Genomic DNA, 53,004 nt, shown 5'->3' on the forward strand with positions numbered 1-53,004 from the left:
AGTAGATACTCTCGTATCTACTTTTTCTTGTAATACCCAAAGTCCAGAAAGAACCCGTACACCTTTGCGGACTCCTTTTTTATTGTCTCTTTGTTTTGGTTAAATTACACGGATTCTCATAAACATTTGCGCGTTTTCCCTTACGCGCCCCTGCTACCCTTCAATATCCATTATCATCTTCACCCGGCGCTCATGCCTTCCCCCCTCAAACTCAGCGTCCAGCCATGCCTCTGTAATCATCTTGGCCAGCTCGCTTCCCACTACCCTGGCGCCAAAGGCAAGTACGTTGGAGTTATTATGCATCCTGGACAGCTTTGCCGTGTAAGGCTCGCTGCACACGCAGGCCCGGATTCCCTTTACCTTGTTGGCTGCCAAGGATATGCCTACGCCGGTGCCGCAGATGGCGATTCCCAGGTCAGCCTGGCCGCCGGCCACAGCCCGTCCTACCTTTTCGCCGTAGACAGGGTAATCGCAGCTCTCAGTGGAATTGGTTCCCAGGTCAATGACTTCGTATCCCTTGCCTTCCACAAACTCCTTGATGATATTCTTAAGCTCAATGGCTGTGTGGTCGTTACCAATTGCAATCTTCATAATTCCTCTTCTCCTTTTATCCATTCTCTATGTCATGGTTTATATTCTAACGTTTATGTTTCTCATATTTCATACATCCGGCCTGTCATACCCGGTCACGGGCAAAAAATTCCTGCACCCGGTCCAGCCTGGATGTCATGGACAGGAGCAGCATGTCGGCTGCTGTCAATGCGGCCATGGCCTCCACCACCACCACGGCCCTGGGCACTATGATGGGGTCGTGGCGGCCCTTTATCTCAACCACTGTCTCCTCGCCCTTCCGGTTCACGGTATGCTGCGGCTGTGCAATGGAGGGGGTGGGCTTAAATGCCGCCCGCATCACGATATCGCTGCCGTCGCTGATTCCTCCCAGGGTGCCTCCGGAGTGGTTGGTCCGCTTTCCAACCCTGCCGTTCAAATGCAGGCTGCCGTCCTTTCCCTCACCGTAAATGCAGAACCCGTCGTTGTTCCCGGAACCGCAGGCCCTGGAAGCGCCAAAACCGTCTCCAATCTCAAATCCCTTGACTGCGCCGATGGACAGCATGGCTTTGGCCAGGTTGGCGTCCAGCTTCTCAAATACAGGCTCTCCCGCCCCTGCAGGCATACCGCGGATGATGCACTCCACCACGCCCCCGCAGGAGTCCTTACGGCCCATCAGCTCCTCCAGCCGTGCCTCTGCCTGTGCTGCCGCCCGGGCATCCGGCATGTACAGCCGGTTATTCCACATCTCTTCCAGGTCAAAGCGCTCCCGGTCAATGCCAATACCGCCTACCTCCCGTGTATAAGCCCTGACCGTGATTCCCAAACTCTCTAAAAGCCTGCAGGCAATGGCTCCAGCCGCCACCCTGGCAATGGTCTCCCTGCCGGATGACCGGCCGCCGCCCCTGTAATCCCTGAAACCATACTTCTGGTCAAAGGTATAATCCGCATGGCCCGGACGGTAAATATCCATAATGTTGCTGTAATCCCGGGAACGCTGGTCTGTGTTGCGCACCTCCAGCGCAATGGGGGTGCCGGTGGTTCTTCCCTCAAACACGCCGGACAGGATTTCCACCTCATCCCCTTCCTGCCTGGCTGTGGTAAACTTGCTCTGGCCGGGCTTGCGGCGGTTCAGATAGAACTGGATATCCCCTTCCTCCAGAGGCAGTCCGGCCGGACACCCGTCCACCACCACACCGATTCCCTTTCCGTGGGATTCCCCCCAGGTTATCACTCTTAAAATCGTTCCCAATGTAGAACCTGCCATATACTGTCTCCTGTCCTCCTGCTTCTGTATCACTGCAGCCTGTCTGACGGCTGGTAAGCTTAATTTCCAATCCTGGCAATGGCGCAGCAGTTTGGTTCATTTACCATGACGCTGCGTCCGCACATAACTATCAGGCCCTTCTCGTAATCCACCTCAAAGAAACTGATGCTGCCGCTGTCATGATTAATGGAGGCAATGTGCTTCTGGTCCGGGAAAATAGCCACGTCCTTCGGATACTCCCCGCTGACAGGCAGGCAGCAAATCATAGTCAGAAGCCCGGACTTCTCATCCCTGCTGTAGATACTTACTGTATTCTCACCTGCATTGGTGCAGTATATGTATTTCTCATCCGGGGACAATCTCATGGCGCAGGCAGCTGTCAGGTTCCCCGGATTCCTGGTGGCCGTGGTGGAAATCGTCTGTATCTTTTCAACTACAGGCGCCCTGTCGCCTGTTTCATATGAATACACGCAGATTACATTCTGCAGCTCATGCATCAGATACAGGAAACGTCCGTCGGAGCTGTAGCGGAAATGTCTTGGAGCTGACTCCAGGTCGCAGTGGATGGCATCCACCTGGAACAGCTTCTTATCCTTGTCGTTAAAGCGGTAGACCTTTACCTGGTCCGTCCCATTGTCCACAGACAGTACATATCTGCCATCCGGCATCCTTCTGGTACAGGTCACATGGGAGCGGAAGTTACGCTCAGCCACGCTGCCGTAGCCCTTGTTGAACACCTCGTCCACAATCTTGCCCACAGAGCCGTCCTTGTTAAGGCTCAGGACCGTGGTCTTGCCGTCGTGGTAGCCTGAGACAAATACATATTTATCTTCCATATCAGTACACAGGTGGCAGCCCCTCATACCGCGGATAGGAGCGCTGTTCAGTCTTGCAAGGCTTCCGTTCTGCAGAATCCGGAAGGATACAACCCCCTCATCCGCGATGGAGTATAACGTCTTTCCATCGCTGGAAGCAATGACATAGGAGGAGTTGTCCACTTCCATCTCACACCTCTCCTTAAATGTCCCGTTTTCCACGTCCACGTCGAACACTGTGATTCCCTTTGCTTTTCCGGTGTAGGAATAAGACCCTACATATGCCATATATTTGCCGCTCATACCTGTCTGTACCTCCCTGATTTACGTCGGTTTCTATTTCAATTTAGACTAAAAACATCATATCATAAAATTGTGAATTTGTTAACTGGAAGTTTGTGAAATTATCCCCCCTGATTCCCCTTAAAACTTATCTGCCAAATCTTTCAAAAAGGTATTGACATACCACTGATTTAATGTATAATGAAAATCGCGCTTGTTTATTATTACTAAACTTTTTGCTTATTTTTATAGTCAGTTAGTATTTGTAAACTTTTTGTTCAGAAAAGCGAGACAGGGAGGAACTCCATGGAAATCGGAACGAAACTAAAGGAACTGCGGGTGTTAAAGGGTCTGACCCAGGAAGAACTGGCTGACCGGGCCGAGCTTTCCAAGGGATTCATTTCCCAGCTGGAACGTGACCTCACGTCTCCGTCCATAGCCACCCTGATGGATATCCTGCAATGCCTGGGCACCACCATCGGCGAATTTTTCAACGAAACACCGGATGAACAGGTAGTATTTGGAAAACAGGATTATTTTGAGAAAATCGATACAGACTTAAATAATGAAATCAAATGGATTATCCCCAATGCCCAGAAGAACGTGATGGAGCCCATCCTCCTCACCCTGAAGGCCGGAGGCTCCACCTATCCTGATAATCCCCATGAAGGGGAGGAATTCGGGTATGTGCTCCAGGGCAGTATATCCATCCACATAGGCAGCAAGACATACAAGGCAAAAAAAGGTGAATCCTTCTACTTCACGCCGGATAAGAAACATTACCTGACAAGTAAAAACGGAGCCCTTCTTCTGTGGGTGAGCTCGCCGCCAAGTTTTTAATCACATTAAGATAAAGGAGAATTTGATTATCATGAGCCAGCCTTTCATAGATTTACAGCACATATCAAAAAGTTTTGACGGTGAGCTGGTCCTGGACGACCTGAATCTTTCTATCAGGGAGAACAGCTTCGTCACCCTGCTGGGCCCCAGCGGCTGCGGCAAGACCACTACCCTGCGTATATTAGGCGGCTTCACCACCCCTGATACAGGAAAGGTAATCTTCGGCGGGCAGGATATCACCATGATTCCTCCCAACAAACGCCAGCTGAATACCGTATTCCAGAAGTATGCACTGTTTCCCCACATGAACATTGCGGAAAACATTGCCTTTGGCTTAAAAATCAAGAACAAACCAAAATCCTATATTGATGACAAAATCAAATACGCCCTGAAATTAGTAAACCTGTCCGGTTACGAGAGGCGCACCGTGGACTCCTTATCCGGCGGCCAGCAGCAGCGTATCGCCATTGCCCGGGCCATTGTAAACGAACCCAGGGTGCTGCTCCTTGACGAGCCCCTTGGCGCCCTGGATTTAAAGCTCCGCCAGGATATGCAGTATGAGCTGATACGCCTTAAAAATGAACTGGGCATTACCTTTATCTATGTGACCCATGACCAGGAGGAGGCCCTGACCATGTCGGACACCATTGTGGTCATGAACCAGGGATACATCCAGCAGATGGGCTCCCCTGAGCAGATTTATAATGAACCTGAAAATGCCTTTGTGGCTGACTTTATCGGAGAGAGCAACATTGTGCCCGGCATCATGATTCGGGACGAGCTGGTAGAAATCTTCGGCGCCCGCTTTGCATGTGTTGATAAGGGTTTTGGCAATAATAAGCCTGTGGATGTGGTTATCCGGCCTGAGGACATAGACCTTGTTAAGCCAGAGGACGGCACCCTCCAGGGCGTTGTGACCCACCTGATTTTCAAGGGCGTCCATTATGAGATGGAAGTAACCACCCCGGACGGTTTCGAGTGGCTGGTGCATTCCACCGATATGTTCCCTGTAGGCCAGCAGGTCGGCATTCATGTGGAGCCATTTGAAATCCAAATCATGAACAAGCCTGCTTCTGAAGATGAGGAGGCGCTGGGAGTCAATGAATAGCGAAAAAAAAGGCGCTGCCATCGGCAAGGCGCTGTTATCAGGTCCCTATCTCATCTGGATGGCCGGCTTTACGCTGATTCCGCTGGCCATGATTATATGGTACGGACTGACTGACAAGGGAGGCGGCCTTACCATGGCCAATGTCATTGCCATTGCCTCTGCGGACCACGCAAAGGCGCTGTGGCTGTCCCTTGGGCTATCCTTGGTAAGTACGGTTCTCTGTCTGCTGTTAGCTTATCCACTGGCCATGATACTCAGGGGCCGCGGAACAGCGGCAGGAGGATTCATTGTCTTTATATTCATCCTGCCCATGTGGATGAACTTCCTCCTGAGGACTCTGGCCTGGCAGACGCTGCTGGAGAAAAACGGTGTCATCAACGGCATCCTGAACTGGCTCCACCTGCCTTCACAGTCCATGATTAACACCCCGTCAGCCATTGTACTGGGCATGGTATATAACTTCCTGCCCTTTATGGTGCTTCCCATTTACAATGTGCTGTCCAAGATAGACGACAATATTATAAATGCCGCCATGGACCTGGGAGCCAACAGCTTTGAACGTTTTACCAGGATATGGTTTCCCTTAAGCATACCGGGCATTATCAGCGGCATTACCATGGTTTTTGTTCCGTCCCTGACCACCTTCGTGATTTCCGATTTGCTGGGCGGCAGCAAGATTCTGCTTATCGGCAATGTAATTGAACAGGAATTTACCAGGGGAAGCAACTGGCATCTGGGAAGCGGACTTTCACTGGTTCTCATGGTCTTCATCCTAATCAGCATGGCCATGATAGCCAAATACGATAAAAACGGAGAGGGGACTGCATTCTGATGACAAAGAGTTCAAAAGTACTGCGCAAAATCGTATCGGATTTTTATATGGTGCTGATACTGATTTTCCTTTATGCCCCCATCCTGACCATGATGGTGCTGTCCTTCAACAAATCCAAATCCAGGACCCAGTGGGGCGGATTTACCCTGCAGTGGTACACCCAGATGTTTGACAGCCGTTCCATCATGAGCGCCCTGACCACCACCTTAATCATAGCCTTTGTATCGGCCCTGGTGGCAACAATCATAGGCACGGCGGCGGCCATCTCCATCAGCTCCATGCGGGCAGTGCCCAGGACCATTGTTATGGGCATTACCAATATACCTATGCTGAACGCTGACATCGTGACTGGTATTTCCCTGATGCTGGCCTTCATTGCCTTTGGTATTTCCCTGGGATTTAAGACGGTTCTTATATCCCATATCACCTTTAATATACCCTATGTCATACTAAGCGTCATGCCCAAGCTAAAGCAGACCGACAAATACACCTATGAGGCAGCCCTGGACCTGGGCGCATCCCCTCTGTATGCATTTTTCAAGGTGGTGTTTCCGGATATTATGCCCGGCGTGCTCTCCGGCTTCCTGCTGGCATTTACCATGTCCTTAGACGACTTCATCATCACCCACTTTACAAAGGGCGCAGGCATCAACACCCTGTCCACCCTGATTTACAGCGAGGTGAGGCGCGGCATCCGGCCGTCCATGTATGCACTGTCATCCATTATATTCCTGACCGTGCTGATTCTTCTCATCTTTGTTAACTTCCGGTCCATCAGGAAACCGGAAAAGGCATAACCGAATTCAGACATTAAAGGAGAACGATTATGAAAAAGAAAATGGCAATCACCCTTGCTGCCGCATCCATGGCAGTCCTGTCCGCCGCCCTCTTAACCGGCTGCGGCAAATCCGAATCCTCCCCCGGGGGCGGAAATAAGGAAGACAACAAGCTGAACGTATACAACTGGGGCGAGTACATTGACGAGGATGTCATCGCCCAGTTTGAGGACGAAACCGGCATCCAGGTGGTCTACGATGTATTTGAGACCAACGAGGAGATGTATCCTGTCATTGAGGCGGGCGCTGTGAAATACGACGTTGTGTGCCCCTCTGACTACATGATTCAGCGCATGATTGAGAATAACCTTCTGGCTGAGCTTAACTTTGACAACATTCCCAATTATAAGGAAATCGGTCAGGAATACCTGGATATCTCCAAGGGTTTTGACCCTGAGAACAAATATTCCGTCCCCTACTGCTGGGGAACCATGGGCATTCTCTATAACACCAAGCGCCTGGAGGAGCTGGGCGTTCCCGCTCCCGCCAAGTGGTCCGACTTATGGGATGAGCGCTTAAGCGGCGAGATTCTCATGCAGAACAGCGTAAGGGATGCCTTTACCGTTGCCCTGAAGATGAAGGGCTACTCCTTAAACAGCACCAATCCCGATGAACTGGCCGAGGCCCGTGATTTGCTGATTGAGCAGAAACCTCTGGTTCAGGCATATGTCATTGACCAGGTAAGGGATAAGATGATTGGCGAAGAAGCGGCTGTGGGCGTGATTTATTCCGGCGAAATGCTCTATATCCAGGATGCCGTGGCAGAACAGGGCCTGGATTACAGCCTGGAATATGTAATTCCGGAGGAAGGAACCAACTACTGGATTGACTCCTGGGTTATCCCGGCCAATGCAGAACACAAGGAAAACGCGGAGAAATGGATTGATTTCCTGTGCCGTCCCGACATCGCCAAAAAGAACTTTGAATATATCACCTACGCCACTCCAAACACAGGGGCCTATGATTTGTTAGACGACGACCTTAAAAATAACAAGGCCCTGTTCCCTGACCTTGACAAGCTGCCTAACTGTGAAATCATCCAGTATCTGGGGGACGATGTGGATACCGTCTACAATGACATGTGGAAGGAAATTAAATCTGAATAAAAGGAATCCTATCATGAAATAATATGAAAAGGAAGTTCTGAACGGAAGGCGTAAACTCCATTCCCTTCCTCCGGAACTTCCTCTTTATATTTATAACCCTAATATACTCTGTCTCAAACTCCTTCTGAGGTCCTGCGGCATCATACCATACAGAATCCGGCACTGCCCCTTGTAAAATCACTGCATCACCCCACATGCTTCCCCTGCTCATGGTTTCCATGGCACACAGAGGAACCTGCGCAGCCTCCGCAGCCGCCGGCACATCCTCCGCATCCCTTACCTGACTTTTTATCCTTTATCATGACACGGACTACCGCCCCTACAATCACAGCCAATATGACCAGAATGATTAACGTTGAAAGATTCATATATATTCTCCTTTCCTCCTGTTTATATCCGGCGCAGGCATGATGCAGGTCCCTTTTCGCTGATTCCCAAGGCGTTATCCTGCTGTTAGTTTCCGGTTCTTTTACAGGTTAGCTTCTTCTAACTTCATTCTCAGATTAGCACTTTCTAACTCTCTTGTCAATCGTTTTTTTATATGTTACACTTAGAACTATCATACTAAATAATTGGGGGTATTTACAGACTTGAAAATACAGGAATCAGCAGAAAATTATCTGGAAACCATACTCATGCTGGCCAGGGAACATCCCTATGTCCGCTCCATCGACATTGCCAATGAACTTGGATTTTCCAAGCCCAGTGTCAGCGTAGCCATGAAGAATCTCCGCCAGAACGGATATGTCCGGATGGACGAACAGGGACATATCACGCTGACGCCTTCCGGGCAGGCCATTGCGGACACCATGTATGAACGCCACACGCTGTTGTCCAACTGGCTGATTTATCTGGGTGTGGACCCCGGAACAGCTGCTGAGGATGCCTGCCGCATGGAACACACTCTGAGCGCTGAAAGCTTTGACGCCATCAAGCGCCACATCACCCACGGCCATGAACTGCCGGATTAGGAGGAAGCCTATGTTAAAAGACCTTGTGAAACAATGCCGCTCTTACAGAAGATTTTATCAGGATACTGCCATTCCATACAGTGAACTGGCTGATATGGTGGACACGGCCCGGCTGGCTGCCTCTGCCTCCAACGCCCAGGCCCTGAAATTCAAAATTCTGTGCACGCCCGGGGAATGCGCTGATATCTTCCCATATATTGCATGGGCAGGCGCCCTAAAGGATTGGGACGGCCCCGCAGAGGGCGAACGGCCCTCAGCCTACATAGTCATTGCCTGCGACCTGACCATCGGTAAGAACAAACAATGGGACGACGGAATCACGGCCCAGACCATCATGCTGGCTGCCGCGGAAAAGGGATATGGCGGCTGTATGATTGGCAGCTGCAAGCGTCCGGAGATAGGCCGGCTGCTGGGACTGAATCCCGAGCATTACAGCATCGACCTGGTACTGGCCCTGGGAAAGCCAAAGGAAGAAGTAATACTTGTGCCTGTAAAGGAAGACGGCTCAACTGTATATTACCGTGATAAAAATCAGGTTCATTACGTTCCCAAACGGAATCTGGAAGATATCCTCCTGTAACAATTCCACTCACCCGCTGCATACCATTCGCCAGAACATTATTCTTCTCTCAGCGTGGCAAACACAGCGGACGCCCTGAGTATGGAATGGGTGAGAGCCGGGGGCACCCGGCTCTCACGTCTGCGGCACCCTGCATGCGTCCGCATCCCCTCTCACCCCAAAATCCATTTATCACAACGACAAAGCCCTCATCGCATTGAGTATTGCAATAACCGACACGCCCACGTCTGCAAATACCGCCTCCCACATATTGGCCACGCCCACAGCACCCATTAAGAGCACCACTGCCTTGACTCCCAATGCAAAGGCAATGTTCTGCTTTACGATGGACATAGTCTTGCGCGATATGCGGACCACATCCGCAATCCTGGCAGGGTTATCATCCATGAGCACAATATCCGCTGCTTCAATGGCTGCATCGGAACCCATGCTGCCCATTGCAATTCCAATGTCCGCCCGGGAGAGAACAGGCGCGTCATTGATACCATCGCCCACAAAGGCCAGCCTGTGTTTTCCCGTCTGCTGAGACAGCAGTTCCTCCACCTTTGCCACCTTATCCCCCGGAAGAAGCTCTGCATGGACCTCATCAAGCCCCAGCCTGGCTGCCACTGCTTCTCCTACCTCTTTCTTATCGCCGGTAAGCATAATGGTCCTTCTGACACCCACCTTCTTAAGATTCCTGATTGCCTCGAAGGACTCTTCCTTAATTGAATCCGATATGACAATATATCCGCAGTACACGCCGTCCAGAGCCACATAGACCACCGTGCCCATGCTGGTGCATTCCTGATACTCTACGTTCATTTCCTTCATCAGCTTGCTGTTGCCCGCCAGTACGGTATGGCCGTCAATTTCCGCCTGCACTCCGTGACCGGATATCTCCTGTGCATTGCTGACGCGGTTCATGTCAATGGTATCTCCCCACGCATCTTTAATAGAACGTGAAATGGGATGGTCTGAATAGCTTTCCGCCAATGCCGCCAGCTCCAGCAGGGAACGTTTTGCCTCATCGGAGGGCTGGCTGGCCGCCCACACCCTGGTACGCGGAACCTCAGACGCCTCCGGAACAGGACTGCCGTCCACCGCATGAATCTCAGTCACCTTGAATTCTCCCTTGGTCAGCGTACCTGTCTTATCAAACACAATGGTGTCCATCTCAGACAGCGCCTCCAGATAATTGCTGCCCTTGATAAGCACACCCTTTTTGGAAGCAGCCCCGATGCCTGAGAAAAAGCTCATGGGCACTGAGATTACCAGGGCGCAGGGGCAGGAAATGACCAGGAAGGTACAGGCCCTTCTGATGCCCTCGGACCAGGTCTGCCCAAAGAACAGGGGAGGAATCACAGCCAGGAGCACGGCTCCCACCACCACTAAGGGGGTATAATATCTGGCAAACCGGGTAATGAAGTTTTCCACCTGCGCCTTTTTGCTGCTGGCATTCTCCACCAGCTCCAGAATCTTTGCCACGGTGGAATCATCAAATTCCTTTGTGACCTGAACCCGCAAAAGGCCGCTTCCATTGACACAGCCGCTGATGATATCGTCCCCCGCTGTTACCTTGCGGGGTACGGACTCACCGGTCAGCGCGGAAGTATCCACCATGGAATCCCCAAACACCACCTTGCCGTCCAGGGGAATTCTCTCCCCTGACTTAACCACAATGATATCGCCCACCTGCACATCGTCCGGGTCCACCTGTTTCAGCTGGCCGTCCTCCTCTATGTTGGCATACTCCGGGCAGATATCCATAAGCTCAGTGATGGACTGCCTGGAGCGGTTCACTGCATAGCTCTGGAACAGTTCGCCCACCTGGTAAAACAGCATGACCGCCACTGCCTCCGAATATTCTCCTACGCCAAAGGCGCCGAAGGTAGCTACTGTCATCAGAAAATTCTCATCAAAAACCTGGCCGTTGCGTATATTGCGGAATGCCTTGTATATAATATCCCATCCAATGAGAACATAGGGAACCAGATACAGGACCAGCTTTCCCCACAACCCAAGCCACTCCGGTAAAATCTCCATGTGGTCTGTCACTGCCAGGGTAATATAAATGATGAAGGATGCTATGATACGGAGCAGCATTGCCTTTTGTTTCTTAGTCATATCAGTTTCCTTTCCAGTCCGGCTGCGCGTTTAAAGCTGGATAATGCAGTCAGGCTCCACCTTTTTGCACGCAGACACTACTTCCTTCATAATTTCATCGAACCTACTGTCATCTGCCTCTATGGTCATCTTCTGGGTCATGAAGCTCACTGTTGCATCAGACACTCCCTCAATTTTCTTGATTGCTTCCTCCATCTTGGCTGCGCAGTTGGCACAATCCAGGTCCTGCAGTTTGAATTTCTTCTTCATTCCTATTCTCCTCCATATCTGTTATTTTATTTATACTCCATTTTCCGCCGGCACCATCTGTAGCTTATGCAAGCCGGAAATACTGGGCCATAATACATGGAACCGCCCTTTTGGCCTATTCCTCTATATGCTCCATACCCTGGTTAATGATGGTCCTCACATGGCTGTCTGCCAGGGAATAGAATACAGCCTTGCCGTCCCTGCGGCTTTTTACCAGCCTGTTCTGCTTCAGGATTCTCAGCTGGTGGGAAATAGCTGACTGGTTCATATTAAGAAGCTGCGCAATGTCACAGACACACATCTCCGCCTCGAAAAGCACATACAATATCTTGATTCTGGTGGAATCCCCAAACACCTTGAATATCTCCGCCAGGTCATACAGTTTATCCTCATCCGGCATCTTATCATTAACCGCCTTTACCACATCCTCATGGACCTGATAAAAATCGCAGCACTCCACATCATTTATTGCCATGGCTGGTACCCTCTCTTTCTTATTATCATCTATTCAAATGAATAAGTGTTCATATGTTTATATCTACATTATATGCCATGATTTTAAAATGTCAACCCCTTTTTAGCAAAAAAAACAAGCCGCCCAATCCCGTATTACACCGGACGGACGGCTTGCTGGCCTTCCAAAAATCACATATACTTATATACCGCTTTCTTCTCCAGAAGCAACCGCAATATGCAGTTCCTCCAGCTGTTTCACATCTACCTGCCCGGGCGCATCGGTCATCAGGCAGGATGCATCCTTCACCTTGGGGAACGCAATGACGTCGCGGATACTGTCAGCTCCCACCATCAGCATTATCACGCGGTCCAGGCCATATGCCAGACCGGCGTGGGGAGGAACCCCGTACTTAAATGCCTCCAGCAGAAAGCCGAACTGCTCATTGGCCCTCTCAGGTGTAAAGCCCAGTACTTCAAACATCTTGGACTGGATATCTGCCTGGTGGATACGGACAGAGCCGCCTCCCAACTCCACGCCGTTCAGGACAATATCATATGCCTTGGCCCGGACACGGCCCGGGTCAGAGTCAATATACTGCAAATCCTCATCCATGGGCATGGTAAATGGATGATGCATGGCCACGTACCGGTCCTCTTCCTCTGAATATTCCAGAAGCGGGAACTCTGTCACCCACAGGAACTTAAAGTCATCCTTCTTAAGCAGCTCCAGCTGTCTGGCCAGCTCCAGGCGCAGGTTGCCCAGGACGTCAAATACCACCTTATTGCGGTCGGCGGCAAACAGCAGCAAATCTCCCGGCTTTCCGTCCATGGCCTGAATCAGGGCAGCCATTTCCTCCTCCTTCATGAACTTTGCAAAGGAGGATTTGAAGGTGCCGTCCTCATTGATTGCCACATAGGCAAGGCCCTTGGCGCCGAATCCCTTGGCATACTCCACCAGGGCGTCTATTTTCTTACGCGGCATATGCCCCTGTCCCTGGGCGTTGATGCCGCGGACACTGCCGCCGTTTTCCAGGGCTCCCTTAAACACTGCAAACCCGCAGCCCCTAACCACATCAGAAACATTCTTAAGCTCCATCCCAAAACGCAGGTCCGGTTTATCAGAGCCAAAACGGTCCATGGCCTCCTGCCAGGTCATACGGGGAATGGGCAGCTGCAAATCAAAATTACAGATTTCCTTAAACAGCTTTTTTAACAGGCGCTCATTGACATCCAGCACATCGTCCACATCCACAAAGGAAAGCTCCATGTCTATCTGTGTGAACTCAGGCTGGCGGTCTGCCCTCAGGTCCTCATCCCTGTAGCAGCGGGCCAGCTGAAAGTAGCGGTCGTAACCGGAACACATGAGCAGCTGTTTGAAAAGCTGCGGTGACTGCGGCAGGGCATAAAAGGAACCGGGATGCACACGGCTGGGTACCAGATAGTCCCTGGCGCCCTCCGGCGTACTCTTAATCAGAGTAGGCGTCTCAATCTCAAGGAATCCCTCAGACGCCAGAAATGCCCTGGTAAGGGTGGCTACCTGGCTCCTAATCATAAGATTTTTCTGGATATCCGGCCTTCTCAAATCCAGGAAACGGTATTTCAGGCGAAGCTCTTCCTTTGTCTTGCTGTTCTCCTCAATGGGGAAGGGAGGTGTCTCGGACTCGGAAAGAATGCGCATGGAGTTGGCCCTTATTTCAATGGCGCCTGTGGCCAGATTGGTATTTACTGCTCCGGAACGGGCCTCTACCCGGCCTGTAACAGCGACCACGAACTCGCTCCTCAGCTTCTCTGCCTTTGCAAAGTCCTCTGCGCCGCAGTCATGTTCCTCAAATATAATCTGAAGGATGCCGGAACGGTCCCGCAAATCCACAAAGATAATGCCTCCCTTATTCCTGCTCTTCTGGACCCATCCCATGACGGTCACTACCTGACCGATTTGGGCAGTGGTCACCTCCGTACATCTATGGGTACGCTTTAACCCAACCATTGATTCTGCCATTGTCTTATCTCCTTTATTTTCCTTAATTCTTCAGGCTTTCCTTATAAAACTCCTTAAACTCCGTGTAGCCTTCCTTGCCCAGCTGTTCCTTCTGGAACTTCTTGTTCTTGTTCATCTGGGCTACCAGGACCTGCACGCCCTTCTTTCTCTCCTCCATGGCCTGGCGGATTACAGATGCCAGCATGGTGCTGTCCACACCCTTTTCAAAGAGAAATGCCTTTCTGGAAGAGGCGCCGGGCACAGTAAAGCCATTGTCCGTCAGAATGGTTACAATGCGCTCAAAGCCTATGGAAAATCCGCAGGCCGGCGTTTCCATTCCCGTGAACTTGCCTATCATCTTATCATACCGGCCGCCGCCTGCCACGGAACCGCCGAAGCCCTCCATGGAAACTTCAAAAATGGTTCCTGTGTAATATGACATGCCTCTGACCAGGGTAGGGTCGAACTCCAGCCCGAAATCAGCCTCAGCCACCTCAGTCACTGTGTCCATGATATGCGCCAGACCCTCGCTTACACTGGCGGGCATTACTTCCGACAGCATCTGTCCCAGGGCTCTTACACCGGCTGCATCCTTTGTAACATTTTTAAGCATGTCCAGATATTTTCCTACGCTCTCCGTGCTGTAGCCGGAATCCAGAAGCTCCTTCTCCACGCCTTCATACCCAATCTTATCCATCTTGTCCAGGGTGATAAATACCTGGTCCATGGACTCCTCAGGGAAACCGCAGTAAAGGGCCATACCCCGCAGAATGCCTCTGTCATTGATGCGGACAGTAAAGCCATTGTCCGGGCAGATTCTTCCCAGGGCCGTGGTGGTAGCCAGAATCAGCTCGATTTCAGCCAGGCTGGTGGCATCTCCCAGAATATCAATATCGCACTGTACAAACTGGCGGAAACGGCCCTTCTGGGGACGGTCCGCACGCCACACGCTTCCCATCTGAAGCGCCTTAAAGGGGCTGGGCAGGCTGGCTGCGTTGTTGGCGTAATAGCGGGAAAGAGGAAGGGTAAGGTCATAGCGCAGGCCGCTGTCCACCAGGTCATTCTCCTCCTTTGCCTCTTCCAGGTTAAACTTGTCCCCTCTTTTCAGTATCTTGAAAATCAGCTTCTCATTGTCCCCGCCCTGTTTGCTGGTCAGATTCTCAATGTGCTCAACGCAGGGTGTCTCTATCTGGGTAAATCCAAAACTTTTATAGGTCTCTCTGATTTGATTCATCACGTACTCACGAATCTGCATCTCGGCAGGCGTGATATCCCTCATGCCGGTGACCGGCTTCTTTGCTAATGCCATACGCGTTCTCCAATCCTGATTTTTGTTCAATATCTTTATTTTAAGCAACTTTTATGATTTTGCAAGTGTTTTCAATGATTTTCCCCTATTTTATGGCTTCCGCCGCAATCCGCATACGCTCATAGGGCACGCCCATGGGAATGGTGCAGTCCGTCCCCAGGATAAAGCCTGTTTCTCCTGCCTCGGATATGACGCGCCGTACCTCCTCACGGATTTCCTCCGGAGTCCCTTCAATCAGCGGTCCCATGTGATTGGACAGGCCGCCCATGATGGCGCAGTCCGTAAACCGCTTTCTGCCCTCTGACAGACTCATCCCCGTCTCATAAATGCCCCAGTTGGCTATGCTGTAAAGGCCCTTATAGCTCTCGTACCGGTCAAAATTCACATCTGTCTTGCACATGTGCAGGATATTGTGGCCCCCTGCTTCCAGACAGGCACTCATTATCTGCTTATCCAGGGGCATGATATACTCGGCAAACTCCTGGTCGGTAAACAAAAACCGCTCCCCTCCCAGCCCTGCATAGAGGATGCCGTCCAGTCCCAGTTCCACAAATTTCCCTGCCAGCAGGCACAGACCGTCAGCAATCCGCTTCATGGCGTCCAGCACAGGCCCCTTATTCTGACGCAAATGGCTGCAGAGCAGCTGCCGCACCGGCATATAACCGTAATCCGGCTCAATGGGATGGATGGTGGAGGCCACAATGCCGTGAAGGGTGCCGATATTAAAGGCATCCCTGTCGCACCGGTCCAGGACGCGCTTGACCAGCTCAATCTCATCCTCCATGAATTTGTCCTTAAGGGTAATGGTCCTGATGCATTTCCAGTCCTCAGGCGTTTTTATGGAACCCATGTTGGGAACCAGGTTCTCGTTCATGATTTTCTGGATATCCGGATTCACCTCGCTGAAAAACTTCAGATGCTCCTCCACGGCTGCCTCCCCAAAGGCCGACTCCCTGGCAAAATGAGTGGTAAAATAACAGGGAACCCTGTCCACCGGCTCATTTCTCATTGCTGCAAATACACGCTCTCTCTTTTTCACAATACCTCTCCTCCCAGACACTTATGATTCACTGAAATAATAAAATCTGCCGGAACCATGTCTCTGTTTACATGACCCCGGCATCATGCGCTGCGGCACCCTGCATATCTGTATGGAACCGCTGCCTAGCAGACTCACTGCGTAAGGATGCGCTCCTTGCGCCCAATCATCTCGTCAATCCTGCTGATATACTGCTCCACTTCCTTTACGTTCTCGCACCGTTCCCTGCGGTTTTCAGAGGGAAATACCACCTTGGTGGTGGTTCCCGCGCCGCAGGCAGCTATGGTCTGCATCTCCTCCATGATAAGGATGTTGTAGATGCAGGCTTTGCCGGGCAGGGAATACCCCACATTCTCAAAATTACCGGCCATGTTTTTCTGGCGGTACAGATAATACGGCTCCATCCCCATCTCACGGGCGCAGGCAGCGCTGAGTTCAATCATCTCCGGCGTGTTCTGAATCTTCAGCCCGCCGTACTCTTCCCTGAACATGTTGAGCCTGGCCGCCCTCTTAATGGCCAGTGAATGGACGGTAAGGGAATCCGGGCCAAGGGCCTTTACCTTGGCCAATGTATGCCGTACATCCTCCAGGTTTTCCTCCGGAAGCCCCATAATCAGGTCCATGTTAATATTGTCAAATCCCATCTCACGGGCCATGTAAAAACGTTCCTTCACCATCTCCACGGTATGGTGGCGTCCGATGATGTCCAGTGTTTTCTGGTTCATGGTCTGGGGATTGATGGAAATACGGGTTATCCCGTGGTTTCTCAGCACCCTGAGCTTGTCCTGGGTAATGCTGTCCGGCCTTCCGGCCTCCACTGTAAATTCCAGTACTCGGCTCAAATCAAACAGCTGCTCCAGCCTGCTTAAGATGGCGTCTATATCCTCCGCCGGAAGGGATGTGGGGGTGCCGCCTCCGATATAAACCGTGTCCAGGGGCCTTCCCTTCATTTTCCCGGCCGTATATTCCAGTTCCTTAAACAGGGCCTCCAGATAAAGTCCGGTGCGCCCCTTCCATTTTCCAATGGGGTAGGAGGTAAAGGAGCAGTAAAGACAGGTGGTGGGGCAGAATGGAATCCCCACATACAGGCTGTAGCCCCTCTCATAATCCAATGGTTCCAGGAGCCGCTTCTCCCTGGCGGCAATCTCAATGCTCAAATCTATCTTTTCATCACTGGCAAGGTAAGTCTCCTTCATAAAGGAGCGTATGTCCTCCTCCTTCCAGCCTTCCTCCAGCCTGGTAAGGGCTATCTTGGTGGGGCGGATGCCGGTAAGGGAACCCCAGGGCATTTCCCTTCCCGTACGCTCCGCCAGCATAAGGTAAAACATCTTCTTTACCACATTCTTGGTGGCGGAGTGGTCTGAAAGGTCAGAGGAACGGGTGCAGGAAGCTGATAGCCCCCATCCGTCCAGCCCTTCCGGCCGGGACGGAGCCGTAACCTGTTCCGGCCCGGCCCCGCCCTCCCGGCAGTTTTCCGGGGATGTGCCGTTCTCCCATATATAAACGGAAACCGTTCCGTCTCCCAGCCGTGTCTCCACATAGAAGTCCGCTCCGTCCTTTACCTCATGGGCATAGGCCTCACCTGGATAAAAGGACATCAGAAGTTCTCTGATGTCCTGTTCGTACTGGTTATCCTGTATTAAAAGTCCAATCATACAAAACCTGCTTTCTATATAAAACCTTCCTTCTATTCCTGTTTGAAGGCATCCGGGCCTTTTACCCGGAGAATGTTGTCTCTTACTGCAAACACGGGATTTCCCTGCTTCTCAAATCCAATGGTAGTGGGGTCCCCATGGCCTGTATACACCATGGTATCATCCGGCAGATTAAAGAGTATGTCCACAATGGAACTGACAATGCGAATCGTATTACCAGTGGGCAGGTCCGTCCGTCCATAGGAGCCGCGGAACAAGGTATCACCTGCAAAGATAATGCCTTCCTCCGGCAGATAGAAGCAGCAGGAGCCTGCGGTGTGTCCCGGTGTGAACAGCACCTTCCATCTGGTCCCCAGAAGTTCCAGCTCCTGCCCGTCATGAAGAAGCACATCCGCATGAAGGCTGGTCTGCGGTCCCCGGAATCCCCCGGTCATATTAAGCTTGGTATCGGCCAGCATATTGTCCTCTGTCTCATATGCGTAGACCTTTACCCGGAATGCCCTGACCACATCCGGCACAGCCATGATATGGTCAAAATGTCCATGGGTCAGCAGCACCGCCGTAAGATTAATCCCCAGCTCACTGCACTTATTCAGTATATAGGGAGCGTTGTCAGCCGGGTCAATGACCACTCCCTCCTTTGTATTCTCATCATAAACCAGGTAGCAGTTGGTACTCACCTGTCCCAGTACACATGTCTTAATCCTGATATCGCTCATATCCTTCCCCTTTCATATCTAAGCTAACCTGTCGTCCTCTCTATATCCAGAACGCCCTCTATCTGGCGTATCTTGTCGGTCAGCCGGTTCAGCTCATCGGTCCCATGAATGTCAAACGTCATGATAATGGTGGCCTTGCCCTGCTTGCTGGTCCTTACGTTCATGGAGGTGATGTCAATCTGCTTCTCCGTAAAGACCTTGGATATATCCGCAAACATGCCAATCCGGTTATTGGCAAATATCTTGATTTCCGTGGAATACTGCTCGTTGCTGCTGGCTCCCTCTGCCATCTGCCACTCCGCGTCAATCATCCTGCTCCGTTCATCCTCCGGCAGATTGATGATGTTCACGCAGTCCGTGCGGTGGATGGACACGCCCCTGCCCCTGGTGACAAATCCTACAATTTCATCTCCCGGCACAGGATTGCAGCACTTGGAGAACCGCACCGCCAGGTCATGGATTCCCTTGACCATGATGCCGCTCTTGGATTTGCGGACACTGGCCTCGCCGGACCTTCCCGCTGTGTCGGCAATGCCGCTGAGCACATCCGCATCCGTAATCTCCCTCTTAAGCTTCTTCTCCCGCTCCTCCATCATCTTGTTGATGACCTGGCCCTCTTTCAGGCCCCCGTGTCCAATGGATGCCAGGACGGAATCCCAGTCCTTGTAGGCATACCGGTTCATAACCTTTTCCATGAACTCCGGCTTGCCGATTTCAGACCAGTTAATGCCCTTGGTCTTGCAGTACCGTTCAATCTGGTCCCGTCCCCTGACGATATTATCTTCCTTCATCTGGCTCTTGAACCACTGGTTTATCTTATTCTTGGCCTGGGTGCTCTTCACAATGCCCAGCCAGTCCCGGCTGGGTCCCTTGGAATTCTGGGAAGTGATAATCTCCAGCTGGTCGCCGTTTTGAATCACGTATTCAATGGGCACCAGCTTGCCGTTGACCCTGGCTCCCACCATCTTATTGCCCACAGCACTGTGTATACAATATGCAAAGTCAATGGGAGTAGAACCGCTGGGCAGGGTCTTTACATCCCCTGACGGCGTGAAGCAGTACACACTGTCGGAAAACAAATCCAAATCTCCCTTGACCATACTCAGGAATTCCTTGGAATCGTCGGTGTCCCTCTGCCACTCCAGAATCTGACGCAGCCAGCTGAGCTTTGCCTCAGCGCTTCCCGCAGCCACCTGTCCGCTTCCGCTCTCCTTATACTTCCAGTGGGCGGCAATACCGTATTCCGCTGTCCTGTGCATCTCATAGGTGCGGATCTGTATCTCAAAGGGCTGTCCGTTGCTCCCAATCAGGGTGGTGTGCAGGGACTGGTACATGTTCTGTTTGGGCATGGCTATATAGTCTTTAAAACGGCCCGGTATGGGCTTATACATCTCATGGATAACACCCAGGGCTGCGTAGCAGTCCTTCACGGTCTCCACCATGATGCGCACTGCAAATAAATCATATATCTGGTCCAGAGTCTTGTTCTGGTTCACCATCTTTTTATATATGCTGAAAAAATGCTTTACACGTCCGCCTACCAAGGCTTCAATGCCTGCATCCTCCATGTGGCTCCTGACCTCATCCACGATTTCCTGGACAAAGGCCTCCCTTGTATCCTTGCGGAGGGCCACCTTTTCCACCAGGTCGTAATATACATCCGGCTGAAGGAACTTAAGAGACAGGTCATCCAGCTCAATCTTAATCTTGGAAATACCCAGCCTGTCAGCGATGGGAGCATAAATCTCCATGGTCTCCCTGGCCTTTTCCTTTTGCTTCTCCGGCTTCCAGTACTGGCCGGTTCTCATGTTGTGGAGACGGTCCGCCAGCTTGATGATGATGACACGGATGTCCTTTGCCATGGCCAGAAACATCTTGCGCAGGTTGTCTGCCTGTATCTCCACCTTGTCCTTGTCCCAGTTTAACTGCGTCAGCTTGGTGACACCGTCCACCAGGAAGGAAACCTCGGAGCCAAACTCCTTGGTCAGCTGCTCCAGGGTCATGATGGTGTCCTCCACCACATCATGAAGAAGCCCTGCCGCAATGGTTTCCTTATCCATCTCCAAATCAGCCAGTATAATAGCCACACAGAGCGGATGGATGATATAGGGCTCCCCGGATTTGCGCTTCTGCTCTTTATGGGCCTCATCTGCAATCCTGTACGCCTTTTCAATCATGGTGATATCATCGGAAGGATGATATTTGCGGATTGTATTAATCAAGTCCTGATACAGCACTTCAGGGCTGGTAAAGTCGGCCGGCGCTTCCAATTCGATATCCAGTTTTTCTTTTGTTCCCTCATTTGCCATATGTTCGGTCACCTTTTCCTATGGATAGTCAAGATACATTATAATTTTTTTTAGGTAAAAAAGCAAGGGGCGCTTAGAAAAAAGCGGGGCCGGGCCGGAACGCTGTCACTGGACACGCGCTATACCGGCCCTGCCTCGTCTGACTTGTCATAAATGGCAATCCCGTTTTTCTCTGTGCGCTTCACCCTGTACATGGCCCTGTCCGCCCGGTTAATCAGGTCCTCCATGCTTTCGGATTCCCTCTGGGCAAAGGCCAGGCCAATGGACGCATTGATTCTGCGGCTGGTGCCGTCCGGCAGCTGGATGGAGCTGCGTCCCTCATATCCGTCCCTGACCTTGCTCTCTATGGTCCTTCTGTCACTGTAGCCATAGAAGAACAGTACAAACTCATCACCCGACAGGCGCACCGCAATGCACTGCTCCCCGGATGCAATTTCAGTCAGCAGGTCTGCCATGGCCCTGAGATAATGGTCCCCCATCTCATGGCCGTAATTGTCGTTCACATATTTCAGATTATCCAAATCACAGAAAACCAGTGCATTGACCCGGCTCCTGTTGCTGTCCAGTATCTTCTGCCCCTCCTTCTTTAGGTAGGATGCATTGTACAGGCCGGTCAGCTGGTCGTGCTGGGATATATTTCTGAGCCGCAGTATCTCCATATATGCGTCCGTCTTGTCAATAACAATGCCGAACACCCCGTGTTCCTCATGCCTCTGGCGTATGGTCACGGCTCTGGTATTGCCCGCCCTGTCAATATAGGAATATCCGTCCTCCAGCTCCGCCACCCGGTCCAGCCTGCGTATGATGTCCTCCCACATGGCGTAGTCCACGCAGCTGTCGGCTCCCATACGTTCCTCCGGAATATCCAGCAGCTGCAGGATGGATGAACTCAGTTTAACCCGCTCCCCGCCCTTCTGATATTCAAAGCTCCCCACCTTTTCCCCTGCTGATTCCAGGGTAAAGGAGTATCTGGAATAGCTCTGCTCCACCTTTGCAGCCATATCGTTGAGGGCCTGATGGATACGGTCTATCTCTTCAATTCCAATATCCTTAAAGTGTACCTCATCCGGATTCTGGCAGGTGATGTCCTCCTGCAGCTTCTGAATTGGTTTCAGCACCATCCAGATGGCAATATAAGAGAAAATAATGGCAATCACAATGGACAGCAGGTATACTCCCGCCACCATGACAATAGTGGACCTGGACAGCTCCGCCAGCTCCGAGTGGTAGCATACCGCCGCCACATACACGGTACCCCCGTTCATGTGACCATAAACCTGGAGGACACTGCGCACACCGTCATAGGAAGCATCGTTATAAGTTAATGATATCCGGTTTCCTTCCTCCCTGTATTCATAGTCCGTACCTATGGACGCCTTATCCCGGCCATAGAGTATCTGCCCGTCCGTCATGAGAAGGACTTCCATTCCCTTGTAGGGAGGGTTATCCAGACTCAGATATGAGTCCAGCATTTCCCCGCTGATTTGGAATCCCATTATCCGGCGGCTGCCGTAGACCTCCTGGCTTATGACATAATACAGACGGTTATCCCCGAAAAACCATTTTCCCCCTTTGGTCCGTTCTGCCCAATACCGCTCCGCCTTTGCCCAGTCCTCAGATGTGAGCTTGGGACTCCAGTCCTTAGAGAGGGCAATGGGATATTCACTCTTGGAACTTCCCACCACACAGTAGATGTCGCCATAGGCAGATGAGAATATCTGCGGCTCCCCGTCCCGGTATATGACGGCCTCCCTGCCGTCCAGATTCAGGTAAAAGACGCCGTCCACCGACGATGCATGGTTTAAGTTATCAATCAGTCTGTCATGTATCTTTCTGTCATCCTTTATCTTTGCCAGCTCTTTCTCCATGGTATTGGCGATGAGAAGGGAGTTATTCATATATCCTGATATAAGTGAGTTTTTTTCCGCTACCTGGGATTCCATTACCTTATAAGGGCGGTTGGCTGTTCCCGAAAAGGTTCCGGTCACCATCAGTCCGAAACCAAATATAACGCTCTGCAGCAGGATAGCCATCAAAATGGCGTTCCTTACCCTGTTGCTCAGCAAACGTTTTTTCATAGGATATCCTCCATTCCCCAAACAGAGGCACTGTCAGGCACTATTCTTCGAATATAGCCTTTACCTGTTCGTAAAATGCATCTGCCTTTCTGCCGTAATCCATGGAAGCTGCAGCTTCGTCCATGGACATCCCCTGCCCCAGATACTCCTCAAACTCCATACGCCCCCGGCTCAGCGCCTCGCTGAAACAGGCGTCCACTTCAGTCCTGACATCATAGGAATTCTCAAAGTCAAAGCCATACACCATCTGGTAGGAACTGCTCTGCTTAAGTCCGGTTTCAATCCCTTTAAGCACCCTGGCATCATCAATCTGCCGCCCCTGCTCCTCTGTCATTGCGCCATTGTCCACAGGCATATAGGACATGGATGTGGCAAGCTCAAAACCCCTGTCAATGGTCAGCCAGTGTATGAAATCCAGGGCCGCCTTGTTTTCCTCATGGCTGCGGTTAAACACAGCCACGCCCGCCCCCTGCTGGATTGCAGTGGGGGTTGTCCCCTCCATCACCGGATATTGGTAGACACCGGTTGTAACCGGTACCATATTCCCCTCCGAATCAGCCACTTCCTCCGGGAAATAGAGGACGCTGCTGGAGGAACCGATGCAGCCGGCCAGATAGGACTGCTTTACGTCATCGCTGCGGTAGCGGCCCTTTGCCCCATAATATCCCTTGGTAAAAGGCTGGTAATAATTCAGGAACAGCCTTTCAATGATATCCCTGTCCAAATCCGGCACCACAACGCCGTTCTCGTCGTAATGGTAGATATCCGAGCCCATGGCATGATTCATGGCAACGAAATAATTGGCCAGGTTGTCCACTCCGATGAAGGGACTTCCGTCCCCGTCTGTTTCAGGAGTCATATCGTCTGTCCACCTGAAATATCCCTCAGCCATCCTCTCCAGACCTTCCCATGACTCCATGTTCTCCTCCCGGTACCGGGGATTGGCATCCAGAAATGCATCCAGCCTGGTCTGGTTCATGAGAAGAAGCTCTGTGGACTTTGCAACCGGCAGTATATAGAGCTTTCCGTCTATATAGCCCTCGTTCAGATACGCCTGGTTATACTGGGCAAGGTCGCTCTCCGGCACCACGCTTCCCAGCTCCACCAGCCTGTCGGGATGAAGCTTTACCGTGTTGACCACCATGTCCCTGTAGGCCAGCACGATATTTGCCATCTCCACATCGTTGGTGGTTCCGTTGAGCACCAAATCTATCTTATTGGTCAAATCTGCAATAGAACCCTGGCTGTATGCCTCCACAGCCACGCCCCGTTCCCTGCCAAGGGTATCGTTATACTCCTTTATGAGCTGGTCCAGATGCTGCTTCTGCGCATCGTTATAGTAGTGCCAGAATTCGATGGACATGACAGTCTCACTGTCATTTTCCTCTGTCTGGGCAGAAGATGCCTCTGCCTGGGCCCGGGTGGGTTCCGCCTTCCTGCTTTCCCCGGAACAGCCGCCCGCCAGAACTGCGGCTCCAATGCAAAGGGCTGTTATTGACGCTATCCGTAATCTTCTCATGCCCGTAATCCTCTGCCTTTCTAAAATTTGTCGGTACGTTTAGATAATTATTAATATTGTACTACGGGGAAGGGGTTTGTTCAAGGAAATATCAGATGAATTTTGATATAGGGCAGATGGACAGGAATAACAAAAAGGCCCGCTTTTCCTATGGCAGGCCCATTCTGTAACCAAATCTATCTCATTTTTCTACTTACCTTCATAAATAATCGCCGAATCCACGTCATATCCCTTCAGATGCTCCCGGCCATTCAGCCCTGCCAGCTCCATGACAAAGCAAATCTTCACCACCTGGCCGCCCAGCTGTTCAATCAGCTTGACAATTGCCTCCGTGGTTCCGCCTGTGGCAATCAGGTCATCCACAATAACCACCTTCTGGCCGGGACGGATGGAATCCCTGTGCATTTCAATGGTAGCCTGTCCGTATTCCAAATCATATTCCATGGCAATGGTCTCGCAGGGAAGCTTTCCCTTTTTGCGGACAGGCACAAATCCCTTGTGCTGCGCATAGGCCACCGGCACTCCAAAGATAAAGCCTCTTGACTCAGGCCCTACCACCAGGTCGTAATCCAGGTCCTTGACCATGTCAATCAGACTGTCCACTGCCAGGTGCAGACCGTCTGCATCCTGCAGGATGCTGGTCACATCCCGGAATATAATTCCAGGCTCCGGAAAATCCGGTATGCTTCTTACATACTCTTCCAACTTTTTCATGATGATTCCCTCTCTTCCACATTCAGATTCTTAACCGTGTCCCTGATAACCAGCTTATTGTTCAGGTAAATTCTCCGGTTGTCGATGATTCCCTCATCCAGGCGCCGAAGCAGCACCCTGGCCCCCTCCTTGGCAATCTCACTCATGTTCCGTTCCACCGTGGTCAGATGCATGTCCGAATAGCCGGACATGTCCCAGTTGTCAAAACCAACCAGGGATACGTCGTCCGGCACCTTAAGGCCGGCCTCCACAATGGCTGTCCTGGCCCCGAAGGCCATCTCATCGTTAAAGCACAAAAGGGCTGTGGGACGGAAGGTGAGGAGCTGTTTTGCCGCCGTATAACCACTGGCATACCGGTAATTGCCGCTGATAACAGGAAGCGCATCCGGGTCCAGTCCGTGGCTGGCCATGGAGGTCCTCCACCCCCTGCGGCGGAGCCGGCTGGAATCCAGTCCCGGATTTCCTTCTATGATACCGATGTTCCTGTGTCCGTTCTCCAGCAGATAATCCATGGCCCGCTCCATGGCAAGGGCCTCATCCGTGGTCACATTGGGCGCATCCACATCCACGGCCCGGCAGATAACTGCCATGGGAATCTTTTTGTCCAGGACCTCGTTCATGAACTCCATGTCCTCGCTCCGCTGGGACAATACAATGATTCCGTCGAAATAGCTGGGATTCAGTGTTCCGGGTTCATGCATATCAATACCTTTAACCACTACATTATACTTGCTTCCCGTAACGCTGTAAACCCCTGTCAGCACGTCATGGAGCACAAAGGGCGACGTCATCTTGCTGATGGTAGAAAAATACAGCCCGATTACATAGGACCTGGATTTCTTCAGGTTAATGGCGGCCTGGTTTGGCACATACCCCATCTCATGAGCCAGGCGCAGTATGTTCTTCCTGGTCTCCGTGTTCTCCACCCCTATGCCGTTTAAGGCCCTGGATACCGTGGAATAGGAAACCCCCGCCATTTTTGCGATATCCTTTATCGTCACTGCCATAATATCCCCCTCTTTGTAATCCCCCGTAAGCATTTTTGTATTCGTTCCGTTCAGGCGTACGAATACAATCTAACTCGTTTTCCGGCTCCTGTCAAATGCTTCCGGAGACACGGCCGATATTTTCCGTGATAAGGGCAGGACCATCCTGCCCCTCCACCTTTACATCCTCAAGAACCAGCTCATCAATCTGGTTGGCGTAGATTCCCATGCGGCATATATGGGTATCGCATCCATCCATCATGGCCGGCTGTCCTTCCCTGGCAGAAGAAGCATAGGTGACGCGGACATGTTCCATCTCCACCCGCCCAATCCGCTGTTCCGGAAGTCCATACATGTAGGCCGCCGCCACATGGCAGTTCCCGGCCTCTATATCCTTAAAGCACAGGCTCTTAATCAGGGGCGTCCTGTCATCCACGGGCAGTGCTTTTTTTGTGCGCACATATTCGCTGTGTCCGTCCGGGTCGCAGTAATAAAAACAGTTGATGACAAAAGGGGTCATCACATGGTCCATACGGATGTGTTCAAAGACAATTCCGTCCACCACGGCATCCTTTCCCCTGCCTCTGCGCGTCTTGATGCGCAGCCCCCTGTCCGTGTGCAGGAACATGCAGTCCTTTACAGTCAGGTTCTTTATGCCTCCTGCCATCTCGCTTCCAATGGTAACGGAGCCGTGGCCGTCCCTCATGCAGCATCTGCGTATGGAAATGTCCTTAGACGGGCGTTTATAGGTGGAGCCCATATAGATTTTTCCCGACTTTACGGCAATGCAGTCATCTCCCAGAGAAAAATAGACTCCGGCAATCTCCACATCCTCACAGGATTCCGGGTCCAGTCCGTCTGTGTTGGGTGAATCCTTGGGGTTCAATATCTTAAGGTCAAGGAATCTCAGGTGGTCTGAAAAATAGGGATGGATGTTCCAGCTGGGGCTGTTCCTCACCGTAATTCCCTGAATGACCATCTGGCGGCACCGTTCCAGAAAAATCATTCTGGGTCGGCAGGCCGTGCGCATTGCCTTGGGTTCATGCCACCAGTTTCCCTTCTCCGGCCCTGCGTTCCCGTCTATGATTCCCTGTCCGTAAATAACAGCATTTTTCACATTAACGCCGGTAATGATGCCGGTAAACATGGGCAGGGGATTGCCCTCCCATGTACCCAGGTTGTATTCACCCTGCTCATCATAGCTCTGAATCATTCCCTTAAACACAGGAAAGCGGGACCGGTCCGTATACGCGGACAGCACGGCTCCCTCAGCCAGTTCTATGTTCACATCATCCTTTAAGAACAGGGACACAATCCGGTAGGTTCCTGCGGGAATCAGAACCCGGCTCTCTTTGGGGCAGGCCATGATGGCGGCCTGGATAAACAGCGTATCATCCTGGACCCCATCCCCCTTTGCACCGAAATCCCGCACATCCAGGGTTACGAATTCACGGTCCGTGGTAAAAGAGGACTCTGACACAAGTCCGTCTTTACTTCTGGCCTCCACCCGGTAGCTGGTGTCCGGTTTCAGATTATATATACTGTTGACAGCCTTCCCTGTCTCCCGGATAAATTCCCCGTTCAGATAGAGACAGTACATCCGGCCGGCCTCATATGTGCCTCCGTCTTCAATTTCCAGTACAGCGCACCGCGCATTTTTGTATATCACCTTCAGCTCCATGGCATTTTACCTCTTCTCTCACATGTTCGTTATAATTCCCTGTAAATTTCCATACACGGCCGTTCTGCCAAACCAGGAATGGGGGCCCTCCAGGAGAGCCCCCAACCACATCCAGGCCAGTCCCGGCCTTTTTATATTTTAACCCTTAACGCCGCCTGCCGCAATACCATCAATGAAAGAATCCTGAGCACAGAAGAACACAATCAGCGACGGCACAATGGAAATCAGCGACATGGCCAGGATACGGTTCCACTGGAATCCCACATCTCCGTCCATGGACATGCGCAGGTATACGGAATTGGTATATTTCTGCATGTCTGCAATGTAAATCAATGGTCCCTGGAAGTCATTGTTGGTCCACATAAACTGGAACAGGGCGCAGGAAACCAGCGACGGCTTTAACATAGGAACAATTACATACCACAGTGTCTTTAATGTATTGCAGCCGTCTATCTTGGCAGCCTCCTCCAGCTCCTTTGGAACTCCCCTGAGGAACTGAATCAGCATGAATACAAAGTAGGTATCGGCCGCAAACAGGGACGGTACTATCAGCGGAAGGTAGGTGTTGACCCATTTCCACCGGTTGAACATGATGTACTGGGGCGCATTGAGAACCACCTGCGGAAGGAACAGGGTGGACATCAGCAGCGCAAAGAAAATCTTCTTTCCCTTAAAATCAAACCGTCCGAACCCATAGGCAGCTATGGTGGCGGACACCACCGTGAAGATAACCTTGGGAATCACGATTTTATATGTGTTAATCAGGGAGGTAATAAGGGATATCTTGCCGCCGTAGCTCTTAAAGGCATTGTTGTATCCGTCAAACACAGGATTCTTAGGCAGGAACCATGCGCTTGTGAATATCTCGGAATTGGTCTTAAAGGTAGCGCCAACCATCCATATGAGAGGGTATACCATGATAAATCCCACCAGAATCAGCAGGGTGTAGCGGATTGCCGTGCTTACTTTTTGTTTTGTCTCTCTTGTCATCCGTTTCTACCTCCCTTCCTCGTCCGAATAATAAACCCACTTTTTCTGGCTGATAAATGCCACTGCAGTCAGGGTCATGACAATCAGGAACAGAATCCAGGCCTGTGCGCTGGCCATGCCCATCTTATGGCGCAGGAATGCGTTGTTGTAAATCAGCATGGAAATCAATGTGGTTGCACCGTTGGGTCCGCCCTTTGTAACCAGGAACGGAGCGTTGAACTCCTGGAACGCCTGGCAGAGCTGTGTAATCAGGTTATAGAAAATAACCGGTGTAATAAGGGGCACTGTAATCTTAAAAAACTGGGTCCATTTGCCTGCGCCGTCAATGGAGGCAGCCTCATACAAATCTTCGGACACGCCCTTAAGGGCTGCCAGGAAAATGACCATGGCGGAGCCAAACTGCCAAACGCGTAAAAGTACAATCACGAACAGCGCGCTGTTGGAACCGGCCATCCAGTTAATCTTCGGGCCTCCGAAGAATGTGATTACCGTGTTAATCAGACCATCCGTATTAAATACAGCCCTCCAGAGAATCGCTATGGCAATGGAGCCGCCCAGGATGGATGGGATGTAATATGCTGTCCTGAAAAAGTTCACGCCCTTCAGCTTGAAGTTAAGAATATACGCGATAAAGAGGGCGAAGGCCAGCTTTAGGGGCACGTCGAAGATAGCATATTTAAACGTCACCACAAAGGCCCTGATGATGTCCTCATCCGTAAATATCTTCTCATAGTTCAGAAGTCCGGTCTTTGTTATTCCGTTGAACAAATCATAGTTGGTAAAGCTGTAGTACAGCGAAGATGCAAATGGATATACCTTGAACAGAAGAAATCCAACCAGCCACGGCAGAATGTAAAGCAGGCCGATATTCAGCGCCCAGAATCCTTTCTTTTTTTTCATACGGTTACCTCCAAACCTATTAATTTAAATAGCTCTCATACTTCTCCCTGAGCAGCGTACCTGTGCTGCACCCCTTCTGGATAATGTATGCCAGCTGCTCATGCGGGCCCGGATTTTCTCCTGCCAGCATGGCCTTTAACCTTATGCGGAACATGTCCTGGAGCGCCCTGTAATGCTCGTATATTTCCGGGGACATCTGCTCTATTGTATCTATCAGCAGAACCATCTGGTCCATGCCGGGCGTTTTCAAAGTCTTAAAATATGTAACAATGCTGTCGTAATTTTCCCTGTGTTTTACTGCTTTCCTGACATCCATCTTATTCCTGACACCGCCTTTTCCTGATAATCCGCCGCGCCTTTTCTGCCGCCCCTCTGTCTGAGGCAGGCCAGGGTGCGGGCCGCCCGGTTCCTGTCCGGCGGCCCTGCCTTTTATTCCGTAACCATTACCTGTCCTGAAGTCTCATTAATATCAGAAGTTATAGCAGTCGTCAATACCCTTCATTAAATCTTCTGCTGCCTCGGCGGAACTGATGTCGCCGGCGCTCAGCTTTCCAAATACTTTATAATATACGCTGTCCGGGTTGGCCTTCAGGTCGTTGTGCTCAAACATTGGGTCCAGAGGGAATTTGGAGTAAGCCAGAACCTTTGCGTTGGCTTCCATAACCAGCTTGTCGCCGATTCCCTTTTCCTCCAGAATCTTTACACCCTCTGCTGAGCATGGAATGCCCCGCTCCGTGCCGCAGATTTCAATTGCCTCGTCATCATTTAATAAGTAGTCAATGAGCATGGCTGCTTCCTTTGGATGGGCAGAATTTGCAGATACTGCCAATGCCATGGAAATCTTGGTAAAGCCTCCATTGTAATCGCCAAAGGTAAGGAAATCTCCAATAACCAGCTCCTGGCCCGGCTTTGTGGTACTCTCGGCAATTGCCTTCTGCACCTTGGAAACTGCGGAATCCCACTCAAACACACCTGCGTACTTGCCGTCGATAACCTTTGCGTTCTTGTCTAAGGAATCAGCCATATCTCCCTGCAGGGTAGCGATGGTAGGAATCACGTGTGCCTCCTCCAGCTTTGTCATAAAGTCCATGCCTGTCTGAATCTCCTCAGCCGTATACTGAAGCTCCCCGTTTTCAACCCACGGCTTGCCGTATACGCTCTCCAGATAGTATACCAGGAAGATGGCCCTGTCATATTCCATCATGGCCAGAGGGTAGTAATCCTCATTGTAAGCCTTGAACCTGGCCCCTGCCTCCAGAAGGGATGCCTCATCTGTAGGAATCTCACACCCGACCTCCTCAAAGGTCGTCTTATTCCAGTAGAACAGGCGTCCTGTCAGGGCCACCGGCACTGCCATCAGCTTGCCGTCCGCCTTGCACTGGTCCAGGCTGTCCTGGGAAAACTGGGTCAGGTCCAGGACATCGCTGTAATCCTCCAGGTTTGCAAAGTTGGTTCCGTTCCCGCTGTAGGATGTAATCCAGTTCCAGTTAATCTGCATAACATCGGCTGCATTGCCTCCCTGGATGGCCAGGGACTGCTTCTCTTCCCATCCGGTCCAGGCGCCGTACTCGCATTCCACCTTAATGTTAGGATACTTTGCCATGAATGCATCCACTGCCTTCTCGGTCGCCTCATGTCTGGAATCACCGCCCCACCAGCAGAACTTAATAGTCACGTCCTCAGACCCGCCCTCTGCTTCCTTGCCTTCTGCCTGTGCCGCCGTGGTGGTTTTGCTTCCGCTTCCTGCGCAGGCTGTCAGTGATAACGCCATTACAGATGCCAGGGCCAGTGATACTGCTTTTTTCAGGTTTTTCTTCATCATTTCTCTCCCTCTCTTTTCTTTGTCTTTGCTTGCGTTGTTGCAAAGGTTTGCATCTATATTATAAAAATTATGCATATCTGCTATTTGTAAGCTGTTACAATTCGTTAATTTTAAGCAAACATGCATCGTTTTTCTTTGTGATTTTATAGTATCACTATTTATACCATATGTCAATTGTCTGTTTCGTATAGTTTTACATTATTTTTTCGTGCAAATCATCCAATTCTTTTCCAACTCTTTTTATGATAAGATAGACTCATGATTAAAAAAATGGATTTTAAAGTTTTCAAGGACATATTGCACTGTAATTCACCCTTGCTCCAAGGGAATTATTATCTCAAATTACTATTGTTTTGTCTGCAAACGTTTACACTTCCATTTTCCAAAGACGCCTCTAATCAGGCTCATGTATGCACATCTGTATAAAGGAGAGTTAACATTATGAAAATACTGGACCGTTACATCGACCAGCTGATTGAACAGAGCACCCCTGAGTCCCCTGTGTGGAACATCGAAAAAATCCGGGAGGGTTCAGACTCCACCTGGAACTATATTGACGGCTGCATGATTAAAGCCATCCTGGAGCTCTACCTTATGACAAGGAACAAACGGTATCTGGACTTTGCAGACACCTTCATTGATTACTTTGTAAGGGAGGACGGTTCCATTAAATCCTATGACCCCAAGGAATACAACCTGGATAATGTAAATGCAGGAAAAACCCTCTTTGACCTTTACAAGCTGACAGGAAAGGAAAAGTACAGAAGGGCTATGGATACTGTATACAGCCAGTTAAAGGAACAGCCCCGCACCTCCACCGGAAACTTCTGGCACAAGAAAATCTATCCCAACCAGATATGGCTGGACGGGCTCTACATGGCCCAGCCCTTCTATATGCAGTATGAGGTGGAGTATGATAACTGTAAAAACTGCGATGATTCCTACCAGCAGTTTCTGCAGGTATATAAACGGATGAGGGACCCGCTGAACGGGCTGTACTACCACGCCTACGACGATTCACGCCAGATGTTCTGGTGCGATAAGGTAACCGGTTTGTCGGAGAACTTCTGGCTCCGGGCCATGGGCTGGTATGCCATGGCGCTCATTGACACCATGGAGGTCATGCCGGACTCCATGTCCGCACAGAAGGAACGGCTGAACGTCATTTACAGGGAGCTGATTGACGCCATGCTTCCTTACCAGGACCAGGCCACCGGCATGTGGTACCAGGTTGTGAACCGCGGGGGCATCGCCCCTAATTACCTGGAGGAATCCGGCTCCGCCATATTTGCCTACGCCATCATGAAAAGCGTGCGTCTCCGGTACCTTCCCGGAGAATACTTTAAATACGGCCAAAAAGCATTTGAAGGCATCTGCAGCACATATCTTTCCGAAAAAGACGGCAGACTCCAGCTGGGCGGCATCTGCCTGGTTGCCGGGCTGGGCAACACGGACATGCGGGAGGGCACCTTTGAATATTATATGAGGGAGCCAGTTGTGGAAAATGAGGCCAAAGGAATCGCACCCCTTATCCTGGCCTACATTGAGACCATGTTCCGCTGTCAGCCATAAACAGACCGTAAAAGTGATTGAACCCAAGGGCTGTTTTCAGTATAATAATACTGGAAACAGTCTTTTTCGCATTTTTCTGTTTCCGGAAAGGCAAATATATGAATATAAAACATTTTGATATTATAGTCACGGAGCAGGAATGCGGCCACGAAAGGGCCTCCCATGAGCCGGCGGACCTGACTGCCTATCTGCTGGACAGCCTGCCCCACAAACCGGAACTTCTCCGTCCGGCCATCATCATATGCGCCGGAGGCGGGTACGGCTTCGTGTCCCCCAGGGAAGACCAGCCAATTGCCATGGAATTCCTGGCAGCGGGATGTCAGGTGTTTTCCCTGCACTACAGCGTTGCTCCGGACACGTTTCCCGTGGCCCTCATGGAGCTGGCCAAATCCGTGGCCTTTGTAAAAAGCCATGCCGGGGAATGGAATATTGACACGGAGCAGGTTATGGTGTGCGGTTTTTCTGCAGGAGGCCATCTGGCCGGCTGCCTGGGTATGATGTGGAACCGCGAATTCCTCTGCAGGCCCCTGAATATTGCTCCGGAGGATATACAGCCAAAAGGAATGATTCTGTGCTATCCGGTTGTCACGTCCGGAGAATTCGGGCACCAGCGCTCCTTTGAACAGCTTCTGGGCAGCAGGGCCGGCGACCCTGAACTCAGAAGCCTGGTTTCCCTGGAGCTTCAGGCAGGCCCCCAGACGCCCAGGACCTTCCTGTGGCACACCTGGACCGACCAGTCCGTGCCCGTGGAAAACTCCCTTTTGCTGGCCCGGGCCCTGCGAAAAGCCGGCGTCAGTCTGGAGATGCACCTTTACCCCCATGGACGCCACGGGCTGTCCCTGGCCACGGATGAGGTTTCCGACTTCACAGGCGACTGCCTTGTGCCCCATTGTCAGGGCTGGATGGAACTGGTAAAAGAATGGATAAAAGAAAAGGACAGGGAATGATATGTTAAAAGAAGAACGGCAGGCATTAATCTTAAACAAGCTCCACTCCTCCGGCAAGGTCGTGGTTAGCAGGCTGGCGGTGGAACTGAATGTATCTGAGGATACCATCCGCCGCGACCTGCTTGACCTGGACCAGAAAGGCCAGGTCAAACGGGTATTCGGCGGCGCCATTCCCATGGAGCGCCCGGTCATCAACTTCTTTGACCGCGAGACAACAGACGTGGAATTAAAGCAGCGCCTGGCGCTGAAGGCCCTGGACTTTCTGGAAAAAGACCAGCTGGTGGCCATTGACGGCAGCAGTACCAACCTGCAGTTTGCCAAGAACATCCCCAACGGCCTGAAGCTGACCGTGCTGACCAACAGCTATTCCATTGCCCATGCCTGTTCCATGAAGGACCAGGTGGACGTGATTGTCCTGGGAGGAAGGCTGTTAAAGGAATCCATGACCAATGTGGGGGAAACAGCAGCCAGCCAGGCAGCGCTTTACCACCCGGACCTGTGCTTTATGGGCGTATACGCAATCCATCCCGAATACGGCATGACCATCCCATATCCGGATGAGGTCAGCATAAAGAGACAGCTGATTCAGTCCTCCCGGAGGGTCATTGCCCTGGTAAACCCCATCAAGCTGAACACCGTGTCCAGGTACCATGTGTGCGGCATCGAAGCCTTTACCACCCTGATTACAGATAACGACGTGTCCGGGGAAATGGCTGTGGATTACAGGAATAAGGGGCTGGATTTCCTATAGGACTGCGATTTTTTGCGTTACTTTTGCGGTATTTTCTTCTCACTCCAGCACCTTTCTGTGTGCTTTTTAATAAAAATCGCATATTAACGCACTTTTTTGCAATATTTTGCTTGACATAGCATGTATATGCGCTATAATACACTTAGAGATAAAAAGGAAACGGGCAGGAGAGCCTGTCCCACACATTTTAGGAGGGTATTTACTATGAAATTTTTTGTGGACACAGCTAATGTTGAGGATATTAAGAAAGCCAATGATATGGGCGTCATCTGCGGCGTTACCACCAATCCATCCCTGATTGCAAAAGAGGGCAGGAACTTCGCCGAAGTCATCAAGGAAATCACCGATATTGTGGACGGACCTATCAGCGGTGAGGTTAAGGCCACCACAGTAGATGCAGAGGGCATGATTAAGGAAGGCCGTGAGATTGCAGCCATCCATCCCAACATGGTAGTTAAGATTCCCATGACAGTAGAAGGCTTAAAGGCTGTAAAGGTACTTCACGCAGAGGGTATCAAGACCAATGTTACCCTGGTGTTCACATCTGCACAGGCCCTTTTAGCTGCACGGGCAGGCGCATCCTATGTATCCCCGTTCCTTGGCCGTCTGGACGACATCTCCATGCCCGGCATTGACCTGATTTACGACATCACCGAGATTTTCCAGATGCACAACATTGAAACCGAAATTATTGCCGCCAGCGTGCGCAACCCGATTCACGTTATTGACTGCGCCAAGGCCGGTGCCGACATTGCAACCGTTCCTTACAAGGTTCTGGAGCAGATGACAAAGCATCCTCTGACCGACCAGGGCATTGCCAAATTCCAGGCTGATTATAAGGCTGTGTTTGGGGAATAAAAGGAATTGGGACAGTGCGAGGTTTGCAGATGGCGTGGGTGCATCCGTCCGTGAGCCAAACAGGGGCGGAGGAGCCGGAATAACTAAGATACATTCCACTCACCCGCTGCGTACTATGGCATCTGCATCGTTCATATTCCAAATCAAAAAAGAAAAACGGTATGCCAGGATTGACGGCATACCGATAGAGATAAAGGGGCTGTAAAATAAGTCCCTAATTAGGAACCGCCAGAACCGGAAAATGCCAGTTCTGGCGGTTCTTGGTTTTCTTATCACCACAAGGTTCGCATTCATAGAGTTCTTCCGTTCTCCCATATTGGTTCTTATAAACAGGCCGCTTGCATTTGAAGCAGAACCTCTTTCCGTTCGGGCAGAGCAGGCTTCCAGCGTCATCGGCAACTGGATATCCGGGAAAATGTCCATATATTTCACGGAACTTCTCCATCAGTGGTACAAAGCATTCCATGTCTGATACCCCTGGCAGGGCTGCACTGAAGTTTGACGCGCTCCCTGCCGGTCATTCTGCTTATTTCTTTATTGCTGCGGATGGTTCACTACACGAATCGGCTTCCCCTCTAAAAAAGCTCTTACATTCTCTGCGCACATCTCCATTATTCTCTGTCTGCTCTCCTTTGAAGCCCAGGAAATATGAGGTGTTATCAAGCAGTTCGGCGCTTTAAGAAGCGGATTATCCGCTCTGACAGGCTCTGTTGAAACAACATCCACCGCCGCAGCTGCTACCTTCCCCCTGGTCAGCGCCTCAGCCAGATCTTTTTCCACAATCAGCCCGCCTCTAGAATTATTGATAATGATGACCCCGTCCTTCATATTGTCAATATTTTCATTACAAATAATCCCTTCCGTCTCTGAAAACAGAGGACAATGCAGCGAGATAACGTCCGAACGTTTTAACAGCTCCTTAAGGGTCACATAAGCCGCACTTTCCATTCCTGTCATACTTGGTTCACGGTCATAGGCAATCACTTTCATCCCCAACGCTTTCGCAATTTTTCCTGTAGTCTGGCCAATTCTTCCAAATCCAATAATTCCCATGGTTTTTCCGGCAAGCTCAATCAACGGGTAATCCCAGAAGCACCAATCCCTACAGTCAGTCCATTTTCCTTCAGCCACTTTCTGGCTGTGATATCCTATGTGATGACAGAGCTCCAGCAGCAAAGCAATCGCAAACTGTCCCACCGCCATCGTCCCGTATGCAGGAATATTTGACACTGGAATGTTCCTCTGCTTCGCATATTTCACATCTACCACGTTATATCCTGTTGCCAGAATACCAATAAAGCGAAGCTGGGGACATGAGTCAATCACATTCTTTGTCAAAGGAGTTTTGTTTGTCAAAACAATCTGTGCTCTCCCGATTCGGCTTATAATCTCGGCCTCGTCCGTCACATTCGTGCGGTCATAAACAGTGAGCTCACCACATTTTTCAAGTTCCTCCCAGGATAGGTCGCCCGGATTTTCTGTATAACCGTCCAGCACTACAATTTTTGTCATATTCATGCTTCCTTTCTTCCATAACCACTCAGCAAATGCAGGCAAGTCCTTCTCCGCTATTAATTACCGAATCTTCACTCCATCGCTGACCAGCTGAGCCTGCAGCTTTGAAACATCCATATTGCGCAGAGATACACCTTCTTTTATGGATAAAGCGCAGGCTGTTCCTGCTGCCTGTCCGGTTGTCGCGCAGCAGACCATCATTCTCACGGTCTGGATGGCATCATCCTCACATGAAGCGCACCGTCCGGCTACTGCAAGATTTTCCAGTTTTTTCGGCAGAATCATTCTGTAGGGAAGCTGGAAATGTGCATCATCCTTTGACACAACCTCTCCGTCAATAAACGTTGTGAAAACGCCGATTGTATCATCAAACTCTGCGTGGCCTAAAACATCTGCCCGGCAGACGCTGTACTCCCCCCTGATTCTGCGCGTCTCCCGAATACCAATCTGTCCCGCCATGGAACGCAGTGTACAATTCTCAAATCCCATCTCCTTCGCGTAATCCCTCAGCACATCTACTGCCCACATGACCTGCTGACGCCCCATAATCTCCGCATGGGTCAAATCCCACACATTGGTGCCGTCAATTCCATTTTCCAATGTCAGATTCAGACTTGTAAATTCACCGTTAGGCGTAAGCTCCTTCCAGGCTCCTCCATCGCGGTCTACAGGCCATCGGCCATCCTGTTTTGCCCGTCTGAAAGGAAGCTTCAAACCGTGTGTATCCGGATTGGTTGTTTCAGGATTGCTCTCAATATAATTGCGGAACATTTTTGTATCCACACCCGAAACTCCAAAGACCATTGTTACAGGAAGCACCTGTCCATTATTGTCTTTTCCCTGTTCAAAGTCAGCTCCTGCCCTCGCCGCAACATCACCGTCTCCGGTGGCATCTACAATCCGGTCGGCAAGAATTGCACCACGTCCAGACTTGCTCTCCACAATAACTCCCTTTAGGACATTTCCCTCCATAACAACATCTGTTACAAACGCATGCAGCAAGGGACGGATTCCTTCCTCCGCGATCCAGCAGTCCAGCATATATTTATATTTTTCCGGATTAATAAAATTTCCTGTGCCGCGGTCATCATGCTGGGTACCGCCGCAGGCAACCATACGGTCATCAATCTCCTTTGATATTCCCTCAGCAGTATATGTATTCTCATTAAAATACCATGTATAAGATTCCACTTGGCCGACGGAAAGCGCTCCGCCAAAGCACCCGTATCTCTCAACCAGCATGGTCTGTGCCCCGCAACGTGCAGCTGCAACAGCTGCCGCTATTCCTGCCGGACCGCTTCCTACAACAAGCACCTGTGTTTCTGCAATTACCGGTACTTCTCTACTTGCACATACAACTGTTTTCATTCTACTTAATCTCCTTTTTTATAAATTTTACCGCAAATGTCAAAAAATAATTGTCATGTCCTGGTATGACAGCATCTGCGTGCTCCGATATCCAATGTATTGTTTTTGCCGAAGCTTCCTGGTTTTCACTTTTAAAATACCCTTTCTGATGGGCGTAATGCTCCTGGGTCATCACTGCATCTCCTGCGATTAGCATATGACCTAAATCAGTATCAAACAAAAGCCCTGCAGACCCTACAGTATGTCCCGGCAGACCGACCACCTCAATTTGAGGACTGATTCGCTTTTCCACGCCCTGGAGCCTCATTCCGTCTAATCCCACATCATTAATTAAGGCTCGGAGTCGATCCTGTTCTTTTATTCCGCAGCACCATCTGGCATGAGGAAACATTCCAAGCCCCTCAAAATGGTCTGTATGTCCGTGCGTAACAAAAACCGTATCCACCTGTTCCGCTTTCAAACCTGTATGGCTATCCAAAAGGCGAATCATTTCTTCCCCTTCACGAGGCGGATCCACCAGAATCACATGCCCGCTGTCCCACAAAACCGTACTGCTGCAAATTCCCGGACGAAGCGGTTTTTCCTCCGCTTCGCCCCAATAGCGGTTTCGGCTTACCTGACCGATATTTAACATTTTCCAGCTAACCATGTCAGTTTACCTTTCTTCTGTGCAGGTCATCCAAGCTGATCCTATTCTTCTCATCCATGCAGACAGCCACGCTCTTTTCAACCTGCTCCACACTTCTCATTCCCAGCAATGCCGTATTTACGAAGGGATTAGACAGTACAAACTGAATCAATGCAGGCGCATAATCAAAGGTATTCTGCGGGTTTACCATCTGGATCCACTTTTGAAAAATTCCAGATGTAAGTGTACGCATGGTAACTATACCCATGTTTTTTCGTTTACAGTATTCCATGCTCCCGCACTTAAAAAACGGATCGTAGGGGTGTTCAAACATCAGATTATACTGAACCTGCACCACATCGAACATACCTGTATCTATCATTCTGTAAAATTCAGGGTTCTGACATTCACCGGTAATACCCAGGTGGCAAGTCAGCCCCTGTTCCTTCGCTCGAACCATCTGACTTACCATTCCTCCGTCTTTCAGGAGCTCATCTGTCAGCTCCGGTGTGTAATAGTCGCCATGCACCTGCAGCAAATCCACAGAATCCATGCGCAGCCTTTTTAAGCTTTCTTCCAAAGATTTAAACACATTCGGTTCTTCCGCATACCTAACCTTAGTTGCCAAAAACAACCTATCTCTTTGTATTCCATCCAAAGCTTCACCGATAATCCGTTCACTCATGCCGTCCCCATATCCGGGTGCTGTATCAAAATAATTAATCCCCAGCTCAAAGGCCCGTTTTACCGCCCTTAAACCGCAGTCATAGTCATCTGAGTTCTGCGGATCATACTCCTCTACGTAATTTTTTACGCCAGCCGGTACACCGCCAAAGCCAATCCGGCTGACCCTTTTCCCGGTATTTCCTAAAATTGTATATAGCATAGACCAAATCTCCTTACATTGACAATGTCTGTGAACCAAATTATAATATATTCATATTTTTTCAAATTTACTTTAACCTGATGGAGGCATCATGAATTTCCTTCAATTAAAATATTTCCTCACAATTTGTGACTATCAGAGTATCAGCAAAGCCGCTCTCAAGCTGTATATATCCCAATCAGCCCTCAGCCAGCAACTCATCCATATGGAGCATGAGCTGGATGTACAGCTTTTCAACCGCCATGGCAGTACCCTGACCCTGACAGAAGCAGGACGCCATTTCTACGAAAGCTCCCACAAGATACTTTTTGAATTTCAAAACACGCAAAATATTATGGAGTCTCTGAAAGAAAATGGAAGCAAAACAGGAAAAGGACATATTACCATTGCTGTAACCAAAACAAAATCCTTTATGATCCTCGTCTATCTGCTCCCCAGCTTCCAAAAAAGATATCCTGACATTGAAATTGAAATTGTTGAAGTCGACTCCGGTGAGGTCGAAAAGCTCATCAATAACGGCTCCGTGGATCTGGGCTTCTGTTTTGGCAACTCCACCACCTCTATCATCTACGAGGAAATTTACAAGGAGCCCATTCTGCTTGCAATTCCGCCTCAGACCGAGCTGAAGTGTACGCCCGCAGAAAACAGTTTCTCTTTTCCCTCTATCCATTTTGACAGCTTTTTCCAGGAGCCCTTTATTATAGGTACAACCGGATATCTACGGGATTTCACCCTGGAAATCTTCAAAAGCCACGAGAAACCTCTTAACCTTGCACTGGAAACCGCAGTTCCGGCTTTCGCTCATCTGCTTACTGCGGCAAATGTTGGATGCACCTTCATCGGAAAGCTATCAACATTTATCGAACCCATGCACATTGACAAGCCCCATTACTGCCTTCTTGACCCTCCATTTTATCAAAAAGTATGTATTGGCTACCACAAGCAGCGGTATGTCACAAAACCCATGCGCTACTTCATCAGCTATGCTAAGGATGCCATGAGCCTTCCTCCTTTCAATTTTTAGAAAACAATGATTAAATAATGCTGCGTAAAATAAACTTAACCCTTTACACCGCCTTCAACCATGCCGGAAACAATTCTTTTTTGCAGCCCCAGAACCACTAAGATCAGAGGTAGGGAAGAGATAACCGCCGCCGCAGATATGACATGCCACGGAGTATACGTTTCCGTTTCAAACATTGTGAGCGCAATCGTCACTGTTCTTGCTGCTTTGGACTGGTTCAGTACAGAGGCAAATATAAAGTTATTCCACACTGCCAAAAATGTGGTAATGCTGACCGTAAAAACACCTGGCATCACAAGAGGCATTATAATTTTTGTAAAAATCTCAAGTACCGAAGCGCCGTCAATCATGGCGCTTTCTTCTATTTCCATGGGTATGCTTTGAAAATAGCCTGTCAGCAGCCATACCGCGGAAGGAAGTTCCACTGCCGACAGAACCAACGCAAGCCCGGTCTTTGTGTTCAGCATTTTAAGATTGCTCATCATCTGATAAATCGGATTGAGCAGTGTAACCGGAGGCAGCAGTGAAACCGTCAAAATCAGTATAAGAATCAGCTTTTTTCCTCTAATTTGGATTCGAGCCAGAGAATAACTGGCCATTGAGGATGCGATTACCACCAGCAGCGTAGCTATTACGACAACAGATACACTGTTTACCAAATACTCCCCAAAAGGCTGCGCCCTAAAAACATCCCTGTAATTGTCCAGAGAAATCTTATCTGGGAAAAAAACAGAGGGCACTGCAAACAATTCTCTCATGGATTTAAATGATCCTAAAGCAAGCCAGAAAAAAGGAAATGCAATCGCAATAATGAAAACCACCGTAAATATACCAGTGCCGATACTTCCTATTTTTTGTTTCACGACCTACACCTCCAATTTCGATCTCATGCCATCATAAAACAGGAATGCAATTCCAAGGGATACTACAAATGTTATTACAGCTAGCGTTGAGCCATATCCGTAATTACCAAAGGAAAAATACTGCTGCATCGTATACATCGTCAGACTTGTAGTCGCTGTTCCCGGACCTCCATTTGTCAGCACCTTAATCAGATCATATATGCGAAAGCTGGAGATTGTCCTGAACATGATAGCCACTAAAAGCACCTGGCGAATACTGGGTATGGTAATATAGAAAAACTGCTTTATCTTTCCAGCGCCGTCAATGGATGCTGCCTCATAATATTCCAGAGGAACCATTTTTAATCCCGACAGCATCAAAAGCCCCATATACGGCGTCGTCTTCCATACATCCGCAATAATAACGGACCAAAATGGGGTTCCCCTTCCGGTAATCCACGATGCCGGCGGAAGTCCGAGCATTTCTAGGATTTGATTGATGATTCCGTATGACTCGGCAAACATATAGGACCACATAAGTCCAGAAACGATTGTGGGAATACACCAGGGTACAAGGATTGATCCGCACACAATGGACTTCCCGCGAAATTCCCGATTCATGATTAGTGCGCACACCATTCCAATAATCGTTTCAAGCACCACGGAAATCAGTGTGAAAAACACAGTAAAACGCAGTGACTGCCACATATTCCCATCAGACAGTACTTTTTTATAATTTGCAAGCCCAACCCATTTACCGCCGGTTGCAATGTTCTGAACACGCAGAGAATAAAAGCTTGTCTTCAACGTATTCAGAACAGGATATGCAACAAAGACAAGAAATAAAATCAGAGACGGTATCAAGAAGAGATATCCCATTATAATTCTTTTCCTTTTTTTCATTATCTATCTTCACTCCCTTTTCTTTCTTCATCCCCGGCGGTTATGAGTTGTACCCGCATACCGCATTTAGGTCAGAATCCTTTAACGGCTGTAAATCTCCGCTTCTGTCTCCTGAAGTTCATCAAACACTGCATCAAGTTCTCCTTCGCCAGTCAGAACCTTGGTTACAGCCTGTTGAAGCCCGGCTGAAACCTCTTCATAGTAAGCGGAGCCCGGACGGTTGCGGCAGGACTTTGCGTAATTGATTAGTTCCGCCATGTCCGGTACTTCCTTAATCATTTCAGGATTTTCATATACAGAAGCACGTGCAGGCATTTTTCCACCCATCAAAGCGCCTTTCAGCATGGCATCCTCACTTGTCCAGTAACGAACAAGCAGCTTTGCCTCCTCTTTATGACTGGAAAATGCTGAAATACCAATGTTCCAGCCTCCGTTACAGTTATACTGCATCATATCAGGTGTACCTGCCGGAAGTTCTGCTACCTTCACTTTACCAGCTACAGAAGACTGCTCCGGGTCGTTCGCTGCTGCCAGTGCTGCCGACCAGTCTCTTATATATAAAACCTGTCCTGCAAAGAACGCAGCCTTTACATCCTTAGACATCATTCCCAAAATTCCGTCTATCGCAACATTTTCATCTAAGATTTTCTTCATTGATGCTACTCCGGCTTTTACCTCTTCTGTATTAAATGTAGGCTGTCCAGCCTCATCCAGAACGCTTCCGCCATAATTCCAGATATGCTCCAATGCGCAGCAGGTTAATGCTTCTGCATTCTGCCATGCGGCTGCGTATCCGTATACTCCTGGTTCCCCGGCCATTACAATCTTGCTCTGTTCAATTAACTCATCCCAGGTCTTTGCCGGTTCAAATCCGTACTTTTCCAAAAGGTCTGCCCGATAAAGCATAGCTCCCGTATTTAAAAAGGTGGGCATACACACCAGAGAGCCATTAACACGGCAGCCATCCAAAGCTCCCTGTGTAAAATCTTTTAACTCTTCTTCGGTATAAATGTCATCCAACGGCTCCAGCCATCCGGCTGATGCAAACATTTCCGGCCAGGTACAGTCAATCAAAAAAGCATCCATGCTGTCATCCTTTGCCTGTAAAACCGTACTTAGAGTGCGGACACGATCAGAAGAGCCGGCCGGCATTTCCACAACCTCAACTGTAATCCACGGATACAGCTCCTCAAAAGCTTCCACCTTTGCCTCATTCGCTCCATTTGTAGCGGAATCAGAATAAAGTGTAATGGTAACAGGTTTATGCTCCTCCTGTGCCTGCGTTGCCGCTTCATCCTTCTCTTCTGCTGCTGTCTGGGCTGCCGCCTCTGTTTTTGCCTCAATCGGCGCCTGCGCTGAAGAACATCCGGCAAGTGCTGTCATACATACCATACTGACGGCTGTGACCACTGATAACGTTTTTTTCATTATAACTGACCTCCTATTAAGCAGTTTATTACCCCAGAATAATTCAGGACGAAGAGCATCTCATCCTGTCATTCCTAGCGGTTATGGCATTATTATATTCCGATGAACACCTTAATGCAAATTCGATATCTCGATATTACTATTAGCAAAATCTAATAGTAGCTTCTGTCTGTCCACGAAAAAAAAAGAAAGAGAATCTCTTGAAATTCAAGAACATTCTCTTTCTTAAACTTAACCGCATTAGAGGCTTCGCGTATGATTGCGGATAAAAGCATCTCCGCAGGCACGCTCTGTTTAATGGCACCAGAACTGCTGTCCTCACTGCAACAAAAGGTGTACGGGTTACGACCATGCAGCATCTCGAATCAAGATTAGGAGAGGATTGGACCGGAGAGGTATCCTTGTCAAAATCGAAGCATCCACAAACCGTATTACATGCTCAGAACACAGTATTGGTACTGCTGCTGTTCCATGGGCTTATCCTTTACCTATGTATCTTCTTCCTCCGTAATCAGTATCGCCTCCCCCAATTCAAACACCTTGGAAAAGGCATACTTATTCTTCTTGGATGTATCCATCAATACATAAACCACCTTTGAATGGTCTTTGACAATTACCTTTTTCCTGGCCTCCCTGTCATCATAGGTGTAGATGCCTCCGTCCGGAATATATCCGTTGGCGCCAATGAACGCCTTATCAAAATACATGTCGGATATCATCTTTTCCGTCAGGGCGCCCAGTACGGATTCCAAATCATCCCTCACCTCTCCCCCCAGCAGGATACACTTTGCGTTCTTGATGGGCAGATTGTCCAGCAGCTCCGTACTGCTGGAAACAATGGTGATTCGTTTTCCCTGGAGATATTTGAGCATCCCCACCGTGGTGGTGCCTGAATCCACATAAACGCAGTCTCCGTCCTCCACCAGGGCGGCCGCCTTCCTGGCAATGACCTCCTTTTCCTCGCTGTGAATCAGTTTTTTCTTGACCACAGGTTCGTCGAAGTCCTCCACCTTATATTTAACCGCGCCTCCGCGCATCACAATGACGCTGCCCTCCTGTTCCAGAGCAGCAACATCCCTGCGCACAGTGGACAGCGAAATGCCAAGTTCTGCCGCCAGGTCTTTTATATAAGAGATGTCCCTCTTTTTAATGCTTTTCAGTATCTCTTCTTTTCTCAACTCAGGAACCATATGCTTACCCCGTTGTTTCAATCCATGCACATTTTGCCGAACTGTAATACTCCTATTATACCAAAGGGCCTGTCCTTAGTTCAACCATATTTTTTGCATTTTCTGTCATATTTTTTCACTTTTGTCCATGGGCAGGCTGCAAACAGGATTCAGACACCGGGAACCAGGCTTTCATCTATCTCGTTTAAACAGGGCATGGCCTCCTGGGCTCCTATCTTTGTCACAGTTACGGAGGCTGCCCTGGCTGCAAAGCAGCAGGCCCGGCGGTCCGTCATACCTTTATATTTCCCATAGGCAAATGCTCCTATATAGGAGTCCCCTGCCCCGGTGCTCTCCGTCACATGCTCCACCTTTACGGGTTCAATGGATACCGTTTCTTCCTTACCCAACAGCATGCTGCCCTTGGAACCCAGGGTGACAATGACAGTACCCTCTGTCAGCTGGCTCAGCCTGTCTGCATGGGCCCTGACCATTTCCCCATCCGTTATGTCTACTCCGGCGTAAAAGGACGCCTCTGTCTCATTGACTATCAGGCAGTCCACCAGCTTAAGCACTTCCCTGTCCAATTCCTTGGCCGGAGCAGCATTCAGTATGGTGTATACATGATACTGTTTTGCCTTGCGGATAATATGCTCCACCACATTGGTGGGAATCTCAAGCTGGAGAATGATGATTCTGCTGTTCCTGACCAGTTCATCCAATCCGTCTATTTCCCTGGCCGTGATATCAAAATTGGCGCCTGTGATGATGGAAGCATACACAGTCCCATCCTCCAGGGCGTGGACCACGCCCACTCCCGTGGGGCTGCTGCTCCTGCCGATGCAGGAACAGTCCACGCCGTAATCTCTTAACTTTTCCACCAGTGTATCGCCAAAGGAATCCCTCCCCACCTTGCCGACCATAATGGTATCAATTCCCAGTTTGGCGCACTGCACTGCCTGGTTGGCGCCCTTTCCTCCTCCGGAATAGGTTATGCTGTCAGCCGTGTATGTCTCCCCTAAAAAAGGCATACGCTTCTGCTTCATGATAATATCATAGTTAAGGCTGCCGATAACACAAATGTAATCTCTCTTGCAATCTCTCATTGTTGCCACCCCCACATGCGGTTATTCTGCCTTTGCCTTTTTATTCAGTCTCATGGCTGCCAGTTTTTCCTGGATTACATCCACGTATACCGCAAATACTATGATAAGACCTGTGGCGATATACTGCCAGAATGTATCCACACCGCAGACCACCAGCCCCACCTTAAGGGCCTGGAGAAGGATTGCACCCAGAAACGTGCCTATGATGCTGCCCTTACCGCCGGCCAGGCTGGTGCCTCCGATGGCCGCCGCCGCAATGGCATTGGTTTCGTAGCTGGCTCCTGCAGCCGGCTCGCCGGTTCCCAGCTTTGCCAGCATGACCATTCCTGCAAAAGCAACGCAGACACCGCAGATAGCATAGGCCATGATTTTATTGAAGTCCACATTGACGCCTGACAGGCGCGTGGCCTCCTCATTGCTCCCAATGGAGTACAGATAGGTGCCGAACTTCGTGTGCTTCAGCAGGATATAGGCTGCCACGGTCACAATCAGGAACAGAATCATGGATGAAGACAGGGTGCCGATTACATCGCCGTCCATGATATCCCTGAAGTTCTGGGGAATGTTAAGCACAGGCCATCCTCCCGTTATCAGGTAGGCAACGCCTCTGTACACAGACATCATGCCCAGGGTTGCCACAAAAGGCTGCAGCTTCATCTTAGCCACAAGGATTCCATTGACAAGCCCCAGTACAAACCCTATGGCTGCGCCTGCAAATACAGCCGCAAAGGGATTCAGTCCCATGACCAGGAAATTACCCACGCTTACAATTACAATAGCCAGTGTGGAGCCCACTGTCAAGTCGATTCCGGCCGTAATGATGACCAGGGTCATACCAATGGCCAGAAGGCCGTTGATAACGGACTGGTCCAGGATATCAAGCAGGTTGGACGGCGAAAAGTAAATGGGCTGTATGACCCCAAACACCACCATGATTACAGCCAGCGCAGCAACTACTTCTAATTCCCTTGAAAACTTCTTAATCATATTCTTCATAGTCAGCCTCCCATCGCAAAACTCATTATGACTTCTTCATTCAGTTCGTCATGGTTCAGAAATCCCATGATTTTTCCTTCCCTCATGACCACGACCCTGTCGCTCATGCCAATCACCTCCGGCAGCTCTGAGGACACCATGATAATGGCCTTTCCTCCTGCTACCAGCTCCTCCATCAGGCGGTAGATTTCCGCCTTGGCCCCCACGTCGATACCCTTTGTGGGCTCGTCAAATATAATGATATCGGCATCCGTGGCCATCCACTTTGCGATAATGACTTTCTGGGCATTTCCGCCGCTCAGGCTCTCTGTCAGGTAATCCGGATCCGCCGGGTGCAGGTTCATTTCCCCGGTGTAATACATACAATTGTCGTATATTTTCCTGGCGTTCACAAAGCCTCTGGTGCAGAAACGGTTCATGGAAGCCAGGGCCATGTTGCGGGCATTTGTAAAGTTTTTTACAAAGCCCTGGGTCTTCCTGTTCTCAGGTATCAGCCCCAGACTGTACCGAAGGGCATCCTTCGGACTCCTAATGTCCGCCTTTTTACCTTTTATGTAAACTTCCCCGCTGGTATAGGGGTCAGCGCCGAATATGGCGCGCATCACATCTGTTCTCTTGGAACCCACCAGCCCTGCAAAGGATAAAATCTCGCCCCTGTGGAGTTCAAAGCTTATGTGTTCAAACACGCCGTTTCTGCACAGGTCCCTGACCTCCAGCACCACCTCCCGGGAAGCGCACAGCGGATTGTTCCTTACAGCATAGGCGGACACGTCTCTCCCTACCATGTGGCGTATCAGCTCTTCCTTGGATGTCTCCTTCATGTTCAGGGTGGTGATGTATCTTCCGTCACGCAGGATACTGGCCCTGTCCGCAATGGCGAACACCTCATCCAGACGGTGGGTGATGTATAAAATAGTGATGCCCTGGGCCTTCAGCTCCATAATCATCTTAAGCAGGCGGTCCACCTCACGGTCTGTCAGGGCAGAGGTGGGCTCGTCAAAGGAAATGATTCTGGCATTGTGGAACAGGGCCTTGGCAATCAATATCATCTGCATCTCACCGGTGCTTAGGGAGTTCACCCGGTCCCTGCTCCGGAACTTGCATCCCAGCTTTTCCAGAATGACATCCGTCTTCCTGTACATGGCGTCATAGTCCACCAGGAATCCCCTGGTCACCTCATAGCCAAGGGCGATATTCTGCCCAACCGTCAGCTCCGTCACAAGGTTTACCTCCTGATGCACCTTGGCAATGCCAAATTCAATGGCATCATTGGCATTCTTAAAGTCCACCTTTCCCCCGTCAATCTCCACGCATCCATCATACTCCGGGTATATGCCGTGAAGGATATTGAGAAGGGTGGATTTACCTGCGCCGTTTTCCCCCAGAAGGGCGTGTATCTCCCCTTTGTCCACTGTAAAATCCACATTGTCCAGCGCCTTATTGCCGGGGAACTGCTTTGTTATATTGGAAAAATGTATCATTGTCGCCATATTTTATCCCCTCTTTGAAATATCAGCCAGGGGTTTGACCCTCTGGCTGATGATGGTTACCATGCTGTCTTTGTCTATTTTGCGTATACAGGGTCGGTCCAGCCAATGATTTCTTCTGCCGGTTTGTCCACGTTTTCAGCATCAATCAGGGCCTGGGGCGTCCAAAGCACTCTTGGAATCTCCTGTCCGCCCAGGCTTCTGAGCATTACCTCGCCTGCAATCTGGGCCTTATAGAACGGGAAGGAGTCAATGGTTGCGTCCAGCTCACCCCTGCGGATGGAATCATAGGCCTCTCCAATGCCGTCAACGCCAACCACCAATATATCCTTGCCGGAGGACTTCACTGCCTCCACCACGCCCAAAGCCATGGTGTCGTTGTTGCAGAAAATAGCATTCAGGTCCGGATACTGTTTAATCCATGTATCTGCCAGGTCCTTGGACTTCTGGCGGTCCCAGTCAGCATTCTGTTTTGCCACAATCTCAATGTCCTTTGCATTGGCCGCCATCCAGTTTTCAAAGCCCTCTGTCCTCTGTCTTGCCGCAAACGCCTTAGGCATTCCGATAACAATGGCCACCTTGCCCTTGCCTCCCAGCTTATTGGCAATCCACTCCGCCGCCAGTTCCCCGTTCTGGTCCGCCTTGGGTCCTACGAAGGAATCCGCGTTGGCAATCAGTCCGTCGTTTACATTGATAACCGGGATACCGGCTTTCTTTGCATCCTCCACGCCAGGCGTCAGGTTTCCGTCGGAAATAGGAGAAAGGAGCAGTCCTGTGTACTTCTTATTAATCATATCTTTTACAATGGAAAGCTGTCCCTGTTCATCGTTCTCGCCCTGGGCAGAAGTCACGTCTATGGTAATGTTATAACCGGCTGCTGACGCCTTGGTCTGGTATTCGCCGTACCCCTCCCGCAGTGTCCTCCAGTACTCATTGTCAAAGGATTTTGCCACTGCGCCCAGCTTGACTTCGCCGTCCAGCTTCGGAACATCCCCCAGCTTCTCCCTCAGTTCCTCGATGCTGACGCCTGCCTCCTTGTCCGGATTAAAGGTGTCTGCCGCTGCCTCTGTCTGGGCCGTGGAGGCTGCCTGCTTATTCGTACATCCTGCCATGATTCCCGCCGCCATGGCAATTGCTGTCATGGATAAAACCAAACCTCTTTTTTTCATCTTTTCTTCTCCTTTTACATTAAAATAGTTTTTGTTTATAGGAAAGCAACCATCATGTTGCTCACAGCTACTGCGTCATTCTGTTCCACTACCTTCTCCATCCGGCAGAGCCCATAGGTGTCAATGAGCTGCTCAATCCGCCGGCACATCTTTATATTTGCCTCGCATTCCTCCACTGCCTTCTCCCGTTTGGGGAATGTGTCAAAATATATCACGCCCTGGAAATCGTATTTCTTAAGGTAGTACATGACCTCCACTGTCTTCCAGAAATTAACGGTTCCCACCATAAGGCCGTCGTCCGTGGAGCCCTCACCGTCATTGAGGTGAATATTATAAAGCTTTCCCCGTTCCAGCAGCCAGGCCGCTGCAAATGCAGGATTTTCCTTCTTCATCAGCATATGGCAGAAGTCCAGGGTAACGCCCAGGTTCTCCCTGTCCACGTCATGGAGGATGGAAACCGCTGTCCCAAAGCTGTCAATGAATGCATGCACCCTTTCCTCATAGGGCTTATACTCAATGCTCACAGGCACCCCGGAATAATCGCACACATCCCGGAACGCCTTCACAATCCGGTTCCAGTAGCTCACATAATCAATCTGAAAGGAATAATCAAAACCGTCAAACCCCAGCCAGATAATCATCTGGTTCCCCCCCAGCTTCCTGCATGCGTCCGCCGCTTCCCTGCACAGGGTTATGGCGTCCTGGGATATGGCTGGTTCCCGGTTTCCAAATTCACCTCCTATGTACTTGTCCCTGAATCTGAGGTTGATGGCGTTGCACCGCAGTCCGCAGTCCTCCATCTTCGCCTTTATCACCTCTATATCATAGTCAGCAAAATGTTCCGGATAATTCAAATCCACATAGTCCACGCCCTCAATGGCTCCTATGGACCTGAATGCATTCAGCAGGTTGCTGTCAAATCTCAAAAATGAGTTAATCCGTGTGGCATACTTCATATGATTGCTACCTCCTTGTAGCTTCATAATAGCATTTGTTTCAAATTATGTCAATACTTTTCAAATTATTTTATTTCATTTTTTGGCACTAGTTTCTATATTTTTTCATTTGCATTCAGACGCATACAGCATTTTTTGTTTGTACGGGGTGGTTTTCATGGTTTTTCAGGTAGTTTTAACTAATTATATGACTCTTTTCTGCGTTTTAATGGAATTCGGCTTTTCTCTATGTGCCATATTTTTTCATTTATTTTCATTTCACTGTTATCCATGGTTATCCGGGGGCATCCGGTCATAAAATGATAAATGCCGCAGAAAACAGCTGGACTCCCAGCATCTTTCTGCGGCATTTATTGCCCTCTTACTAAATCTCCAATTAAATTCCAAAGGTTTCAAAGAGCTGTTTACGGTACTCCCTGTCCTTTGAGGCTCTTTCCAAATCATCATACCGTTTCTCAGCCATGAGCAGCAGGTTCAGCCTGCTGACCCGCTCTTCACCTTCTTTTTCTCCTTCCTCTTTTCCCTCTTTTCTGCCGTCCTCAATCAACTCATCAATTGCCCTACACACATCCATCCCCTCCTTCTCACCTTGATTTTCCATTATAGCAGCCAGTCTTTTCTGCTCTCCCAGCAGCGCCAGAAGGGCATTGGCCTCATTCCGGTTCAGCCTGCCAAGTGCGTCGCGATTTTCTTTCACATACTCATACAGCCTCTTTTTATCTGAATTATATTTTATCATACTGAATATCTGCTGTAAACATATGAAGAATACACTCAGATTCTCCATGTTTTGGGGATTAATCTTATAATTGGGTATAAAGTCCCGTATAGCCCCGACCTCCTCCAAACAGTTGTCAAATCTCAACATCTGGTGAAGGCCACATAAAAATGAAGCTTGCTATTTATATAATTTGTATTACCACTTTATATTTTTATATATTTAATAAAAATATAAAAATATTATTGACTAATATCCCCCCCGTGTATTATACTTATAACAAAGTTTAAACCGATATTTTCACACACAAAAGGAGCGGAACGGTATGAGAATCAAATTAAAAGAGGGTATAATAATAGCAATGGCATTATCCTTGTGCATGCCACTCCATGCAGCTGCCGCACAGGGAGGGTATACCGAATCTTTTCAGGAGGAAAACAAGGATACCGAAGCTATCTGCATCATTGATATGACAGAAAAAGTCTATAACTCGCTAACAAGAATGCCAAGCGTCGTGGATGGCAAAACACAAGTTATGGCTTTTTCTGTTGAAAACCTCAAGAGCAATTCTTATGTAGATGGTTATGACTATGGAAAATCACTCAATCCCGGTACAAGACAAACATATTATGTGGTTTGCACTGCAAGAAGCTCCGGAACCACTGCTGATGTTGGTTTGGCATACTATAATAGTAAGGGAAAATATATTATCAACAGCAAAACATCCTTAAGTGGATATGATAGCTACGGGACAGTTTCCGCGACACCAACATTTAAAAATTACGGATACGTAAAAAATACTGGCTCAGCTAAGCTTACCGCATCATATGTATACATGAAATAAAGGAAAACCCCTAATAACTATCGGCTTAAATTTTATAAGGGAGCATCTCAACTATGAAATTAAAATGCAGCATTGTTATATTGGCCGGTTCTTTCTGGACTTTGGGTATTCCTTATAAAACATTAGCTGGTATCGGTTCGA

53 protein-coding genes are annotated in these 53,004 nt (G+C 49.7%); 14 read left to right on the forward strand and 39 right to left on the reverse strand.

Annotated elements, in window-relative coordinates; translation table 11 throughout:
• Positions 1–153: 153 nt before the first annotated feature.
• The 3 genes from rpiB to FGS84_RS27950 form a co-directional block, all read right to left on the reverse strand.
• Positions 154–591: a ribose 5-phosphate isomerase B gene (gene rpiB, locus FGS84_RS27940; RefSeq protein WP_138311466.1), complete on the reverse strand. Its 438-nt coding sequence runs from the start codon at positions 589–591 to the stop codon at positions 154–156.
• An 85-nt stretch (positions 592–676) separates the two neighbouring features.
• Entirely contained in the window at positions 677–1,816 is a 1,140-nt protein-coding gene (aroC, locus tag FGS84_RS27945; RefSeq protein ID WP_138311467.1) for a chorismate synthase, read from the reverse strand.
• Between the two features lie 59 nt (positions 1,817–1,875).
• A complete protein-coding gene (locus FGS84_RS27950; protein ID WP_138311468.1) occupies positions 1,876–2,934 on the reverse strand; it encodes a lactonase family protein in 1,059 nt (352 codons plus the stop codon).
• Positions 2,935–3,219: 285 nt separating this feature from the next.
• On the opposite strand from FGS84_RS27950, the gene FGS84_RS27955 reads away from it, so the two are divergent.
• Genes FGS84_RS27955 through FGS84_RS27975 form a run of 5 tightly spaced genes read left to right on the forward strand, consistent with a single transcriptional unit; the run spans position 3,220 to position 7,635 of the window.
• Positions 3,220–3,753 carry a helix-turn-helix domain-containing protein gene (locus FGS84_RS27955; protein WP_138311469.1) on the forward strand — a complete coding sequence of 178 codons (534 nt, stop codon included), beginning with the start codon at positions 3,220–3,222 and terminating at the stop codon, positions 3,751–3,753.
• Between the two features lie 31 nt (positions 3,754–3,784).
• Entirely contained in the window at positions 3,785–4,861 is a 1,077-nt protein-coding gene (locus FGS84_RS27960) for an ABC transporter ATP-binding protein (RefSeq protein ID WP_138311470.1), read from the forward strand.
• Positions 4,854–5,693 carry an ABC transporter permease gene (locus FGS84_RS27965; RefSeq protein WP_138311471.1) on the forward strand — a complete coding sequence of 280 codons (840 nt, stop codon included), beginning with the start codon at positions 4,854–4,856 and terminating at the stop codon, positions 5,691–5,693. The genes FGS84_RS27960 and FGS84_RS27965 overlap by 8 nt, the downstream gene beginning before the upstream one ends.
• The gene (locus FGS84_RS27970) at positions 5,693–6,490 is read left to right on the forward strand and encodes an ABC transporter permease (RefSeq protein WP_138311472.1); all 798 of its coding nucleotides are present in this window, start codon (positions 5,693–5,695) and stop codon (positions 6,488–6,490) included. Before FGS84_RS27965 ends, FGS84_RS27970 begins: the two co-directional genes overlap by 1 nt.
• 29 nt (positions 6,491–6,519) lie before the next feature.
• Positions 6,520–7,635, forward strand: coding sequence for an ABC transporter substrate-binding protein (locus tag FGS84_RS27975; protein ID WP_138311473.1), 1,116 nt, complete (start codon positions 6,520–6,522; stop codon positions 7,633–7,635).
• On the opposite strand, the gene FGS84_RS27980 is transcribed toward FGS84_RS27975, so the two are convergent.
• Positions 7,622–7,855, reverse strand: coding sequence for a hypothetical protein (locus FGS84_RS27980; RefSeq protein ID WP_171042729.1), 234 nt, complete (start codon positions 7,853–7,855; stop codon positions 7,622–7,624). The genes FGS84_RS27975 and FGS84_RS27980 overlap by 14 nt on opposite strands.
• The gene (locus tag FGS84_RS27985; RefSeq protein WP_138311475.1) at positions 7,821–8,003 is read right to left on the reverse strand and encodes a FeoB-associated Cys-rich membrane protein; all 183 of its coding nucleotides are present in this window, start codon (positions 8,001–8,003) and stop codon (positions 7,821–7,823) included. The genes FGS84_RS27980 and FGS84_RS27985 overlap by 35 nt, the downstream gene beginning before the upstream one ends.
• 222 nt (positions 8,004–8,225) lie before the next feature.
• On the opposite strand from FGS84_RS27985, the gene FGS84_RS27990 reads away from it, so the two are divergent.
• The gene (locus tag FGS84_RS27990; RefSeq protein ID WP_138311476.1) at positions 8,226–8,606 is read left to right on the forward strand and encodes a metal-dependent transcriptional regulator; all 381 of its coding nucleotides are present in this window, start codon (positions 8,226–8,228) and stop codon (positions 8,604–8,606) included.
• Positions 8,607–8,616: 10 nt separating this feature from the next.
• Positions 8,617–9,186 carry a nitroreductase family protein gene (locus FGS84_RS27995; RefSeq protein WP_138311477.1) on the forward strand — a complete coding sequence of 190 codons (570 nt, stop codon included), beginning with the start codon at positions 8,617–8,619 and terminating at the stop codon, positions 9,184–9,186.
• Between the two features lie 171 nt (positions 9,187–9,357).
• Here the strand turns inward: FGS84_RS27995 and FGS84_RS28000 are convergent, their stop codons facing one another.
• From FGS84_RS28000 to FGS84_RS28085, 18 genes are all read right to left on the reverse strand, one after another.
• Entirely contained in the window at positions 9,358–11,292 is a 1,935-nt protein-coding gene (locus FGS84_RS28000; RefSeq protein ID WP_138311478.1) for a heavy metal translocating P-type ATPase, read from the reverse strand.
• 30 nt (positions 11,293–11,322) lie between these two features.
• A complete protein-coding gene (locus tag FGS84_RS28005; protein WP_138311479.1) occupies positions 11,323–11,541 on the reverse strand; it encodes a cation transporter in 219 nt (72 codons plus the stop codon).
• Between the two features lie 115 nt (positions 11,542–11,656).
• Complete coding sequence (locus FGS84_RS28010) at positions 11,657–12,016, reverse strand: metalloregulator ArsR/SmtB family transcription factor (RefSeq protein WP_138311480.1); 360 nt, start codon at positions 12,014–12,016, stop codon at positions 11,657–11,659.
• Positions 12,017–12,196: 180 nt separating this feature from the next.
• Positions 12,197–13,996, reverse strand: a complete 1,800-nt coding sequence (gene aspS, locus FGS84_RS28015; protein ID WP_138311481.1) for an aspartate--tRNA ligase — start codon at positions 13,994–13,996, stop codon at positions 12,197–12,199.
• A 22-nt stretch (positions 13,997–14,018) separates the two neighbouring features.
• Complete coding sequence (gene hisS, locus FGS84_RS28020) at positions 14,019–15,284, reverse strand: histidine--tRNA ligase (protein WP_138311482.1); 1,266 nt, start codon at positions 15,282–15,284, stop codon at positions 14,019–14,021.
• Between the two features lie 85 nt (positions 15,285–15,369).
• Positions 15,370–16,323, reverse strand: coding sequence for a uroporphyrinogen decarboxylase family protein (locus FGS84_RS28025; RefSeq protein WP_138311483.1), 954 nt, complete (start codon positions 16,321–16,323; stop codon positions 15,370–15,372).
• 134 nt (positions 16,324–16,457) lie between these two features.
• Positions 16,458–17,978: a coproporphyrinogen dehydrogenase HemZ gene (hemZ, locus tag FGS84_RS28030; RefSeq protein ID WP_138311484.1), complete on the reverse strand. Its 1,521-nt coding sequence runs from the start codon at positions 17,976–17,978 to the stop codon at positions 16,458–16,460.
• Between the two features lie 32 nt (positions 17,979–18,010).
• Positions 18,011–18,697: an MBL fold metallo-hydrolase gene (locus FGS84_RS28035; protein WP_138311485.1), complete on the reverse strand. Its 687-nt coding sequence runs from the start codon at positions 18,695–18,697 to the stop codon at positions 18,011–18,013.
• A 23-nt stretch (positions 18,698–18,720) separates the two neighbouring features.
• On the reverse strand, positions 18,721–21,006 hold the full coding sequence (locus FGS84_RS28040) for a bifunctional (p)ppGpp synthetase/guanosine-3',5'-bis(diphosphate) 3'-pyrophosphohydrolase (protein ID WP_138311486.1): 2,286 nt from the start codon (positions 21,004–21,006) through the stop codon (positions 18,721–18,723).
• A 119-nt stretch (positions 21,007–21,125) separates the two neighbouring features.
• Positions 21,126–23,084, reverse strand: coding sequence for a GGDEF domain-containing protein (locus FGS84_RS28045; protein ID WP_138311487.1), 1,959 nt, complete (start codon positions 23,082–23,084; stop codon positions 21,126–21,128).
• 40 nt (positions 23,085–23,124) lie between these two features.
• Positions 23,125–24,603, reverse strand: coding sequence for an extracellular solute-binding protein (locus FGS84_RS28050; protein WP_138311488.1), 1,479 nt, complete (start codon positions 24,601–24,603; stop codon positions 23,125–23,127).
• A gap of 189 nt (positions 24,604–24,792) precedes the next feature.
• Positions 24,793–25,317: an adenine phosphoribosyltransferase gene (locus tag FGS84_RS28055; protein ID WP_138311489.1), complete on the reverse strand. Its 525-nt coding sequence runs from the start codon at positions 25,315–25,317 to the stop codon at positions 24,793–24,795.
• Positions 25,314–26,324 (reverse strand): LacI family DNA-binding transcriptional regulator, encoded by a 1,011-nt coding sequence (locus tag FGS84_RS28060; RefSeq protein ID WP_138311490.1) that lies wholly within the window; start codon positions 26,322–26,324, stop codon positions 25,314–25,316. The genes FGS84_RS28055 and FGS84_RS28060 overlap by 4 nt, the downstream gene beginning before the upstream one ends.
• Positions 26,325–26,415: 91 nt before the next feature.
• Positions 26,416–27,984, reverse strand: a complete 1,569-nt coding sequence (locus FGS84_RS28065; RefSeq protein WP_138311491.1) for a glycoside hydrolase family 28 protein — start codon at positions 27,982–27,984, stop codon at positions 26,416–26,418.
• A gap of 138 nt (positions 27,985–28,122) precedes the next feature.
• Positions 28,123–28,974 carry a carbohydrate ABC transporter permease gene (locus FGS84_RS28070; RefSeq protein ID WP_138311492.1) on the reverse strand — a complete coding sequence of 284 codons (852 nt, stop codon included), beginning with the start codon at positions 28,972–28,974 and terminating at the stop codon, positions 28,123–28,125.
• 6 nt (positions 28,975–28,980) lie between these two features.
• On the reverse strand, positions 28,981–29,874 hold the full coding sequence (locus FGS84_RS28075) for a sugar ABC transporter permease (RefSeq protein WP_138311493.1): 894 nt from the start codon (positions 29,872–29,874) through the stop codon (positions 28,981–28,983).
• A 19-nt stretch (positions 29,875–29,893) separates the two neighbouring features.
• Positions 29,894–30,190, reverse strand: a complete 297-nt coding sequence (locus FGS84_RS28080; RefSeq protein ID WP_138311494.1) for a hypothetical protein — start codon at positions 30,188–30,190, stop codon at positions 29,894–29,896.
• Positions 30,191–30,343: 153 nt separating this feature from the next.
• Positions 30,344–31,696 carry an ABC transporter substrate-binding protein gene (locus FGS84_RS28085; RefSeq protein WP_138311495.1) on the reverse strand — a complete coding sequence of 451 codons (1,353 nt, stop codon included), beginning with the start codon at positions 31,694–31,696 and terminating at the stop codon, positions 30,344–30,346.
• A 441-nt stretch (positions 31,697–32,137) separates the two neighbouring features.
• On the opposite strand from FGS84_RS28085, the gene FGS84_RS28090 reads away from it, so the two are divergent.
• The 5 genes from FGS84_RS28090 to FGS84_RS31105 all read left to right on the forward strand — a co-directional run bounded on the left by FGS84_RS28090 (position 32,138) and on the right by FGS84_RS31105 (position 36,029).
• Positions 32,138–33,268, forward strand: a complete 1,131-nt coding sequence (locus FGS84_RS28090; protein ID WP_138311496.1) for a glycoside hydrolase family 88 protein — start codon at positions 32,138–32,140, stop codon at positions 33,266–33,268.
• A 98-nt stretch (positions 33,269–33,366) separates the two neighbouring features.
• Positions 33,367–34,215 carry an alpha/beta hydrolase gene (locus FGS84_RS28095; protein ID WP_138311497.1) on the forward strand — a complete coding sequence of 283 codons (849 nt, stop codon included), beginning with the start codon at positions 33,367–33,369 and terminating at the stop codon, positions 34,213–34,215.
• A gap of 1 nt (position 34,216) precedes the next feature.
• Positions 34,217–34,966, forward strand: a complete 750-nt coding sequence (locus tag FGS84_RS28100) for a DeoR/GlpR family DNA-binding transcription regulator (RefSeq protein WP_002576844.1) — start codon at positions 34,217–34,219, stop codon at positions 34,964–34,966.
• Positions 34,967–35,170: 204 nt separating this feature from the next.
• Positions 35,171–35,824, forward strand: a complete 654-nt coding sequence (gene fsa, locus FGS84_RS28105; RefSeq protein WP_002569030.1) for a fructose-6-phosphate aldolase — start codon at positions 35,171–35,173, stop codon at positions 35,822–35,824.
• On the forward strand, positions 35,814–36,029 hold the full coding sequence (locus FGS84_RS31105; protein WP_171042730.1) for a hypothetical protein: 216 nt from the start codon (positions 35,814–35,816) through the stop codon (positions 36,027–36,029). The genes fsa and FGS84_RS31105 overlap by 11 nt, the downstream gene beginning before the upstream one ends.
• Positions 36,030–36,038: 9 nt before the next feature.
• Here FGS84_RS31105 and FGS84_RS28110 read toward each other — a convergent pair whose 3' ends face one another.
• The 5 genes from FGS84_RS28110 to FGS84_RS28130 form a co-directional block, all read right to left on the reverse strand.
• A complete protein-coding gene (locus FGS84_RS28110; RefSeq protein WP_227147533.1) occupies positions 36,039–36,290 on the reverse strand; it encodes a transposase in 252 nt (83 codons plus the stop codon).
• A gap of 68 nt (positions 36,291–36,358) precedes the next feature.
• Entirely contained in the window at positions 36,359–37,342 is a 984-nt protein-coding gene (locus FGS84_RS28115; protein WP_138311498.1) for a D-2-hydroxyacid dehydrogenase, read from the reverse strand.
• Between the two features lie 57 nt (positions 37,343–37,399).
• Entirely contained in the window at positions 37,400–38,707 is a 1,308-nt protein-coding gene (locus tag FGS84_RS28120; RefSeq protein WP_138311499.1) for an FAD-dependent oxidoreductase, read from the reverse strand.
• A gap of 1 nt (position 38,708) precedes the next feature.
• Complete coding sequence (locus tag FGS84_RS28125) at positions 38,709–39,356, reverse strand: MBL fold metallo-hydrolase (protein WP_138311500.1); 648 nt, start codon at positions 39,354–39,356, stop codon at positions 38,709–38,711.
• Position 39,357: 1 nt separating this feature from the next.
• A complete protein-coding gene (locus FGS84_RS28130; protein WP_138311501.1) occupies positions 39,358–40,221 on the reverse strand; it encodes an aldo/keto reductase in 864 nt (287 codons plus the stop codon).
• A 91-nt stretch (positions 40,222–40,312) separates the two neighbouring features.
• Between FGS84_RS28130 and FGS84_RS28135 the strand changes: the two genes are divergently transcribed.
• Positions 40,313–41,245 carry a LysR family transcriptional regulator gene (locus tag FGS84_RS28135; RefSeq protein WP_138311502.1) on the forward strand — a complete coding sequence of 311 codons (933 nt, stop codon included), beginning with the start codon at positions 40,313–40,315 and terminating at the stop codon, positions 41,243–41,245.
• 35 nt (positions 41,246–41,280) lie between these two features.
• On the opposite strand, the gene FGS84_RS28140 is transcribed toward FGS84_RS28135, so the two are convergent.
• From FGS84_RS28140 to FGS84_RS28185, 11 genes are all read right to left on the reverse strand, one after another.
• Positions 41,281–42,108, reverse strand: a complete 828-nt coding sequence (locus tag FGS84_RS28140) for a carbohydrate ABC transporter permease (protein WP_138311503.1) — start codon at positions 42,106–42,108, stop codon at positions 41,281–41,283.
• Between the two features lie 3 nt (positions 42,109–42,111).
• Positions 42,112–42,771, reverse strand: a complete 660-nt coding sequence (locus tag FGS84_RS28145) for a sugar ABC transporter permease (RefSeq protein ID WP_207671146.1) — start codon at positions 42,769–42,771, stop codon at positions 42,112–42,114.
• A gap of 300 nt (positions 42,772–43,071) precedes the next feature.
• Positions 43,072–44,418, reverse strand: coding sequence for an ABC transporter substrate-binding protein (locus FGS84_RS28150; protein ID WP_138311505.1), 1,347 nt, complete (start codon positions 44,416–44,418; stop codon positions 43,072–43,074).
• 488 nt (positions 44,419–44,906) lie between these two features.
• Positions 44,907–45,608, reverse strand: coding sequence for a DeoR/GlpR family DNA-binding transcription regulator (locus FGS84_RS28155; RefSeq protein WP_138311506.1), 702 nt, complete (start codon positions 45,606–45,608; stop codon positions 44,907–44,909).
• 149 nt (positions 45,609–45,757) lie between these two features.
• The gene (locus tag FGS84_RS28160) at positions 45,758–46,693 is read right to left on the reverse strand and encodes a ribokinase (protein ID WP_138311507.1); all 936 of its coding nucleotides are present in this window, start codon (positions 46,691–46,693) and stop codon (positions 45,758–45,760) included.
• A 21-nt stretch (positions 46,694–46,714) separates the two neighbouring features.
• Entirely contained in the window at positions 46,715–47,689 is a 975-nt protein-coding gene (locus tag FGS84_RS28165) for an ABC transporter permease (protein ID WP_138311508.1), read from the reverse strand.
• A gap of 2 nt (positions 47,690–47,691) precedes the next feature.
• Positions 47,692–49,179 (reverse strand): sugar ABC transporter ATP-binding protein, encoded by a 1,488-nt coding sequence (locus tag FGS84_RS28170; RefSeq protein WP_138311509.1) that lies wholly within the window; start codon positions 49,177–49,179, stop codon positions 47,692–47,694.
• Positions 49,180–49,253: 74 nt separating this feature from the next.
• Entirely contained in the window at positions 49,254–50,345 is a 1,092-nt protein-coding gene (locus FGS84_RS28175; RefSeq protein WP_138311510.1) for a substrate-binding domain-containing protein, read from the reverse strand.
• Positions 50,346–50,380: 35 nt separating this feature from the next.
• Positions 50,381–51,301 carry a sugar phosphate isomerase/epimerase family protein gene (locus tag FGS84_RS28180; RefSeq protein WP_138311511.1) on the reverse strand — a complete coding sequence of 307 codons (921 nt, stop codon included), beginning with the start codon at positions 51,299–51,301 and terminating at the stop codon, positions 50,381–50,383.
• A 179-nt stretch (positions 51,302–51,480) separates the two neighbouring features.
• Positions 51,481–51,651 (reverse strand): hypothetical protein, encoded by a 171-nt coding sequence (locus tag FGS84_RS31110; protein ID WP_171042731.1) that lies wholly within the window; start codon positions 51,649–51,651, stop codon positions 51,481–51,483.
• Positions 51,652–51,677: 26 nt separating this feature from the next.
• On the reverse strand, positions 51,678–52,040 hold the full coding sequence (locus tag FGS84_RS28185; protein WP_227147536.1) for a hypothetical protein: 363 nt from the start codon (positions 52,038–52,040) through the stop codon (positions 51,678–51,680).
• A gap of 304 nt (positions 52,041–52,344) precedes the next feature.
• Here FGS84_RS28185 and FGS84_RS28190 point away from each other — a divergent pair, with 304 nt between their 5' ends.
• Positions 52,345–52,863, forward strand: coding sequence for a hypothetical protein (locus FGS84_RS28190; protein ID WP_138311513.1), 519 nt, complete (start codon positions 52,345–52,347; stop codon positions 52,861–52,863).
• The last annotated feature ends 141 nt before the right edge of the window (positions 52,864–53,004 follow it).

The organism is Clostridium sp. 1001271st1 H5 (assembly GCF_005845215.1).
Taxonomy (GTDB): domain Bacteria; phylum Bacillota; class Clostridia; order Lachnospirales; family Lachnospiraceae; genus Enterocloster.

Bases quoted from the DNA above. Each gene is read 5' to 3' on its own strand.
- rpiB (WP_138311466.1), bottom strand. From the start codon at position 591: ATGAAGATTGCAATTGGTAACGACCACACAGCCATTGAGCTTAAGAAT.
- aroC (WP_138311467.1), bottom strand. From the start codon at position 1,816: ATGGCAGGTTCTACATTGGGAACGATTTTAAGAGTGATAACCTGGGGG.
- FGS84_RS27950 (WP_138311468.1), bottom strand. From the start codon at position 2,934: ATGAGCGGCAAATATATGGCATATGTAGGGTCTTATTCCTACACCGGA.
- FGS84_RS27955 (WP_138311469.1), top strand. From the start codon at position 3,220: ATGGAAATCGGAACGAAACTAAAGGAACTGCGGGTGTTAAAGGGTCTG.
- FGS84_RS27960 (WP_138311470.1), top strand. From the start codon at position 3,785: ATGAGCCAGCCTTTCATAGATTTACAGCACATATCAAAAAGTTTTGAC.
- FGS84_RS27965 (WP_138311471.1), top strand. From the start codon at position 4,854: ATGAATAGCGAAAAAAAAGGCGCTGCCATCGGCAAGGCGCTGTTATCA.
- FGS84_RS27970 (WP_138311472.1), top strand. From the start codon at position 5,693: ATGACAAAGAGTTCAAAAGTACTGCGCAAAATCGTATCGGATTTTTAT.
- FGS84_RS27975 (WP_138311473.1), top strand. From the start codon at position 6,520: ATGAAAAAGAAAATGGCAATCACCCTTGCTGCCGCATCCATGGCAGTC.
- FGS84_RS27980 (WP_171042729.1), bottom strand. From the start codon at position 7,855: ATGGAAACCATGAGCAGGGGAAGCATGTGGGGTGATGCAGTGATTTTA.
- FGS84_RS27985 (WP_138311475.1), bottom strand. From the start codon at position 8,003: ATGAATCTTTCAACGTTAATCATTCTGGTCATATTGGCTGTGATTGTA.
- FGS84_RS27995 (WP_138311477.1), top strand. From the start codon at position 8,617: ATGTTAAAAGACCTTGTGAAACAATGCCGCTCTTACAGAAGATTTTAT.
- FGS84_RS28000 (WP_138311478.1), bottom strand. From the start codon at position 11,292: ATGACTAAGAAACAAAAGGCAATGCTGCTCCGTATCATAGCATCCTTC.
- FGS84_RS28005 (WP_138311479.1), bottom strand. From the start codon at position 11,541: ATGAAGAAGAAATTCAAACTGCAGGACCTGGATTGTGCCAACTGCGCA.
- FGS84_RS28010 (WP_138311480.1), bottom strand. From the start codon at position 12,016: ATGGCAATAAATGATGTGGAGTGCTGCGATTTTTATCAGGTCCATGAG.
- aspS (WP_138311481.1), bottom strand. From the start codon at position 13,996: ATGGCAGAATCAATGGTTGGGTTAAAGCGTACCCATAGATGTACGGAG.
- hisS (WP_138311482.1), bottom strand. From the start codon at position 15,284: ATGGCATTAGCAAAGAAGCCGGTCACCGGCATGAGGGATATCACGCCT.
- hemZ (WP_138311484.1), bottom strand. From the start codon at position 17,978: ATGATTGGACTTTTAATACAGGATAACCAGTACGAACAGGACATCAGA.
- FGS84_RS28035 (WP_138311485.1), bottom strand. From the start codon at position 18,697: ATGAGCGATATCAGGATTAAGACATGTGTACTGGGACAGGTGAGTACC.
- FGS84_RS28040 (WP_138311486.1), bottom strand. From the start codon at position 21,006: ATGGCAAATGAGGGAACAAAAGAAAAACTGGATATCGAATTGGAAGCG.
- FGS84_RS28045 (WP_138311487.1), bottom strand. From the start codon at position 23,084: ATGAAAAAACGTTTGCTGAGCAACAGGGTAAGGAACGCCATTTTGATG.
- FGS84_RS28050 (WP_138311488.1), bottom strand. From the start codon at position 24,603: ATGAGAAGATTACGGATAGCGTCAATAACAGCCCTTTGCATTGGAGCC.
- FGS84_RS28055 (WP_138311489.1), bottom strand. From the start codon at position 25,317: ATGAAAAAGTTGGAAGAGTATGTAAGAAGCATACCGGATTTTCCGGAG.
- FGS84_RS28060 (WP_138311490.1), bottom strand. From the start codon at position 26,324: ATGGCAGTGACGATAAAGGATATCGCAAAAATGGCGGGGGTTTCCTAT.
- FGS84_RS28065 (WP_138311491.1), bottom strand. From the start codon at position 27,984: ATGGAGCTGAAGGTGATATACAAAAATGCGCGGTGCGCTGTACTGGAA.
- FGS84_RS28070 (WP_138311492.1), bottom strand. From the start codon at position 28,974: ATGACAAGAGAGACAAAACAAAAAGTAAGCACGGCAATCCGCTACACC.
- FGS84_RS28075 (WP_138311493.1), bottom strand. From the start codon at position 29,874: ATGAAAAAAAAGAAAGGATTCTGGGCGCTGAATATCGGCCTGCTTTAC.
- FGS84_RS28080 (WP_138311494.1), bottom strand. From the start codon at position 30,190: ATGGATGTCAGGAAAGCAGTAAAACACAGGGAAAATTACGACAGCATT.
- FGS84_RS28085 (WP_138311495.1), bottom strand. From the start codon at position 31,696: ATGATGAAGAAAAACCTGAAAAAAGCAGTATCACTGGCCCTGGCATCT.
- FGS84_RS28090 (WP_138311496.1), top strand. From the start codon at position 32,138: ATGAAAATACTGGACCGTTACATCGACCAGCTGATTGAACAGAGCACC.
- FGS84_RS28095 (WP_138311497.1), top strand. From the start codon at position 33,367: ATGAATATAAAACATTTTGATATTATAGTCACGGAGCAGGAATGCGGC.
- FGS84_RS28100 (WP_002576844.1), top strand. From the start codon at position 34,217: ATGTTAAAAGAAGAACGGCAGGCATTAATCTTAAACAAGCTCCACTCC.
- fsa (WP_002569030.1), top strand. From the start codon at position 35,171: ATGAAATTTTTTGTGGACACAGCTAATGTTGAGGATATTAAGAAAGCC.
- FGS84_RS28110 (WP_227147533.1), bottom strand. From the start codon at position 36,290: ATGGAATGCTTTGTACCACTGATGGAGAAGTTCCGTGAAATATATGGA.
- FGS84_RS28115 (WP_138311498.1), bottom strand. From the start codon at position 37,342: ATGAATATGACAAAAATTGTAGTGCTGGACGGTTATACAGAAAATCCG.
- FGS84_RS28120 (WP_138311499.1), bottom strand. From the start codon at position 38,707: ATGAAAACAGTTGTATGTGCAAGTAGAGAAGTACCGGTAATTGCAGAA.
- FGS84_RS28125 (WP_138311500.1), bottom strand. From the start codon at position 39,356: ATGGTTAGCTGGAAAATGTTAAATATCGGTCAGGTAAGCCGAAACCGC.
- FGS84_RS28130 (WP_138311501.1), bottom strand. From the start codon at position 40,221: ATGCTATATACAATTTTAGGAAATACCGGGAAAAGGGTCAGCCGGATT.
- FGS84_RS28135 (WP_138311502.1), top strand. From the start codon at position 40,313: ATGAATTTCCTTCAATTAAAATATTTCCTCACAATTTGTGACTATCAG.
- FGS84_RS28150 (WP_138311505.1), bottom strand. From the start codon at position 44,418: ATGAAAAAAACGTTATCAGTGGTCACAGCCGTCAGTATGGTATGTATG.
- FGS84_RS28155 (WP_138311506.1), bottom strand. From the start codon at position 45,608: ATGGTTCCTGAGTTGAGAAAAGAAGAGATACTGAAAAGCATTAAAAAG.
- FGS84_RS28160 (WP_138311507.1), bottom strand. From the start codon at position 46,693: ATGAGAGATTGCAAGAGAGATTACATTTGTGTTATCGGCAGCCTTAAC.
- FGS84_RS28165 (WP_138311508.1), bottom strand. From the start codon at position 47,689: ATGAAGAATATGATTAAGAAGTTTTCAAGGGAATTAGAAGTAGTTGCT.
- FGS84_RS28170 (WP_138311509.1), bottom strand. From the start codon at position 49,179: ATGGCGACAATGATACATTTTTCCAATATAACAAAGCAGTTCCCCGGC.
- FGS84_RS28175 (WP_138311510.1), bottom strand. From the start codon at position 50,345: ATGAAAAAAAGAGGTTTGGTTTTATCCATGACAGCAATTGCCATGGCG.
- FGS84_RS28180 (WP_138311511.1), bottom strand. From the start codon at position 51,301: ATGAAGTATGCCACACGGATTAACTCATTTTTGAGATTTGACAGCAAC.
- FGS84_RS31110 (WP_171042731.1), bottom strand. From the start codon at position 51,651: ATGCCGCAGAAAGATGCTGGGAGTCCAGCTGTTTTCTGCGGCATTTAT.
- FGS84_RS28185 (WP_227147536.1), bottom strand. From the start codon at position 52,040: ATGATAAAATATAATTCAGATAAAAAGAGGCTGTATGAGTATGTGAAA.
- FGS84_RS28190 (WP_138311513.1), top strand. From the start codon at position 52,345: ATGAGAATCAAATTAAAAGAGGGTATAATAATAGCAATGGCATTATCC.